Annotated in this window: 49 protein-coding genes, 1 tRNA gene and 2 pseudogenes (2 of these 52 cut by a window edge); 36 read left to right on the top strand and 16 right to left on the bottom strand. The window is 71.9% G+C overall.

Going from position 1 to position 57,671, the window contains the following annotated elements:
• The 4 genes from ACIGAQ_RS11025 to ACIGAQ_RS11010 all read left to right on the top strand — a co-directional run.
• Positions 1–2,064 carry the 3' portion of a beta-N-acetylglucosaminidase domain-containing protein gene (locus ACIGAQ_RS11025; protein ID WP_399781388.1) on the top strand. 804 nt of this gene lie to the left of the window's left edge, so the window shows 2,064 of its 2,868 coding nt (coding positions 805–2,868); its start codon lies beyond the left edge, outside the window; its stop codon occupies positions 2,062–2,064.
• A gap of 78 nt (positions 2,065–2,142) precedes the next feature.
• Positions 2,143–2,676: a PadR family transcriptional regulator gene (locus ACIGAQ_RS11020; protein ID WP_094055565.1), complete on the top strand. Its 534-nt coding sequence runs from the start codon at positions 2,143–2,145 to the stop codon at positions 2,674–2,676.
• Positions 2,673–3,359, top strand: coding sequence for an ABC transporter ATP-binding protein (locus ACIGAQ_RS11015; protein WP_399781384.1), 687 nt, complete (start codon positions 2,673–2,675; stop codon positions 3,357–3,359). The genes ACIGAQ_RS11020 and ACIGAQ_RS11015 overlap by 4 nt, the downstream gene beginning before the upstream one ends.
• Complete coding sequence (locus ACIGAQ_RS11010; RefSeq protein WP_399781381.1) at positions 3,356–4,705, top strand: FtsX-like permease family protein; 1,350 nt, start codon at positions 3,356–3,358, stop codon at positions 4,703–4,705. The genes ACIGAQ_RS11015 and ACIGAQ_RS11010 overlap by 4 nt, the downstream gene beginning before the upstream one ends.
• A gap of 86 nt (positions 4,706–4,791) precedes the next feature.
• Here the strand turns inward: ACIGAQ_RS11010 and ACIGAQ_RS11005 are convergent, their stop codons facing one another.
• Positions 4,792–5,328, bottom strand: a complete 537-nt coding sequence (locus tag ACIGAQ_RS11005) for an HNH endonuclease (protein WP_030237121.1) — start codon at positions 5,326–5,328, stop codon at positions 4,792–4,794.
• 313 nt (positions 5,329–5,641) lie between these two features.
• On the opposite strand from ACIGAQ_RS11005, the gene ACIGAQ_RS11000 reads away from it, so the two are divergent.
• From ACIGAQ_RS11000 to ACIGAQ_RS10935, 14 genes are all read left to right on the top strand, one after another.
• Entirely contained in the window at positions 5,642–6,748 is a 1,107-nt protein-coding gene (locus ACIGAQ_RS11000) for a mechanosensitive ion channel family protein (RefSeq protein WP_311686611.1), read from the top strand.
• Between the two features lie 204 nt (positions 6,749–6,952).
• Positions 6,953–8,164 carry an ROK family protein gene (locus tag ACIGAQ_RS10995; protein WP_399781376.1) on the top strand — a complete coding sequence of 404 codons (1,212 nt, stop codon included), beginning with the start codon at positions 6,953–6,955 and terminating at the stop codon, positions 8,162–8,164.
• Between the two features lie 93 nt (positions 8,165–8,257).
• Complete coding sequence (locus ACIGAQ_RS10990; protein ID WP_399781373.1) at positions 8,258–9,595, top strand: ABC transporter substrate-binding protein; 1,338 nt, start codon at positions 8,258–8,260, stop codon at positions 9,593–9,595.
• Positions 9,596–9,598: 3 nt separating this feature from the next.
• Positions 9,599–10,543 (top strand): sugar ABC transporter permease, encoded by a 945-nt coding sequence (locus ACIGAQ_RS10985; RefSeq protein ID WP_362274856.1) that lies wholly within the window; start codon positions 9,599–9,601, stop codon positions 10,541–10,543.
• Positions 10,540–11,436, top strand: coding sequence for a carbohydrate ABC transporter permease (locus ACIGAQ_RS10980; protein WP_311686606.1), 897 nt, complete (start codon positions 10,540–10,542; stop codon positions 11,434–11,436). Before ACIGAQ_RS10985 ends, ACIGAQ_RS10980 begins: the two co-directional genes overlap by 4 nt.
• Before the next feature lie 7 nt (positions 11,437–11,443).
• A complete protein-coding gene (locus ACIGAQ_RS10975; protein ID WP_399781369.1) occupies positions 11,444–12,709 on the top strand; it encodes a 6-phospho-beta-glucosidase in 1,266 nt (421 codons plus the stop codon).
• A complete protein-coding gene (locus ACIGAQ_RS10970; RefSeq protein ID WP_399781365.1) occupies positions 12,700–13,671 on the top strand; it encodes an N-acetylglucosamine kinase in 972 nt (323 codons plus the stop codon). The genes ACIGAQ_RS10975 and ACIGAQ_RS10970 overlap by 10 nt, the downstream gene beginning before the upstream one ends.
• A gap of 179 nt (positions 13,672–13,850) precedes the next feature.
• Positions 13,851–15,326, top strand: a complete 1,476-nt coding sequence (locus tag ACIGAQ_RS10965) for a hypothetical protein (protein ID WP_399781362.1) — start codon at positions 13,851–13,853, stop codon at positions 15,324–15,326.
• A 29-nt stretch (positions 15,327–15,355) separates the two neighbouring features.
• The gene (locus ACIGAQ_RS10960; protein ID WP_311686601.1) at positions 15,356–16,393 is read left to right on the top strand and encodes a glutamate ABC transporter substrate-binding protein; all 1,038 of its coding nucleotides are present in this window, start codon (positions 15,356–15,358) and stop codon (positions 16,391–16,393) included.
• A 70-nt stretch (positions 16,394–16,463) separates the two neighbouring features.
• Positions 16,464–17,798, top strand: a complete 1,335-nt coding sequence (locus tag ACIGAQ_RS10955; RefSeq protein WP_399781359.1) for a hypothetical protein — start codon at positions 16,464–16,466, stop codon at positions 17,796–17,798.
• A gap of 17 nt (positions 17,799–17,815) precedes the next feature.
• A complete protein-coding gene (locus ACIGAQ_RS10950) occupies positions 17,816–20,467 on the top strand; it encodes a tetratricopeptide repeat protein (RefSeq protein ID WP_399781356.1) in 2,652 nt (883 codons plus the stop codon).
• A gap of 3 nt (positions 20,468–20,470) precedes the next feature.
• Positions 20,471–21,886: a PP2C family serine/threonine-protein phosphatase gene (locus ACIGAQ_RS10945; protein WP_399781353.1), complete on the top strand. Its 1,416-nt coding sequence runs from the start codon at positions 20,471–20,473 to the stop codon at positions 21,884–21,886.
• Positions 21,887–21,985: 99 nt separating this feature from the next.
• On the top strand, positions 21,986–23,332 hold the full coding sequence (locus ACIGAQ_RS10940; RefSeq protein WP_399781350.1) for a VWA domain-containing protein: 1,347 nt from the start codon (positions 21,986–21,988) through the stop codon (positions 23,330–23,332).
• 32 nt (positions 23,333–23,364) lie between these two features.
• Positions 23,365–24,696: an FHA domain-containing protein gene (locus ACIGAQ_RS10935; protein ID WP_399781347.1), complete on the top strand. Its 1,332-nt coding sequence runs from the start codon at positions 23,365–23,367 to the stop codon at positions 24,694–24,696.
• Between the two features lie 63 nt (positions 24,697–24,759).
• Here ACIGAQ_RS10935 and ACIGAQ_RS10930 read toward each other — a convergent pair whose 3' ends face one another.
• The gene (locus ACIGAQ_RS10930; protein ID WP_399781344.1) at positions 24,760–25,743 is read right to left on the bottom strand and encodes a methyltransferase domain-containing protein; all 984 of its coding nucleotides are present in this window, start codon (positions 25,741–25,743) and stop codon (positions 24,760–24,762) included.
• Between the two features lie 71 nt (positions 25,744–25,814).
• On the opposite strand from ACIGAQ_RS10930, the gene ACIGAQ_RS10925 reads away from it, so the two are divergent.
• Positions 25,815–26,228, top strand: a complete 414-nt coding sequence (locus ACIGAQ_RS10925; protein WP_094055540.1) for a globin — start codon at positions 25,815–25,817, stop codon at positions 26,226–26,228.
• A gap of 31 nt (positions 26,229–26,259) precedes the next feature.
• Here the strand turns inward: ACIGAQ_RS10925 and ACIGAQ_RS10920 are convergent, their stop codons facing one another.
• The 4 genes from ACIGAQ_RS10920 to ACIGAQ_RS10905 form a co-directional block, all read right to left on the bottom strand.
• Positions 26,260–26,928 (bottom strand): hypothetical protein, encoded by a 669-nt coding sequence (locus tag ACIGAQ_RS10920; RefSeq protein ID WP_362274887.1) that lies wholly within the window; start codon positions 26,926–26,928, stop codon positions 26,260–26,262.
• A complete protein-coding gene (locus ACIGAQ_RS10915) occupies positions 26,925–27,338 on the bottom strand; it encodes a thioesterase family protein (protein ID WP_311686585.1) in 414 nt (137 codons plus the stop codon). Before ACIGAQ_RS10915 ends, ACIGAQ_RS10920 begins: the two co-directional genes overlap by 4 nt.
• Before the next feature lie 2 nt (positions 27,339–27,340).
• A complete protein-coding gene (ettA, locus tag ACIGAQ_RS10910; RefSeq protein ID WP_311686583.1) occupies positions 27,341–29,005 on the bottom strand; it encodes an energy-dependent translational throttle protein EttA in 1,665 nt (554 codons plus the stop codon).
• A 332-nt stretch (positions 29,006–29,337) separates the two neighbouring features.
• Positions 29,338–30,093, bottom strand: a complete 756-nt coding sequence (locus ACIGAQ_RS10905; RefSeq protein WP_386781982.1) for a GntR family transcriptional regulator — start codon at positions 30,091–30,093, stop codon at positions 29,338–29,340.
• A gap of 78 nt (positions 30,094–30,171) precedes the next feature.
• Between ACIGAQ_RS10905 and ACIGAQ_RS10900 the strand changes: the two genes are divergently transcribed.
• Positions 30,172–30,450 (top strand): hypothetical protein, encoded by a 279-nt coding sequence (locus ACIGAQ_RS10900; RefSeq protein WP_333933687.1) that lies wholly within the window; start codon positions 30,172–30,174, stop codon positions 30,448–30,450.
• A gap of 589 nt (positions 30,451–31,039) precedes the next feature.
• Positions 31,040–31,336, top strand: a pseudogene (locus ACIGAQ_RS10895) (hypothetical protein).
• 424 nt (positions 31,337–31,760) lie between these two features.
• Here the strand turns inward: ACIGAQ_RS10895 and ACIGAQ_RS10890 are convergent.
• Positions 31,761–33,410, bottom strand: a complete 1,650-nt coding sequence (locus ACIGAQ_RS10890) for a hypothetical protein (RefSeq protein WP_399781339.1) — start codon at positions 33,408–33,410, stop codon at positions 31,761–31,763.
• Between the two features lie 1,075 nt (positions 33,411–34,485).
• Here ACIGAQ_RS10890 and ACIGAQ_RS10885 point away from each other — a divergent pair.
• From ACIGAQ_RS10885 to ACIGAQ_RS10870, 4 genes and pseudogenes are all read left to right on the top strand, one after another.
• Positions 34,486–34,677, top strand: a complete 192-nt coding sequence (locus ACIGAQ_RS10885) for a hypothetical protein (protein WP_356929676.1) — start codon at positions 34,486–34,488, stop codon at positions 34,675–34,677.
• A 168-nt stretch (positions 34,678–34,845) separates the two neighbouring features.
• Positions 34,846–35,481 carry a hypothetical protein gene (locus ACIGAQ_RS10880; protein ID WP_399781335.1) on the top strand — a complete coding sequence of 212 codons (636 nt, stop codon included), beginning with the start codon at positions 34,846–34,848 and terminating at the stop codon, positions 35,479–35,481.
• Between the two features lie 563 nt (positions 35,482–36,044).
• Positions 36,045–36,230 (top strand): GntR family transcriptional regulator, encoded by a 186-nt coding sequence (locus ACIGAQ_RS10875; protein ID WP_399783109.1) that lies wholly within the window; start codon positions 36,045–36,047, stop codon positions 36,228–36,230.
• Positions 36,231–36,247: 17 nt separating this feature from the next.
• Positions 36,248–37,326, top strand: a pseudogene (locus tag ACIGAQ_RS10870) (tyrosine-type recombinase/integrase).
• Positions 37,327–37,587: 261 nt separating this feature from the next.
• On the opposite strand, the gene ACIGAQ_RS10865 reads toward ACIGAQ_RS10870, so the two are convergent.
• Positions 37,588–38,118, bottom strand: coding sequence for a DUF3515 family protein (locus ACIGAQ_RS10865; protein ID WP_311686581.1), 531 nt, complete (start codon positions 38,116–38,118; stop codon positions 37,588–37,590).
• Between the two features lie 650 nt (positions 38,119–38,768).
• Here ACIGAQ_RS10865 and ACIGAQ_RS10860 point away from each other — a divergent pair.
• A complete protein-coding gene (locus tag ACIGAQ_RS10860) occupies positions 38,769–39,254 on the top strand; it encodes a hypothetical protein (RefSeq protein ID WP_399781332.1) in 486 nt (161 codons plus the stop codon).
• A gap of 39 nt (positions 39,255–39,293) precedes the next feature.
• Here the strand turns inward: ACIGAQ_RS10860 and ACIGAQ_RS10855 are convergent.
• A tRNA-Arg gene (locus tag ACIGAQ_RS10855) sits at positions 39,294–39,366 on the bottom strand.
• Positions 39,367–39,687: 321 nt separating this feature from the next.
• On the opposite strand from ACIGAQ_RS10855, the gene ACIGAQ_RS10850 reads away from it, so the two are divergent.
• The 6 genes from ACIGAQ_RS10850 to ACIGAQ_RS10825 all read left to right on the top strand — a co-directional run bounded on the left by ACIGAQ_RS10850 (position 39,688) and on the right by ACIGAQ_RS10825 (position 47,571).
• Positions 39,688–41,295 carry a dynamin family protein gene (locus tag ACIGAQ_RS10850; RefSeq protein WP_399781329.1) on the top strand — a complete coding sequence of 536 codons (1,608 nt, stop codon included), beginning with the start codon at positions 39,688–39,690 and terminating at the stop codon, positions 41,293–41,295.
• Between the two features lie 3 nt (positions 41,296–41,298).
• Complete coding sequence (locus ACIGAQ_RS10845) at positions 41,299–43,119, top strand: GTP-binding protein (protein ID WP_399781326.1); 1,821 nt, start codon at positions 41,299–41,301, stop codon at positions 43,117–43,119.
• Positions 43,120–43,404: 285 nt separating this feature from the next.
• Positions 43,405–43,881, top strand: a complete 477-nt coding sequence (locus tag ACIGAQ_RS10840) for a single-stranded DNA-binding protein (protein WP_399781323.1) — start codon at positions 43,405–43,407, stop codon at positions 43,879–43,881.
• Between the two features lie 287 nt (positions 43,882–44,168).
• Positions 44,169–45,575, top strand: coding sequence for a Cys-Gln thioester bond-forming surface protein (locus ACIGAQ_RS10835; RefSeq protein WP_399781320.1), 1,407 nt, complete (start codon positions 44,169–44,171; stop codon positions 45,573–45,575).
• A 631-nt stretch (positions 45,576–46,206) separates the two neighbouring features.
• Positions 46,207–47,166, top strand: coding sequence for a D-2-hydroxyacid dehydrogenase family protein (locus tag ACIGAQ_RS10830; RefSeq protein WP_399781317.1), 960 nt, complete (start codon positions 46,207–46,209; stop codon positions 47,164–47,166).
• A gap of 120 nt (positions 47,167–47,286) precedes the next feature.
• Positions 47,287–47,571: a chaplin gene (locus ACIGAQ_RS10825; protein ID WP_311686551.1), complete on the top strand. Its 285-nt coding sequence runs from the start codon at positions 47,287–47,289 to the stop codon at positions 47,569–47,571.
• An 85-nt stretch (positions 47,572–47,656) separates the two neighbouring features.
• Here the strand turns inward: ACIGAQ_RS10825 and ACIGAQ_RS10820 are convergent, their stop codons facing one another.
• The 7 genes from ACIGAQ_RS10820 to chpG form a co-directional block, all read right to left on the bottom strand.
• Positions 47,657–48,523, bottom strand: a complete 867-nt coding sequence (locus ACIGAQ_RS10820; RefSeq protein WP_399781314.1) for a tyrosinase family protein — start codon at positions 48,521–48,523, stop codon at positions 47,657–47,659.
• The gene (locus ACIGAQ_RS10815; protein WP_399781311.1) at positions 48,507–49,028 is read right to left on the bottom strand and encodes a tyrosinase cofactor; all 522 of its coding nucleotides are present in this window, start codon (positions 49,026–49,028) and stop codon (positions 48,507–48,509) included. Before ACIGAQ_RS10815 ends, ACIGAQ_RS10820 begins: the two co-directional genes overlap by 17 nt.
• Before the next feature lie 106 nt (positions 49,029–49,134).
• Positions 49,135–49,653 carry a hypothetical protein gene (locus ACIGAQ_RS10810; RefSeq protein WP_399781308.1) on the bottom strand — a complete coding sequence of 173 codons (519 nt, stop codon included), beginning with the start codon at positions 49,651–49,653 and terminating at the stop codon, positions 49,135–49,137.
• A 125-nt stretch (positions 49,654–49,778) separates the two neighbouring features.
• Positions 49,779–50,384 (bottom strand): vitamin K epoxide reductase family protein, encoded by a 606-nt coding sequence (locus ACIGAQ_RS10805; protein WP_399781305.1) that lies wholly within the window; start codon positions 50,382–50,384, stop codon positions 49,779–49,781.
• 7 nt (positions 50,385–50,391) lie between these two features.
• Entirely contained in the window at positions 50,392–50,676 is a 285-nt protein-coding gene (locus ACIGAQ_RS10800; RefSeq protein ID WP_311686541.1) for a hypothetical protein, read from the bottom strand.
• Between the two features lie 175 nt (positions 50,677–50,851).
• On the bottom strand, positions 50,852–51,475 hold the full coding sequence (locus ACIGAQ_RS10795; RefSeq protein WP_311686539.1) for a hypothetical protein: 624 nt from the start codon (positions 51,473–51,475) through the stop codon (positions 50,852–50,854).
• A 256-nt stretch (positions 51,476–51,731) separates the two neighbouring features.
• On the bottom strand, positions 51,732–51,971 hold the full coding sequence (gene chpG, locus ACIGAQ_RS10790; RefSeq protein ID WP_062926927.1) for a chaplin ChpG: 240 nt from the start codon (positions 51,969–51,971) through the stop codon (positions 51,732–51,734).
• A 491-nt stretch (positions 51,972–52,462) separates the two neighbouring features.
• Here chpG and ACIGAQ_RS10785 point away from each other — a divergent pair, with 491 nt between their 5' ends.
• The 4 genes in view from ACIGAQ_RS10785 to murJ are tightly spaced (at most 5 nt apart) and all read left to right on the top strand, a layout consistent with a single transcriptional unit that may run on beyond the window.
• On the top strand, positions 52,463–53,626 hold the full coding sequence (locus ACIGAQ_RS10785) for a glycosyltransferase family 4 protein (RefSeq protein WP_362274924.1): 1,164 nt from the start codon (positions 52,463–52,465) through the stop codon (positions 53,624–53,626).
• Complete coding sequence (locus ACIGAQ_RS10780; protein ID WP_399781300.1) at positions 53,623–55,047, top strand: exopolysaccharide biosynthesis polyprenyl glycosylphosphotransferase; 1,425 nt, start codon at positions 53,623–53,625, stop codon at positions 55,045–55,047. Before ACIGAQ_RS10785 ends, ACIGAQ_RS10780 begins: the two co-directional genes overlap by 4 nt.
• 5 nt (positions 55,048–55,052) lie before the next feature.
• Positions 55,053–56,396, top strand: coding sequence for an O-antigen ligase family protein (locus tag ACIGAQ_RS10775; RefSeq protein WP_399781297.1), 1,344 nt, complete (start codon positions 55,053–55,055; stop codon positions 56,394–56,396).
• Positions 56,393–57,671 carry the 5' portion of a murein biosynthesis integral membrane protein MurJ gene (gene murJ / locus ACIGAQ_RS10770; RefSeq protein ID WP_399781294.1) on the top strand. Its footprint extends 698 nt past the window's final position, so 1,279 of the gene's 1,977 nt are visible here — the first part of the coding sequence; its start codon is at positions 56,393–56,395; its stop codon lies off the right edge, out of view. Before ACIGAQ_RS10775 ends, murJ begins: the two co-directional genes overlap by 4 nt.

The raw sequence follows: 57,671 nt of genomic DNA, 5'->3' as shown, positions 1-57,671 counted from the left end.
GTCCGCGCGCTGACGCGGAAACTGGACGCGATGTGGGCGCTGGGTTTCCGGGCCTTCCAGCTCCAGTTCCAGGACGTCAGCTACAGCGAGTGGCACTGCGAGGCGGACGCCGGCCGGTTCGGCTCCGGGCCCGGGGCGGCCGCCCGGGCGCAGGCGGGGGTGGCGAACGCGGTCGCCCGCCACCTGGAGCGGCGGCACCCCGGCGCCGCGAGGCTGTCGCTGCTGCCGACCGAGTACTACGAGGACGGCGCGACGGACTACCGGCGGGCCCTGGCGCACGCGCTGGCCGGGGACGTCGAGGTGGCGTGGACGGGCGTCGGGGTGGTGCCCCGCACCATCACGGGCCGTGAACTGGCCGCGGCGCGCGAGGCGTTCGGGCACCCGCTGGTCACGATGGACAACTACCCGGTCAACGACTACGCGCCCGGCCGCCTCTTCCTCGGCCCCTACCAGGGCCGCGAGCCGGCCGTCGCGACCGGCTCGGCCGCCCTGCTCGCCAACGCCATGCAGCAGCCGGAGGCGTCCCGCATCCCGCTGTTCACCGCCGCCGACTACGCCTGGAACCCGCGCGGCTACCGCCCCGGGGAGTCCTGGCGGGCCGCGATCGCCGACCTGGCGGGCGGGGACCGGCGCCGCGAGCAGGCCCTGGCGGCGCTGGCCGGGAACGACGCGTCGTCGGTGCTGGACGACGAGGAGTCGGCGTACCTGCGGCCGCTGACCGAGGCGTACTGGCGCTCCCGCGCGGCGGGCGGCGCGGGCCGCGACGACGACGCTCGGCGGCTGCGTCAGGCCTTCACGGTGCTGCGCGAGCTGCCCGGCCGGCTGGCGGGCACGGGCCTGGCCGCGGAGGTCGCGCCCTGGTCGGAGCAGCTGTCGCGGTACGGCGAGGCGGGCACGGCCGCGCTCGGCATGCTGGACGCGCAGAGCGCCGGGGACGCGGCGGCGGCCTGGACGGCGTACCGCAGGCTCGGAGCCCTGCGGGACGACCTCCAGGCGGCGCGCGTCGAGGTCGGCACGGACGTCCTGGACGCGTTCCTGCGGCGGGCGCAGAAGTCGTACACGGCCTGGTCGGGCATCGATCACGAGCCGCCGCGCAACCCCGGCGACGGCCGGACCGTGCGCTGGGGGCACGCCCGTCCGCTGGCCGCCCTGACCGTGCTGACCGAGCCGGGCGCGCGGGGCCGCGTCGAGGTGCGGGTCGCGGGAGGGGGCTGGCGGGAGGCCGGCCGGCTGGACGCCTCGGGGGCGACCGAGGTGCGGCTGCCGGGCGGGGCGCGGGCCGGGCAGGCGGTGGACGCCGTCCGCGTCGACGGCCCCTCCCCCTCCCGCGTGCGCCATCTGGTGCCCTGGTTCGCCGACTCCCCCGAGGCCTCCCTGGGCCTGGACCGGGACCGCGTCGACGTGGAGACCGGCCGTAGCGAGCGGCTGACGGCACGGCTGAGCACCCCGCGGCCCGCCGACACCCGCGGCCGGCTCATCGTCGAGGCACCGCGGGGCGTGCGCGTACGGGTGCCGCGGGCCGAGGCGGTCGTGCCGCGCGGCACGACCGTGGAGGTGCCGGTCGAGGTGACCGTGGAGCGCGGCGCCCCCACGCGCTCCCACGAGGTGCGGCTCCGCTTCGCGGGCGCGGCCCGCACCTTCACCGTCCGGGCGGTCCCGCCCACCGGCGGACCCGACCTGGCCCGCACCGGAACGGCCCGCTCCTCAGCCGACGAGACGCCGGACTTCCCCGCGTCGGCGGCGAACGACGGCGACCCGGACACCCGCTGGTCGTCCCCGGCCGACGACGGCGCCTGGTGGCAGGTCGAACTGCTCCGCCCGGCCCGGCTCGGGCGGCTCGTGCTCCACTGGCAGGACGCCCACCCCGCGGCCTACCGCGTCCAGGTCTCCCCGGACGGCCGCCGCTGGCGCACGGCGGCGACGGTGCGCGACAGCCGGGGCGGCCACGAGAGCGTCCGCATGGACGAACGGGACGTGCGCTTCGTCCGCGTCCAGGGCGAGAAGCGGGCCACACCGTACGGCTACTCCCTGTGGTCGGCGGAGGCGTACGCGGTCACGGAGTAGTCACCGAGAGCCCTCGGGCGCGATCTTTTCGCGGCCGACTATTCACTCAGTACATGTACTGAGTACATAATGATCGCCATGAGCACCCGCCACATCCTGCTGGGCCTGCTCGCCACGGGTCCGAGCCACGGCTACGACCTCAAGCGGCGCCACGACGAACGCTTCCCCCAGGCCCGTCCGCTGGCCTACGGGCAGGTCTACACGACCCTGCAGCGCCTCGTCCGCGACGGTCTCGCCGAGGTCGACGGCACCGACTCCGACGGCGGCCCGGAACGGACCGTCTACCGCCCGACCGGCGAGGGGACGCGTGAGCTGTCCCGCTGGGCCGCGGAGATCGCGCCGCCCGCGCCCTTCGTGGCGAACGAGATCTTCGCCAAGGTCGTGGTCGCGATCCTCTCCGGCGGCGACCCGGCCGGGTACCTGAGCGCCCAGCGCGCCGCCCACATGGAGCGGATGCGGGAGCTGACGGCCCTCAAGGCGGCCCCGGGCACCGACCTGGCGACCGTGCTCTCGGCGGACTACGCCCTCAACCACCTCGACGCCGATCTCCGCTGGATGAACACCACGGCGGCCCGGCTCACCACCCTGACCGCGGAGGTCGACGCACCATGAGCAGACCCGTCCCCCTCCTCACGGCCCGTGGCCTCGTCAAGGCGCACGGCAGCACCCCCGCCCTGCGCGGCGCGTCGGTCGAGCTGCACGCCGGAGAGATCCTCGCCGTGACCGGCCCGAGCGGCAGCGGCAAGTCGACCCTGCTGCACTGCCTGGCCGGGATCGTCCGGCCGGACGAGGGCTCGGTGACGTACGACGGCCGGCGACTGGAGGAGCTGTCCGAGCAGCGGCTGAGCGCGCTGCGGCGCACCGAGTTCGGCGTGGTGTTCCAGTTCGGCCAGCTCGTCCCGGAGCTGACGGTCCTGGACAACGTCGCCCTGCCCCTGCTGCTGGCCGGCACCGGCCGGGCCGGCGCCCGGACCCGGGCCGGTGCGTGGCTGGAGCGCTTCGGGGTGCGCGGACAGGGCGGGATGCGCCCGGGCGAGCTGAGCGGCGGCCAGTCCCAGCGGGTGGCGCTGGCCCGGGCCCTGGTCACGAGTCCGCGCGTGGTCTTCGCCGACGAGCCGACGGGGGCCCTGGACTCCCTCGCGAGCGAGCAGGTCATGACGGCCCTGGTGCACACGGCCCGCGAGGCGGGCACGGCGGTCCTGCTCATCACGCACGACGCCCAGGTGGCGGCGTACGCGGACCGTGAGGTCCGGCTGCGGGACGGCGCCGCGGCGGCGCTGGGGGTGACGGCATGAGACACCTGCGCTCCGATCTGCGCCTGGCCCGGGAGCTCATCCGGGGGTCCGGCCGCGGCGAGTGGTGGCGGATCGCTCTGACGGCGGCCGGGGCGGCCCTGGCGACGGGGTTCGCACTCGCCGCCGCCGTCCTGGCCTCCCTGCGCGGCACCCACCGCGTGCCCGCCGCCCACGGCCTGCTGGACCAGCCGGGCACGCGGGCCGGCGTGATCGTCGGCCTGCTGCTCCTGCTCGTGCCGGTGCTCGGCTTCCTCGGCCAGTGCGCCCGCATCGGGGCGGTGCACCGGGACCGGCGGCTGGCCGTGCTGCGGCTGGCCGGGGCGACGCCCTGGCAGGTGCGGCGGATCGCCGCGCTGGAGACGGGCCTGGCCTGCCTGCCGGGCTCGGCGGTCGCCGCCTGCTGCTCGGTGCCGCTGCTGCTGCGCTGGTGGGAGCGGCCGAGCCCGCCGGCCTGGGCCGGGATCGCCGTGGTCGCCCTCGCCGTGCCGCTGCTGGGCGCGGCGGCGGGCGGGCTCGCGCTGCGCCGGGTGGTGGCCGACCCGCTCGGCCGGGTGCGCCGGGCCGGACCGCGCGGCGGACGGGGACCGGGCCTGCTGTTCCTGGCCGGGCTGTGCCTCATCGGCCTGGTGGGCGTGTTCACCGTGTCCGGCGCGTCCGCCACCGCGGGCGGCCGGGCCGGCGCGCAGCCGCTGCTCTCGGTGCTGGGCGCGGCCGTCGCGGTCGGCGCGGGCGCGGTGTGGCTCTCGGGGGCCGCCGCCGCGGCCACCGGCCGGCTCCTCGCGGCCCGGGCCCGGTCGGCGGCCACCCTGATCGCCGCCGAGCGGCTGCGCGACGACCCCTGGGCCGCCGCCCGCGCCCACGCCGCCGTGCTGCTGGTGACGGTCGCCGGGACCGGCTTCCTGGGCGTCCGGCAGGTCCTCGTGGACGTGGTGCGCTCCAGGAGGGACCTCGACGCGTCCTACTACCTGGCCGGCCTCGACCTCACCGGCGCGGCCGTCGCGGTCGCCGTCGCCCTCACCCTGTCCGCGCTGGCCGTGGGCACCGCCGAGTCGGTGGCCGCCCGCCGCCGGGGTCTGGCCGCGCAGGTGGCCGCCGGGGTGCCGCGGGCGGTGCTCGGCCGGGCCCTGCTGCTGGAGACCGCGCTGCCGCTGGCCCCCGCGCTGCTGCTCGCGGGCCTGGGCGGGACGGGCATCGGCGCCTGGTACGCCCTGTCGGCCGGCCGCCCGGTGCCCTGGGCGATCGCCGTGGTGCCCGTCGCGGCCTACGCCGCCTGCCTGCTGGCCGCGGCCGGTTCCCTGCCCCTGCTGCGCCGCTCGGTGCGCCCCGGGGAGCTGCGGTACGCGTGAGCGCAGGCAGGCCAGGGCCCGGGGGGACGGGGGTCCCCCGGGCCCGGCGGGTGCCGCGCGCGCCTGCACGAAGGCCCGGATCGTCGTCAGGCGGAAATGCCGTCGATCCGGGCCAAGGCGTCGTCCGCGCCGTACGGCTGCAAGTACGGCAGCCAGCGCGGATCCCTGTGGCCGGTCCCGATGATGCGCCAGGCCAGGCCGGTGGGCGGGGCGGGTTTGTGGCGCAGCCGCCAGCCGATCTCGACGAGGTGACGGTCGGCCTTCACGTGGTTGCAGCGGCGGCAGGACGCCACCACGTTGTCCCACACGTGCTTGCCCCCGCGGCTGCGCGGGATGACGTGGTCGACGCTGGTTGCGACGCCACCGCAGTACATGCACCGGCCCCCGTCGCGGGCGAACAGCGCCCGGCGGGTGAGCGGAACGGGCCCCCGATAGGGGACCCGGACGAATCGCTTGAGCCGGACCACGCTGGGTGCGGGGACTGTGACGGTCGCGCTGTGCAGATAGGCGCCGGACTCCTCCAGGCAGACGGCCTTGTTCTCGAGGACGAGGACGAGCGCGCGGCGGAGCGGTACGACGCCCAGTGGCTCGTACGACGCGTTGAGGACCAGGACATGCGGCACGGATGCCTCCTTGGACGCCGGCGGCGCGTGGCTCGCGCCGGGACGATTCGTAGTCAGTCTCCCCTCATGCCTGGTGGACGCGCCACCATGTCCCGGTAACGGGCTGGGAGTGTTTTCGACCACATCTGGAGGATCCCCCGGATCATGGCCTGTTCAAGCGCAGGTGAGTCCGGTCTCTCCTTCACACATTCGTCAAAGGCACACACAATGCCCCGTTAGTGTGGTGGTTCTGCCCCTTCGGTGACCCAGCCGTGACCTTGACCCCCGTGAACCACCGCACCGGGGCAGACCGCTGCACCTGGAGGTACCTGCCGTGTCCCTGTCCGTCGTGGACGCCGTCCTGTCGGCCGCCGGCCCGTCACCGTCGCCGTCGCCCACTCCCTCGGATACGCAGTCCCCGAGAGTGCCCTCGCTCCAGGACGCCCAGGAGAGCGCGACGAACGCCGCCGGCTGGGTCGAGCAGAACTGGTCGACCTGGCTCGCGATCGGTCTGCAGGTCCTGCTGGTCCTGGTCATAGCGGCCGTGCTGAGGGTCGCGGTGCGACGGGCGATCACCAAGCTCATAGACCGCATGAGCCGCACGGCGCAGAGTTCGGACGGGAGCCCGCTGGGCGGCCTTCTGGTCAATGTGGAACGCCGCCGCCAGCGCTCGCAGGCGATCGGCTCGGTGCTGCGCTCGGTGGCCAGCTTCCTCATCATGGGCACCGCGGCCCTGATGATCCTGTCCGCGTTCAACATCAACCTGGCCCCGCTGCTGGCCTCCGCCGGTGTCGCGGGCGTGGCGATCGGCTTCGGCGCCCGCAACCTGGTCACCGACTTCCTCTCGGGCGTCTTCATGATCCTGGAGGACCAGTACGGCGTCGGCGACACGATCGACGCGGGCGTCGCCTCCGGCGAGGTGATCGAGGTGGGCCTGCGCGTGACCAAGCTGCGCGGTGACGACGGCGAGATCTGGTACGTCCGCAACGGTGAGGTCAAGCGCATCGGCAACCTCTCCCAGGGCTGGGCGACGGCCAACGTCGACGTCACGGTCGCCGCCTCCGAGGACCTCGACAAGGTCAAGTCCACGCTGGACGAGGTCGCGGAGAAGATGGGCGCCGAGGAGCCCTGGAACGAGCTGCTGTGGGGCCCGATCGAGGTCCTCGGCCTGGACAGCGTCCTGCTGGACTCGATGGTTGTGCGGCTGTCCGCCAAGACGATGCCGGGCAAGTCCCTGACCGTGGAGCGGGAGCTGCGCTGGCGGGTGAAGCGAGCCTTCGACGCGGCGGACATCCGGATCGTCGGCGGCGCCACGGCGCCGGTGGAGGAGACGCCCGCGGACCCGACGGCCGGCATGGCCGCGCCGTCGGTGTACGCCAGCACCACCTCGCCCCAGTCCCAGACGGCGACGCCCCTGACCCCGCCGAACGTCACCAAGTAGCGACCGGCACGACACGCAGGGCCCCCGGCACGGCCGGGGGCCCTGCGTCGTGTGCACCACCCCCGGTCACACGGCCTCTTGACGCGGGCCCCGCGGCGCCCTACGGTCCTCGCATCCGATAGGTAAGTTTCCTAACAATGATCGGTGGACTTCCCTCCCCGATCACTGAGAAGCTGAGCAGCCGAAGGGCAGGTGTGGACACGCATGGCAGGATTCGCCGGAACGCCGGGCACCCCGCGCGTCCTGCGCGCCATGAACGACCGGGCCGCCCTGGACCTGCTCCTGGAGCACGGACCGCTGTCCCGCACCCGGATCGGCAAGCTCACCGGCTTGTCCAAGCCGACCGCCTCCCAGCTCCTGGCCCGCCTGGAGGCGGCGGGCCTGGTCCTGGCCACCGGCACCACCGAGGGCCGCCCTGGCCCGAGCGCCCAGCTCTACGAGGTCAATCCGGCGGCCGGGCACGCGGCCGGGCTCGACGTCACCCCCCAGCGGATCCTCGCCGCGGTCGCCGACATCACCGGCCGCACGATCGGCCGCTTCGAACTGCCCACCCCCGGCCGGCGCACCGGCACCCCGGTCGTCCAGCAGGTCACCGACGCCCTGGACGGCGCGGTGAAGGCGGCGGGCCTGTCCCGGGACGACGTCCACCGCCTCGTCATCGGCACCCCCGGCGCCTTCGACCCCACCACGGGCCGGCTGCGCTACGCCTCCCACCTGCCCGGCTGGCACTCCCCCACCCTCCTGGACGAGCTCGCCGCCGCGCTGCCGATGCCGTTCGAGTACGAGAACGACGTCAACCTGGTCGCGCTCGCCGAGCAGCGCCTGGGCGCGGCCCGGGGCCACGCGGACTTCGTGCTGCTGTGGAACGAGGAGGGCCTGGGGGCCGCCCTGGTCCTCGGCGGCCGGCTGCACCGCGGCTGGACCGGCGGCGCCGGCGAGGTCGGCTTCCTCCCGGTGCCGGGCGCACCCCTGGTCCGCCAGGTCACCAAGGCCAACAGCGGCGGCTACCAGGAGCTGGCCGGCTCCCAGGCGGTCCCGCGCCTGGCCCGCGAGCTCGGCATCGACGACATCCCGCCGGGCCCCTACGCCGAGGCCGCCGCCCGGCTGCTGGCCCGGGCCGCGCGGTCCGGCGACGACGCCCACCGCGCCCTCCTGCGGACCTACGCGACCCGCCTCGCCACCGGCCTGGCCTCCCTGGTCTCGGTCCTCGACCCCGAACTCGTCGTGCTGGGAGGCTCGGCCCTGACCTCGGGCGGCGAACCACTGCGCGCGCTCGTCCAGGCCGAGCTGGAAGAACTGGCCGCGTCCCGCCCCCGCCTGGTCGTGGGCGACGTGCGTGAACACCCCGTGCTGCGCGGCGCGCTGGAGAGCGCGCTCGCGACGACACGGGACGAGGTCTTCGACACCTCCCGCTGACCCACCCCCGTCTCCCCCTCGTCCCCACCCCGTTTCCGACCTCCCCTTCCTTCCCCCGCACCTTCCTTCCCCCGTACCCCAGGGAGCTTCGCCATGCCCGGAATGCCCCGGAAAGCGGCCCTCGCCCTCGCCGCCTCCGCCTCCCTCGCCCTCCTCGCCACCGCCTGCACCGGCCAGTCCGGCGCCGGCGCGAGCGACGATGCCTCGAAGGAGACGACTCTCACCTTCTGGCACGCGTGGAGCGCGCCCTCGGAGGTGAAGGCCGTCGAGGACCTGGTCGCCGGTTTCGAGAAGGCGCACCCCAACCTCCACGTCGACGTCGTCGGCAACATGACGGACGACAAGATCAACCAGGCCCTGCGCGCCGGCGGCGGCAAGGCCCCGGACGTGATCTCGTCGTTCACCACGAACAGCGTCGGCAAGTTCTGCTCCTCCGGCGCTCTGGTCGACCTCGACCCGTTCTTCGAGAAGTCGGGCATCGACCCGGCGAAGACGTTCCCGAAGGCGATGAACGAGTACACCCGGTTCGAGGGCAACCGCTGCGCGGTGCCGCTGCTGGGCGACGCCTACGGCCTCTACTACAACAAGACGGCCTTCGAGAAGGCCGGTGTCACCGCCCCGCCGAAGACCTGGTCGGAGTTCGAGCGGGTCGCCAAGAAGCTGACGATCCCTCAGGGCGACAGCTACAAGCAGCTCGGCTTCATGCCGAACTACCACGGCTGGGAGACCACCACCGAGCACTACCTGGGCCAGTTCTCGCCCACGTACTTCGACCGGGACGGCAAGTCGAACGTCGGCAAGGACCCGGCCTTCGAGAAGGCCTTCACGATGCAGAAGAAGCTGGTCGACACCCTCGGCGGCTACCGCAGACTGGAGAAGTACCGCTCGAAGCTCGGCGACGAGTGGGGCCCCAAGCACCCCTTCCACACCGGCCAGGTCGCCATGCAGCTGGACGGCGAGTGGCGCCTGGGCATGGCCCTGGACACCAAGCCCGAGTTCGAGATCGGCGTGGCCCCGCTGCCCGTCCCCGACGACCAGGCCGACCAGTACGGCAAGGGCTACATCACCGGCACGATCGCCGGCATCGCCGCGACCAGCAAGAAGCAGAACGCGGCCTGGGAGCTGGTGAAGTACATGACCACGAACACCGACGCGGTGGTGAACTTCTCCAACGCGATCCACAACGTGCCGTCGACGCTCGCGGCGCTGAAGTCCCCGAAGCTGAAGTACGACCCGCGCTTCAAGACGTTCCTGGAGATCGCCGCGAACCCCCACTCCACGACGGCTCCCGCCTCCGTCAACGGCGGCGTCTACCTCACCACGATCCAGCAGTTCGGCTACGACTACGAGAGCGGCAAGGCCACCGACCTCAAGGCCGGCCTGAAGAAGACGGCCGAGCAGATCGACACGGACATCGCGCAGGCGAAGTAGCCCATGAGCACCTACACGTTGCGGGCGAAACAGCGCCGCTCGACCCTGCGCACCCTGGCGTTCCTGTCCCCCTGGCTGATCGGCTTCTCGGTCTTCTTCGCCTATCCCCTGCTGTCCACCGTCTACTTCTCCTTCATGCGCTACGACGGCTTCAAGCCGCCGGCGTGGGTGGGCACGAAGAACTGGGCGTACGTCTTCGAGCACTACCCGCTCTTCTGGCCCGCCCTGCGCAACACCCTCTGGCTGGTCGTCGTCATGGTCGCGCTCCGGGTCGCCTTCGGCCTGGGCGTGGGCCTGCTGATCACCCGGATCAAGACGGCCACGGGCGTCTTCCGCACCCTGTTCTACCTGCCCTACCTGGCCCCGCCCGTGGCGGCCACGATGGCCTTCGCCTTCCTCCTCAACCCCGGCACGGGTCCCGTCAACTCGATCCTGGAGCGAGTGGGCCTGCCGGCGCCGGGCTGGTTCAACGACCCCGCCTGGTCCAAACCGGCCCTGACCCTGCTGGCCCTGTGGGGCATCGGCGACCTCATGGTCATCTTCATGGCGGCCCTGCTGGACGTGCCGAAGGAGCAGTACGAGGCGGCGGAGCTGGACGGCACGTCCCCCTGGCAGCGCTTCCGCTACGTCACGCTGCCGAACATCTCCCCGATCGTGATGTTCGCGGTGGTCACCGGCGTGATCCAGACGATGCAGTACTACACCCAGCCACTGATCGCCGGGAAGGTCGCCTCGGGCGTGATCCAGGGCGCGGGCACCCAGTTCGAGCCGGGCTACCCGGACAAGTCCACCCTCACCCTCCCCCAGCTCGTCTACAACCTGGGCTTCCAGCGCTTCGACTACGGCTCCGCCTGTGTGGTCGCCCTGGTCCTGTTCGCCCTCTCCATGGCCTTCACGGCACTTCTGATGCGCCGCAGGGGCGGCCTGATCCAGGCAGGTGACCGATGACGCAGGTGCTCGACAAGCCCCTGGACCTGAAGAAGGCGCCGCCCACCCCGGCGGAGCGCACCGCCCACCGCAGGGCCCTCCTGGAATGGATCGCCGTCCACTCCCTCGGCATCGCCGCGGCCCTCTTCTTCACGCTGCCCTTCGTCTTCGTGTTCCTCACATCGCTCATGAGCGACTCCCAGGCGCTCAGCCGCGACCTGATCCCGCGCACCTGGGAGTGGGGCAACTACGCCAAGGTCTTCGACACCCCCGGCTTCCTCACGTGGTGGCGGAACACCCTGCTCTACGCGGGCCTCGGCACGGTCCTGACGGTCGTCTCCTCGATCCCCGTCGCCTACGCCCTGGCCAAGTTCCGCTTCCGGGGCCGCAATCTCGCCCTGATGCTGGTCATCTCGATGATGATGCTGCCGCCGCAGGTGGTCGTCATCCCGATGTACCTGTTCTGGGCCAAGCAGCTGGACCTGTCCGGCACGCTGTGGCCCCTGATCATCCCCATGGCGTTCGGCGACGCGTTCTCGATCTTCCTGCTGCGCCAGTTCCTCACGACGATCCCCGACGAGTACGTGGACGCGGCCCGGGTGGACGGCTGCGGCGAACTGCGCACCCTGCTCAGGGTCGTTCTCCCGATGGCCAGACCGGGCATAGCCGCGGTGGCGCTCTTCCAGTTCTTCTACGCGTGGAACGACTACTTCGGCCCGCAGATCTACGCCTCGGAGAACCCGGGCGCCTGGACGCTCTCCTACGGCCTGGAGTCGTTCAAGGGCGCCCACCACACCGACTGGAACCTCACCATGGCCGCCACCGTGCTGGTCATGGCCCCCGTGATCCTCGTGTTCTTCTTCGCCCAGAAGGCGTTCGTCGAGGGTGTCACGCTCACCGGAGTAAAGGGTTAGAACACGTATGAAACTCACCGTGGTCGGCGGAGGCTCGACCTACACCCCCGAACTCGTGGACGGCTTCGCCCGCCTGAGGGACACCCTGCCCCTCGGGGAACTGGTCCTGGTGGACCCGGCGCAGGACCGCCTGGAGCTCGTGGGCGGCCTGTCCCGCCGCATCTTCGCCCGCCTGGGCCACCCCGGCCGCATCACCACCACGACCGACCTCGACGCGGCGGTCGACGGCGCGGACGCGGTCCTGCTGCAACTGCGGGTGGGCGGCCAGGCGGCCCGGCAGCAGGACGAGACCTGGCCCCTGGAATGCGGCTGCGTGGGCCAGGAGACCACGGGCGCCGGCGGCCTGGCCAAGGCGCTGCGCACGGTCCCGGTCGTCCTGGACATCGCGGAGCGCGTGCGCCGTGCCAACCCCCACGCCTGGATCATCGACTTCACCAACCCGGTCGGCATCGTCACCCGTGCGCTGCTCCGGGCCGGGCACAAGGCGGTCGGCCTGTGCAACGTGGCGATCGGCCTCCAGCGCAAGTTCGCGGCCCTGCTCTCCCTGGAGCCGTCCGGGCTCCACCTGGACCACGTGGGCCTGAACCACCTCACCTGGGAGACGGGCGTACGCCTGGGCGGCCCCGAGGGCGAGGACGTCCTGCCCCGGCTCCTGGCCGACCACGGCGACACCATCGCGGCGGACCTGCGCCTGCCCCGCCCGCTGCTCGACAGGCTGGGGGTGGTCCCCTCCTACTACCTGCGCTACTTCTACGCCCACGACGAGGTCGTACGGGAGCTGCGCACCAAGCCCTCCCGGGCGGCCGAAGTGGCCGACATGGAACGGCGCCTGCTGGCGATGTACGCCGACCCGGCCCTGGACGAGAAGCCGGACCTGCTCGCCCGGCGGGGCGGGGCCTACTACTCGGAGGCCGCGGTGGACCTGGCCGCGGCCCTGCTGGGCGGCGGCGGCACGCCGTACCAGGTGGTGAACACGTACAACGACGGCACGCTCCCGTTCCTGCCCGACGACGCCGTCGTCGAGGTCCAGGCTGCCGTGGGCACCAAGGGCGCGGCTCCCCTCCCCGTGCACCCCGTCGACCCCCTGTACGCGGGCCTGATGGCCGGCGTCACCGCCTACGAGGACCTGGCCCTGGAAGCCGCCCTGCACGGCGGCCGCAACCGCGTCTTCCGCGCGCTGCTCTCCCACCCGCTCATCGGCCAGTACGAGTACGCCGAGACGCTCACCGACCGGCTCATCGCACACAACCGGGAGCACCTGGCGTGGGCGTGACCGCACGTGTCCTCGCGATCGACGCGGGCAACAGCAAGACGGACGTGGCGATCGTGACGGCCGACGGAGACGTCCTGGCCACGGCACGCGGAGGCGGCTTCCGTCCCCCGGCCGTGGGCCTGGACGCGGCGATGCGGGAGCTGGCCGCGCCCGTCACGCAGGCCCTCACCGCCGCCGGACTCACCTCGGTCACCCACGTCTCGGCGTGCCTCGCCAACGCCGACTTCCCCGTGGAGGAGGAGCAGTTGGCGACCGCGCTGCGGGCCCGCGGCTGGGCCGACACGGTGACCGTCCGCAACGACACGTTCGCCATCCTGCGGGCCGGCGTCACCGAACCGCGCGGCGTGGCCGTCGTCTGCGGCGCCGGCATCAACTGCGTCGGCATGCGACCCGACGGCCGTACGGCCCGCTTCCCCGCGCTCGGCCGGGTCTCGGGCGACTGGGGCGGCGGGTGGGGCCTGGCGGAGGAGGCCATGTGGCACGCCTGCCGGGCGGAGGACGGCCGGGGCGCCCCCACGGCCCTCGCCCGGACCCTGCCCGCCCACTTCGGCCTGCCCACGATGTACGCGCTCGTGGAGGCTCTGCACCTGGAGCACATCGCGCCGTCCAGGCGTCACGAGCTGACCCCGGTCCTCTTCGCGACGGCCGCCGACGGCGACGCGACCGCCCGCGCGATCGTGGCCCGCCAGGCCGAGGAGGTCGTCGCCATGGCGGTGGTGGCCCTCACCCGCCTCGATCTGCTGGCCGAGGAGACACCGGTCCTCCTGGGCGGCGGCGTCCTGGCGGCCGGGCACCCCCAACTCGACGACCACATCCGCCACTTGCTCACGGAGCGCGCCCCCAAGGCGGTCCCCCGGGTGGTGACGGCGAGCCCGGTCCTGGGGGCGGCGCTGCTGGGTCTGGACCGCTTCGGCGCGGGAGAGGAGGCGCAGGAACGGGTGCGGGGGCACTACGGCGTCTGAGCGGACCCGTACCCGCCGGTTCCCGGCGCCGCGCGCACCCCACCGCCCCGGGAACCGAACAACCACCCCGAACGTGTACCTGGACAGGGGTGGTGCTCCGCGCTGCGATCCGATCAAGATCGAGGCAAGGCCGGTGCGCATGTCGGTCCCGGCGGCGATACTTGCGGCGACGGATGACCATGGGGGAGGTCACAGTGACGTACACGCCGAAGAGCAGCACACCGCCACCGGCGAGTTCCGGCCTGCCCATCCTGCCGGCCGTACCGGCGCAGGCGTCCCCACCGGCCCCGGCCCGCCCTCCGGGGAGCCCGGCAGCACCGCACGGGTCCCCGCAGTCCCCTCGCCGTACGGCTTTCGCCGAGGGTCTGGACCGCCTGCGCACCGCCGCCACGACGGAGCCCGGGCGTCTGCGCATCATCGGCGCCCTCCTTGCCCTGCTCGTCATCGCCTTCGGCTCCGTCACGGCCTGGCAGATGACCGACCGCGCGGCCGCCGCCGACGACGTCCTCACCAGCAGCCAGCCCCTCACCTCCGACGCGGCCGACATCTACCGCTCCCTCGCGGACGCCAACACCGCCGCCTCCAGCGGTTTCCTCGCCGGCGGCCAGGAATCGGCCACCACCCGCGACCGGTACGAGAAGGACATCCGCACGGCCGCCGAGAAGCTCGTCAACGCGGCCGCCAACGCGAACCCCGACTCGCCCTCCACCGCGACGATCGCCGAACTGAACCGGCTTCTGCCCGAGTACAAGGGCCTGATCGAGCGCGCCCGCACCTACAACCGCCAGGGCTTCCCCGTCGGCGGCGCCTACCTGCGCTACGCCAACGAGAAGATGCAGCAGCAGATGCTCCCGGCGGCGGAGGACCTCTACCAGAAGGAGAACCAGCGCCTGGAGGCGGACTACGCGGACGCCCGCCCCTACCCCTGGGCGGCCATCGCCCTCGGCGTCCTCGCCCTCGCCGCCCTGGCCTGGTCCCAGCACCGCATGTACCGCCGCACGAACCGGGTCCTCAACCACGGCCTGGTCGCCGCCACGGCCACCGCCACGGTGGTGCTGCTCTGGCTGGTCGTCGGCCACAGCGTCGCCCGGGCCGCCCTGGACGACTCCTACGACCACGGCGTCCGCTCCCTGAACGTGCTGCACGACGCCCGCATCGCCTCCCTCAAGGCCCGGGGCAACGAGAACCTCACCCTGGTGGCCCGGGGCGCGGAGACGAAGAAGGTCGGCGACCGGACCTACGACGCCTACGACCACGACTTCGGCACGGACATCAAGGCCCTGGGCGCCCGCCTGGAGGCCGCCGGGAAGCTCGCCGACGACGCCGCGGGCGAACGCCCCGTCACCACGGCCACGGGCAACATGAAGGAGTGGCAGAAACGCCACGCGGCGGCCCGCGAGCAGGACGAGAACGGCAACTACCAGCAGGCGCTCGACCTGGTCATCGGCGCGAAGGGCGCGACCGGCGAGTGCTTCGACAGCGTCGACGCCAACCTGCGCGCGGCGCTGGCCCACGAGGAGACGGAGTTCCGGCACGCGGCGGGCGACGGCCGGGACGCGCTGACGGGCCTCCCGGCGGGCGCCGCGGTCCTGGCGGTCCTGGGCGCCGCGGGCGCGGTGCTCGGCATCGGCCGCAGGCTCTCGGAGTACCGGTGAACGGGCCACGGGCGGAAGGAGGAGGCACGATGCGCGGCAGTCTCAAGGGCTGGGGCGGAGTGAGCGCGATGGCGGTCGTCTGCGTCCTGGTGGCGCTCCTCGCGCTCTGCCTCCCGAAGTCGGCCGTCACGACGGACTCCACCCGCACGACGGGCGGCACCGCGACCACCTCGACCGGGACCGCGACCACCGGATCGGTGGACGAGGACTGCGAGGACCCGGAGAAGCAGACCCTCGCTCCCTCCTCCGCCGACGGCCCCACGATCCAGGAGATCAAGAACCGCAAGGGCGAGAAGCGCAAGCTGATCGTCGGCGTCGACCAGAACAGCTACCGCTGGGGCTACCGCAACCCCAACAGCGGCAAGAAGGCGGAGCTCGAAGGCTTTGACATCGACCTGGTCCACCGCATCGCCGAGGACATACTCGGCGATGCGAAGGCCGTCCAGTTCAAGGCGATCCCCACCGACCAGCGCATCCCGGCGATCCAGGACGGGCGCGTGGACATGGTCGTCCGCACGATGACCATCAACTGCGCGCGCATCCAGGACGTCGCCTTCTCCGCGCCCTACTTCAAGACGGGCCAGCAGGTCCTCGCCCCCAAGTCCAGCCCCGTCAAGGGCTACGACGGCACGCTCGCGCACAAGAGGATCTGCACGGCGGCCGGTTCGACGGCGTACTCCACGCTGGAGGCGGACAAGAAGAGCGGGGAACTCCCCGCGACGACCGACATCTCCACCACCGTCCCGAACCAACTCGACTGCCTGGTCCGGCTCCAGCTCGGCGAGGTCGACGCGGTCGTCACGGACGGCGCCCTCGCGGCGAGCCAGGCGGCACAGGATCCGACGGTCCAGCTCAAGGGCGACGCCTTCACTGCCGAGTACTACGGCGTGGCGATGAAGAAGGACGCGGACGATCTGGTACGCCGGGTCAACCGGATCCTGGTGGACTACCGCAAGGACACCGCGAACGGCTGGCAGGCGTCGTACGGGAAATGGCTGTCCGCGACACTGGGCAGGGATGCGAAGAAGTCGGAACCCCCGGCACCGGAGTACCTCCGCACCGGCTGAGGGTGGCCGGGACCGAACAGCGAAAGAGCCCCAACCCCCCGACCGGTACGAAGGCAGCGAGAGGTGATCGATGGGCGTCACGGGACCCGCCGGGCCGGTGATGGACCGGGACGAGGTGGACCGTGCGCTGGCGCGGCTCGGCGCGGAGCACGAGGCGATCGAGACCTCGCTCCTCGCCCTGCAGGACCACGCGGGCCGCAGACTCCTGGAGGGTGCCGAGCTCACCGGCGTGACCCGGGAGCGCTGGGCGTCCACGGAGGCGTCGATCACGCTGCTGTGGACGTACTTCGACGCGTACTCCGGCGCGCTGCGCTCCGCCCGGGACATCCGGGCCCGGCGCCGCTGGTCCAGCCGCGAGGACCTGGCGGAGCTGACCGAACTCCTCAGCGGGGAAGCGGTCACGGTCGCCGGCAGCGCCGCGGCGACCGCCAACGCGCCGACGCTGCACGGGAGTCCGGGCAAGCTCAGTGAGCGCTACTCGCTCGCCACGCTCGTCGACCGGATGAACGAGCTGTACGCGACGAGCCTGGACATGGTGGTCGCCGCGGACGCGGTCTGGTCGGCGCTGCCGGCCCGGATCGACCTGCTGGCGGCCGAGCTCCAGCGCACCCGCCGGCTCGCCCACTCGGTCGGGGTGCGGCCCGGCGAGCATCCGGCGGGCGACGACCTGGAGCGCATCACCCGCACGCTGACGAAGCTGCGCGAGCAGGTGATCTCGGACCCGCTGGCGTTCTGGCAGCCCGCCGAGGGCAGTTCGGCGCCGGGCGGCGGCCGGCCGGACACGACGGTGTACGACCGCGAGGCGCGCGCCCTGGAGGACGTCCGGCGGGAGATCGACGCCGTGCTGACGGTCCGCCAGGACGCGGAGAAGCGGATCGTCGCGCTGCGGGACGTCCTCAGCCGCGCGGACCGTACGCTCGCCGAGGCGCGCACCGCGCGCGGCGAGGTCCTGGCGAAGATCGCCGCGACGGAGGTGCCGGTCGTCAGCGGCCCGCCCACGGCGCTGCAGGAGCAGCTGGCGACGGCCGCGGAGTACCGCAGGCAGGGCCAGTGGCACCGGCTGTCCCCGCTGCTGGAGTCGCTGGAGCAGAAGGCCGAGGACGAACTGCTGCGCGCCCGCGAGTCGTTGACGGCCGTGACGGCGCCGCTGGCGGTCCGCGCGGAGCTGCGCGGCCGGCTCGACGCGTACAAGGCGAAGGTCGCCCGGCACGGCTTCGCGGAGGACGCGCTGCTGGTGGAGCGGTACGAGAAGGCGCGCCGCATGCTGTGGAGCGCCCCCTGCGACCTGCGCGCCGCCGAGCAGGCCGTGCTGCGCTACCAGCGGGCGGCCGCCGAGCTGCTGGGCGGCCCGCGGGTGCCGGACCAGGGCCCGCCGGAGGACGACCGGAGGGGGCCGGGCGCATGAGCGACGAGGGGGAGTCCATGAGTCAGGCACCGCACGAGCCGTCCGGCCCCGCGCGCAGCTGCCAGCGCCCCACCTGCGAGGGCGTGTACGAGGACGTGGGCGGCGGCGAGCTGTACTGCGACACCTGCGGGCTGGCGCCGGTCGTCGCGCCGGACGGCATGGTCGGTTCGCCGCCCACCGGCATCACCGCCGGCGGCAGGGGCGGCTCCCGCGGCTCCGGCAGCGGCAGCTCCCGTTCCGGCAGCGGCAGTTCCCGTACGTCGTCGCAGTCCTCGAAGTCGCGCCGGTCGGTGTCGGGACGCCTCTCGCGCTCCCTGTCGGGCAGGTCGACGGGCCGCTCGGTGTCGGTGCGCAGTTCGGGTTCCGCGGCCGGTTCGACGTCCCGGGGCCGGCTGGGCGCCGGGCTGGTGCAGGTGCCGCCGATCCCCCGCCCCGACCCGCGCGAGATGGTCCTGGACCACCCCGAGGTGCCCGAGCGGAAGCGGTTCTGCTCGCGCTCGGACTGCGGTGCGCCGGTGGGCCGGGCACGCGGCGACCGGCCGGGGCGCACGGAGGGCTTCTGCACCAAGTGCGGCCACCCGTACTCGTTCGTGCCGAAGCTGGCGGCCGGGGACGTGGTGCACGGCCAGTACGAGGTGGTCGGCTGTCTCGCGCACGGCGGTCTCGGCTGGATCTACCTCGCCGTGGACCGGGCGGTCTCGGACCGCTGGGTGGTCCTCAAGGGCCTGCTGGACACGGGCGACCAGGACGCGATGGCGGCGGCCATCTCCGAACGGCGCTTCCTCGCGGAGATCGAGCACGCCAACATCGTGCGGATCTACAACTTCGTGGAGCACCTGGACCAGCGCACGGGCTCGCTCGACGGCTACATCGTCATGGAGTACGTCGGCGGCAAGTCCCTCAAGGAAATCGCCAACGCCCGCCGCACGGCCCAGGGCAGGCGCGACCCGCTGCCGGTGGAGCAGGCCTGCGCGTACGGCATCGAGGCGCTGGAGGCGCTCGGCCACCTGCACGGCCGCAACCTGCTCTACTGCGACTTCAAGGTCGACAACGCGATCCAGACCGAGGACCAGCTGAAGCTGATCGACATGGGCGCGGTGCGCCGGATGGACGACGAGGAGTCGGCCATCTACGGCACGGTCGGCTACCAGGCCCCGGAGGTGGCCGAGGCCGGTCCGTCGGTGGCCAGCGACCTGTACACGGTCGCGCGCACCCTCGCCGTGCTGACCTTCGACTTCCAGGGCTACACGAACGTCTACGTCGACTCCCTGCCCGACCCGGACCACATCGAGGTGTTCCGGCAGTACGAGTCGTTCTACCGGCTGCTGGTCCGCGCGACGGACCCCGACCCGGCCCGCCGCTTCGCCTCCGCTCAGGAGATGACCGAACAGCTGACGGGCGTCCTGCGGGAGGTCGTCTCCCTGCAGACGGGCCGCGCCCGGCCCGCGCTGTCCACCCTGTTCGGGCCGGAACTGCGGGTGACGGACACGGAGTTGTTCCCGGCGTCGGTCGGCGAGGTGTCCCGGCTGGGAGCCCGTACGGTTCGCTCCGGGCACCGCCCCGCCGCCGCGCCGTCCGCCGCCGGCACGCCCGCCGTCGCGCCGTCCGCGGTGGCCCCGGTTCCCGCGCCCTCGCTTCCCGCCGGACCCGTCCCGTACGGCGGGGCGCCCGGACCGGCCCTCACGCACACCGCGCCCGGGCCGGCCGGCCCCGCCCTGCCCGGCCTGGTCAAGCCCGTCGACACGGCCGCCGCCGCCCTGGCCCTGCCCGTCCCCCGCGTCGACCCGACCGACCCCAACGCCGGTTTCCTCGCGGGTCTGATGACCTCGGCCCCGGCCGAGCTGCTCGGCGCCCTCGCGGCCGCCCCGGCCCCGTCGACCGAGACCCGGCTGCGGCAGACCCGGGCCTGGCTGGAGACGGGCGATCCGGGCGCCGCGCTGGGGGCCCTGACCGCCCTGGAGGGCGAGCGGCCCGACGACTGGCGGGTGGTCTGGTACCGGGGCGTGGCCGCCCTGGTCACCGGTGACGACGAGGGCGCCGCGCTGGCCTTCGACGCGATCTACGACGCCTTCCCGGGCGAGATCGCGCCCAAGCTGGCGCTGGGCCTGTGCGCGGAGGTGCTGGGCCAGCTGGACAACGCCGCCGAGTACTACCGGCTGGTGTGGGCGACCGACCCCAGCCATGTGAGCGCCGCGTTCGGTCTGGCCCGGGTGCAGCTGGCGACCGGGGACCGGCGCGGCGCCGTACGGACGCTGGAGTCCGTCCCGGAGTCGTCCATCCACTACACGGCCGCGCGCGTGGCGGCCGTCCGGGCCCGGTTGCGGCAGCGCACGGCGACGGCGTCGGACGCGGCCTTCCTGGAGGACCTGACGGCGGCCGCGGCGCAGGTGGAGGCGCTGGAGGCGTACGGTCTGGATCCGGCGCGCCGCGAGCAGCTGTCCGCCGAAGTCCTCGGTTGCGCCCTGGACTGGGTACTCTCCGGGGGCCAGGGTTCCGCCCCTCCCGCCGCCGGAGGACGGACGCTGCTCGGCAGCGGCCTGGACGAGCGGGGCCTGCGCTTCGGCCTGGAACGTTCGTACCGCACGCTGGCCCGGCTGGCGCGGGGCGGCGAGGAGAGGATCGACCTGGTGGAACGTGCCAATCGTTACCGCCCCCGGACGTGGGTGTAGTTGATGTCGCAGATGCCCCAGTTGTCCGCCTGCCCGAGTTGCGAGGAACCCCTCGAATCGGGTGACCGTTTCTGCGGCGCGTGCGGATACGACCTGTCCGCCGTGCCGGAACGGCCTCAGGACAACCCGACCATCGCCATGAACGGCTCGGTGCCCGCGCAGGGCGCGCCGGCCGGTGCGTACCCCGAGGCCCCGACGGTGCCACCCGACGGCTCGGCGTGGCCCGCCCCCGGGCCGGCCGGCCCGGACGCCCCGGAACCGGTGCACCTGCCGACGGACCTCCCGGGCACCGACTCGGGCGGCTCCGCGCTGCCACCGGGCACGCCCCCGCCCCCGAGCGCCCCGCCGGCCCCGGCCGCGGGTGTCCGCTTCGACCGGCCGGCCCGGCCCGGCGGTCACGCCGTTCCGGCCGGGGCCGAACGGACCCAGCCCGACGCATACCTCCTCCAGGCACCGGACCCACGGGTGTCCGCCGACCCCGCGGCACCTGCCGCGGACGCCGGCGGCAAGGTCTGCGTGGCCTGCCGAGCCGGCCGCGTGGACGACGACGGCTACTGCGAGAACTGCGGCCACGCCCAGCCGCGCGAACGGGACCACATGGAGCAGGAGTCCGGCCCGGTGGCCGCGGTCAGCGATCGCGGCCTGCGCCACCACCGCAACGAGGACGCGTTCGCCATCGGCAGCACCGCGCTGCCCGACGGCTCCCCCGCCTCCGTGGCGATCGTCTGCGACGGCGTCTCCTCGGCGACCCGCCCCGACGACGCCTCACTGGCGGCGTCGAAGGCGGCGAGCGAGTCCCTGCTGGCCGCGCTGCCCCGGGGCACGCACCCGCAGCAGGCGATGCACGACGCGATCGTCGCCGCCTCCCGCGCGGTCAACTCGCTCGCCGAGGAGCCCGCCACGGCCCGCGAGCACGCCCCGCACCAGAACGCGCCCGCGTGCACCATCGTCGGCGCGGTGGTGACGTCGGGCCTGCTGATCGTCGGCTGGGTCGGCGACAGCCGCGCCTACTGGGTCCCGGTCGACCGGAGCGCTCCCCCGGCCCGGCTCACCGAGGACGACTCCTGGGCCGCGCAGATGGTCGCCGCGGGCCTGATGAACGAGGCCGAGGCCTACGCCGACGAGCGCGCCCACGCGATCACCGGCTGGCTCGGCGCCGACGCCTACGAACTGGAGCCGCACACGGCCGCGTTCAAGCCGGACCGCCCGGGCGTGGTCGTGGTCTGCACGGACGGCCTGTGGAACTACGCGGAGGCGGCCGAGGAGATGGCCCGGGTCGTTCTGCTGGACGCGGCCACCCATCCGCTGCACAGCGCCCGGGTGCTCGTCGGCCACGCGCTGGACGGCGGGGGCCACGACAACGTAACAGTGGCCCTCGTGCCGTTCCCCGCCGTCCCGCAGGGGGCAGGATCGGCCTGAGGCCACGTACGGGGACGCCTCGGCGGACCGGAGGGGACCGGTCCGCCTACCGTCATCACCCCGCCTCGGCGGGGGCTTTGAAGGGGGATCGAAGCAGGCATGGCCAATTTCTCGAAGTCGAACGTGCCCCGGTTCTCGGTGGACGTGTACCAGAACGAGTACCTGCCGGAGGGCTCCGGCGAGGTCAACGCCATCGTCACGGTGACGGCGACCGGCGGCGGCACGATCGGCAGCGCGGTCGCGGCGCCCCACCTCTTCGCGCCCGGCCAGGGCCCGTCCGCCGCCGTGGCGGTCATGGTCGACTGCTCGGGGTCGATGGACTACCCGCCGACCAAGATGCGCAACGCCCGGGACGCCACGTCCGCCGCTGTCGACACCCTGCGCGACGGCGTGCACTTCGCGGTGATCGGCGGGACGCACGTGGCCAAGGAGATCTACCCGGGCGGCGGCCGGGTCGCGGTCGCCGACGCCACCACCCGGGCCCAGGCCAAGCAGGCGCTGCGCTCGCTGAGCGCGGGCGGCGGCACGGCGATCGGCACCTGGCTGCGCCTGGCCGACCGGCTGCTGTCCTCGGCGGACGTCGCCATCCGGCACGGCATCCTGCTCACCGACGGCCGCAACGAGCACGAGTCGCCCGAGGACCTGAAGGCCGCGCTCGACGCGTGCGCCGGGCGCTTCACGTGTGACGCGCGCGGTGTGGGCACCGACTGGGAAGTGAAAGAAGTCACAGGGATCGCCTCCGCCCTGCTCGGCACGGCCGACATCGTCGCCGATCCGGCCGGGCTCGCCGCCGACTTCACGGGGATGATGGAGACGGCGATGGGCAAGGAGGTCGCGGACGTCTCCCTGCGGCTGTGGACCCCGGTGGGCACGGCTGTGAAGTTCGTCAAGCAGGTCGCCCCCACCGTCGAGGAGCTGACCGGCCGGCGCACCGAGGCGGGCCCGCGCGCGGGCGACTACCCCCTGGGCTCCTGGGGGGACGAGTCCCGTGACTACCACGTCTGCGTGGAGGTGCCGCCCGCGAACCTCGGCCAGGAGATGCTGGCGGCCCGGATCTCGCTGGTCGTTCCGCAGCCCGACGGCAGCGTCCAGAACCTCGGCGCGCAGGGCCTGGTGCGGGCCGTGTGGACGGACGACATGGTCGCCTCGACGTCGATCAACCCACAGGTGGCCCACTACACCGGGCAGGCCGAACTGGCACAGGTCATCCAACAAGGGCTGGATCTGCGCAAGTCGGGCGATATCGACGGAGCAACGGCCAAACTGGGCCGGGCCGTTCAGCTCGCCAGTGCGTCGGGGAACGCCGATACTGCGAAACTGCTTGCGAAGGTGGTGGACGTGGTCGACGCCGCGACCGGTACTGTGCGACTGAAGGCGAAGGTCGAGGAGGCGGACGAGATGACACTCGAAACCCGGTCCACCAAGACCGTTCGCGTGAAGAAGTGACCTAGAAGAGATCGAAGGAGGGACGCGCCGACATGCCGACCTGCCCGAACGGACACCAGTCGGGTTCCGACGACTGGTGCGAGGTCTGCGGTCACCGCATGGCGGGTACCGTGCCTCCGCCTCCCCCGCCGCCCCCGCCCGGCGGCGGTTACGGCTTCCCGCCCCCCGCCGGTCCCGGCGGCCCGGGTGGCCAGCCCGGCGGCCGCCCGCCGCACCTGTCCGCCGTGCCGAACGCCGAGCCGGAGCTCTGCCCGCAGTGCCGCACGCCCCGTGAGGGCGGCGCGCCGTTCTGCGAGGAGTGCCGGTGGAACTTCCTGACGAACACGGCGACCTCGTACACCCCGGCGGCCCCGCCGCCGCCCGCGCCCGGCGGCCCGGGCATGCGCTTCCAGCCGCCGGGCCGGCCCGGCCCGGGCGGTCCGTCGTACGGCGGCGGTGACGGGTTCGACTACCAGAGCTCCCGCCCCTCGCAGATGAACCGCCCGGCCGAGCCGATCCCGCCCTTCGGCGGCGACCCGTCCGGCCGGCCCGGCCCCGGCGGCCATCCCGGCCAGGGCGGTCCCGGCGGCCACCCCGGACCCGGTGGTCCGGGCGGATTCGGTCCCGACCCGTCCCGTCCGGTCCCGCCGCCGCCCGGCCCGGGCGGACACGGTGGCCACGGTGGTCCCGGAGGCCACGGCGGCCCCGGTGGTCATGGCGGCCCCGGTGGGGCTCCGCAGGCGTTCCACCAGTCCGGCCCGCCGGCCCCGCCCGGTTTCCCGCAGGAGACCCAGCGGCCGCCGCAGCAGGGCGGTCCGTCCTTCGGCGGCGGTGACGACGACTGGGTGATCTCCCCGCCGACCTCGGGCCCCGGCGGTCACGGCGGACCCGGCCAGGGCGGTGGTTACGGCTACCCGCAGCCCGGCGCGACCCAGGCCCCGCCCGGACCCGGCGGCTTCCCGCAGCAGCCCCAGGGCCCGGCGACCTGGACCGCGACGATCGGCCCGGACCGCGAGTACTTCATGGCGATGATGCAGCGTTCCGGCCCCGAGGCCGCGGGCCTGAACCTGCCCGCGTACTCGCCCGAGCAGCAGCGCACGCTCACCGGCAACCAGATCACGATCGGCCGCCGCCGGCACTCCACCGGCGACACCCCCGACATCGACCTGTCGACGCCGCCGGAGGACCCGGGCGTCTCGCACCAGCACGCGGTACTGGTGCAGCAGCCGGACGGCAGCTGGGCGGTCGTCGACCAGAACTCGACGAACGGCACCACGGTCAACGGCTCCGAGGAGCCGATCCAGCCGTTCGTCCCGGTGCCGCTGCAGGACGGCGACCGGGTGCACGTCGGCGCCTGGACGACGATCACGATCCGCCGCGGCTGAACCCGCCCGCCCGGCTCATCGGGCCGGGCGCGTCGGACCGGGCTCGGCGCGTCGAGCCGGGCGTCAGGACGGGAGGGGCCAGGCGTACGGCCCCTCCGGGTCGTCCAGCCAGGCCCACTCCCGGTCCCCGCTGACGGTGATGCCGTAGCGCTCGCGCTGCGGCCTGCCCTCCTGCTCCCACAGCGCGTGCGCCTCCTGCGGGTCGAGGGTGCCGCGGGTCAGGGCCAGCAGGAAGCGGAACAGGTCGTCCTCCCTGGCCCGGTGCGGCACCCCGCCCAGCTGGAGCGGCTCGCCCCCGGCCCGGCTCGTGCCGCGCAGCGGCACGAAGTAGGCGGGCGTGTGCAGGAACCGCCCCTCGGCGTGCCCGGCGTCGCCGACGGTGAGCACGATCAGGCCGGTGGCCAGCGGCAGGAGCACGCGCCCGCCGGGACGGCTCTGCGCGAGCCAGGCCCGCGGCACGGTGCTCAGGGCGCAGGTGGCGATGATCCGGTCGAACGGCGCCCGCTCGGGCACGCCCCGCGCTCCGTCACCGGTGACGACGACCGGGTGGTACCCGGCCGCGGCCAGGTGCCGGCGGGCCGACTCCGTGATCTCCGGGTCGAGATCGACCGTGGTGACCCGGTCGTCGCCGAGCCGGTGGGCGAGCAGCGCGGCGTTGTACCCGGTCCCGGCGCCGATCTCCAGGACCTGGTGCCCCTCGCGCACGTCCAGCGCGACCAGCATGTCCGCCATGAGGGACGGCTGGCTGCTGGACGACAGCAGTTCACCGTCCCGCAGCCGGGTCGCCAGCGGGGTGTCCTCGTAGGCGCCGCGCAGCCACCGCTCGCGGGCCTCGCGCTCCGGGCTCTCCCCCCAGCGGCGTTCGAAGCCCCCGGAGACGCCGACGTAGTAGTACGGCACGAACAGGTGCCGTGGCACCGCCGCGAACGCCTCCCGCCATCCCGGGTCGGCGGCCCAGGCCCCGCTCGCCTCGATCCGCCGCACCAGCGCCGCCCGCGCGGCGGCGGCGAGTGTGTCGAGTTCCCTGCCGGATGCGTGGCCGCCCATGTCTCCACAGTAAGGCGGGGATCTTCGGGCGGGTCCTAGGTCTTGAGTCCTATGCCGGCGCGTCTGAGACCATGGACGGCGTGAAAGAGATTCGGCGCGGCACGCTTCAGGAGCAGACCTTCTACGAGCAGGTCGGCGGGGAGGAGACCTTCCGCCGGCTCGTCCACCGTTTCTACGAGGGAGTCGCCGAGGATCCGCTGCTGCGGCCCATGTACCCCGAGGAGGACCTGGGCCCGGCCGAGGAGCGCCTCACGCTCTTCCTCATCCAGTACTGGGGCGGCCCCACGACGTACAGCGAGAACCGCGGCCACCCCCGCCTGCGGATGCGGCACGCGCCCTTCACGGTCGACCGCGCGGCGCACGACGCCTGGCTGAAGCACATGCGGGTCGCCGTGGAGGAACTCGGCCTGTCCGAGGAACACGAGCACACGCTGTGGAACTACCTGACGTACGCGGCGGCGTCCATGGTGAACACCCCGGGCTGACCGGTCGGACCGGCGCCCGGCGGGGAACCGGTCAGCGGACGCTGACGTCCAGCGCCCCGAGCCCGGCCCGCCGTACCGCTATCGACCCGTAGGGCGTGCGCAGCCGGAGCCAGGCGCCCGCGGAGAGCAGGGCCGGCGGCTGACCGGGCCGCAGGAATCCGAGCGACTGCGCCGCGTGCACGGCCCGGACGGGCAGCCGGGTGTCGCCGACCGTGCGGGACCAGATGTCCCGGCCGATCCGGTCCAGTTCGGCGCGGGTGCGCCGCTCCTCGGGCAACTCCTGCGTGCGGGAGCGGAACTCGGTGACCACGGCGGCCACCAGGGAGCGCAGCGCGTCCGGCGCGGGCAGTCCCGGCTCGGGCCGCCAGCCGCCGCGCGGCGGCAGCACACCGGCCCAGGGCGGCCCGGTCACCGCGCCCGGCACGACGGCCGTGGCGGCCCTCTCGTCCACCGACTCCAGGAGCTCACCGGCGGACACGGTCACGTCCAGCGTGACGTCGAGCCCGTTCTCGTACGGCTTCGCCAGCCGTACCGCGCGGATCGCCAGCACCTCGAAGGACGGCGGCCGCCCGAAGACGGCGAGCGCGGTGCCCGCGGCCTGCAGACGCACCGCGGCCCCGCGGTCGTAGTGGAGCAGCCGGGAGAGAAAGGCCGCGAGATCCGCCGCCTCCCCCTCGTCGGCGAGGTGGAGCACCGTCATGCGGCGACGGCCTCCTCCTCGTCGTCGTCCATGTACTCGCCGAGGAACTCGCGCTCCTCGGCGGTGAGCCGGCGCGGGCGCTGCGCCTCGAAGTCGAACGGCACGATCACCGTCGAGGCGCGCACGTAGATCTGGTCGTCGTCCTTCACCTCGTAGGTGAGGGTGAAGGACGCCGCCCTGATCTCCGTGACCCACAGCTCGATGTCCACCGGGTGGTGCCGGTGGACGAGCTGCCGTTTGTAGTCGATCTCATGGCGAGCCACCACGGACCCCTGCTGGAAGTCCTTCTCCGGGCGGAACAGGAAGTCGATACGGGCCTCCTCCAGGTAGCGGAGGAACACCACGTTGTTGACGTGGCCGTACGCGTCCATGTCCGCCCAGCGCAGCGGGCAGCGGTAGATGTGCCGCAAGATCAGCCCCGGGTCAGCTTCTTGTAGGTGGCGCGGTGCGGACGGGAGGCGTCCGGGCCGAGCCGCTCGACCTTGTTCTTCTCGTAGGACTCGAAGTTGCCCTCGAACCAGAACCACTTGGACTCGCCCTCGTAGGCGAGGATGTGCGTGGCGATGCGGTCCAGGAACCACCGGTCGTGGGAGACGACCACGGCGCAGCCGGGGAACTCCAGCAGCGCGTTCTCCAGGCTGGAGAGGGTCTCGACGTCGAGGTCGTTGGTCGGCTCGTCGAGGAGCAGCAGGTTGCCGCCCTGCTTGAGGGTGAGCGCGAGGTTCAGGCGGTTGCGCTCACCGCCGGAGAGCACACCGGCCGGCTTCTGCTGGTCCGGCCCCTTGAACCCGAAGGCGGACACGTAGGCGCGGGAGGGCATCTCCACCTGTCCCACGTTGATGTAGTCCAGCTCGTCGGAGACGACGGCCCACAGGGTCTTCTTGGGGTCGATGTTCTCGCGACTCTGGTCCACGTACGAGATCTTGACGGTCTCGCCGACCTTGATCGAGCCGGAGTCGGGCTCCTCGATGCCCTGGATCATCTTGAACAGCGTGGTCTTGCCGGCGCCGTTCGGGCCGATGATGCCGACGATGCCGTTCCGCGGGAGCGTGAAGGAGAGGTCGTCGATGAGCAGCTTGTCGCCGAAGCCCTTGGTGAGGTTGTTGACCTCGACGACGACGCTGCCCAGGCGGGGGCCCGGCGGGATCTGGATCTCCTCGAAGTCCAGCTTCCGCATCTTGTCGGCCTCGGCGGCCATCTCCTCGTAGCGGGCCAGACGCGCCTTGGACTTGGCCTGGCGCCCCTTGGCGTTGGAGCGCACCCACTCCAGCTCTTCCTTGAGCCGCTTCTGCCGCTTGGCGTCCTTCTGCCCCTCGACCTTCAGGCGGGCGGCCTTGGTCTCCAGGTACTTGGAGTAGTTGCCCTCGTAGGGGTAGAGGCGACCGCGGTCGACCTCGCAGATCCACTGGGCGACGTTGTCGAGGAAGTACCGGTCGTGGGTGACCGCGACGACGGTGCCCGGGTACTTGGCCAGGTGCTGCTCCAGCCAGTTCACCGACTCGGCGTCGAGGTGGTTGGTGGGCTCGTCGAGCAGCAGCAGGTCGGGCTGCTCCAGCAGCAGCTTGCACAGCGCGACGCGGCGGCGCTCACCACCGGAGAGGTTGGTGACGGCCCAGTCGCCGGGCGGGCAGCCCAGGGCGTCCATGGCCTGCTCCAGCTGGGCGTCGAGGTCCCAGGCGTTGGCGTGGTCGAGCTGCTCCTGGAGCTTGCCCATCTCGTCCATGAGCTCGTCGGAGTAGTCGGTCGCCATCTGCTCGGCGATCTCGTTGAACCGGTCGAGCTTGCCCTTGATCTCGGCGACACCCTCCTGGACGTTCTCCAGGACGGTCTTCTCCTCGTTCAGCGGCGGCTCCTGGAGCAGGATGCCGACCGTGTAACCGGGGGTGAGGAAGGCGTCACCGTTGGACGGCTGCTCGATGCCGGCCATGATCTTCAGGATCGTCGACTTGCCGGCGCCGTTCGGGCCGACGACGCCGATCTTCGCCCCCGGCAGGAAGCTCGTCGTCACGTCGTCGAGGATCACCTTGTCGCCGTGCGCTTTGCGCGCCTTGCGCATGGTGTAAATGAACTCAGCCAAGAGAAACCGTCCGGCAGCTTGAAACTGGCAGTGGGCAGATACACCCCATCTTGCCGTACCGCCAGCCCTGGGTGGAAACGCGTATGGCCGGGGAGCCCTGACCTGGTGGTTCGTGATTGGCGGCCGAGACTCGTTTGTCACTGTCGGTCGCCGTTGGTCGGCCTCGGGCGCCCTCGCACGGCCCAGAGACGGCCCAGGAGTGATCACTCGATGGCAGCGTTGTACGAGGGTTGGGCCATCGTCGCGACGTGAAAAGGCAGGGCTGACCGCCCTCACCGCTTGAGACGTGGACGCGCCGAAGCGCCGCCGCAGCCCGCCCGCGAAGCCTGTGCCTACCGGTTGATCGGAATCTCGTAGACGATCTCGCAGTGAGCGGCGGGCACGACGATGTCCGCTGTCTCGACGGGTCGCCCCTGGTCGCTGTAGTACGTCCGCCGGATGTGCGTAACGAGTGCGGCCTTCTGGATGCCCAGAAGAGAGGCCTCCTCGGCGGTGGCCTGTCGCGGTTCCGGCTGCTCCACGGCGTGGCTGACGGTGACACCGATCGCGGCCATACGGTTCACGACTCCCGCCCCGGCATGCGGGCCTCCCTCGGGGAGAACGATGAGCGTGCCTGCCGTGAGGTCGTACGGCTCCCAACTCGTCGACAGCTGCACCGGCCTGCCGTCAGCCAGGAACTCGTATGACGTCCTGACGCACAGGTCGCCCTCGCTGATGCCCAACCGCGCCGCGATGTCGGCCGGGGCGGGGACCTTGGCGTCGGTCCGGCTCTCCCAATCTCCTTGCCTGCCCACGGCCTTCATGTCCGCCCGGAAGGGAGATCCGCTGGGCTGCTCGCGCGCAGACGACCGGACAACCCGCACCCGTTGCCGAGGCTCGGCGACGTAGGTCCCTGATCCGGCGCGGCCTTCCAGCACGCCCTGGGAGATCAGCAGTTCCTGGGCCCGGCGAACCACGTTCTCGCCCACGCCGCACTCCTGGCCGATCTGAGCACGGGAGGGCAGCCGGTCCCCCGGCTCCCACACGTGCTCCGCGATCCGCCGCCGGAGTTCGTCGGCGATACGGAGGTAGGGCGGCTGCTCAGACATATGGAAAATCTAGTCCACTAGCTCTAATCTAGTTAACTAGCTTCACTCAAAGTGATCGCCGGTGACGGAGGCTGCCCTGTGCCCGCTTCGGGAGTTCGTGCGGCAGCCATCGCTGCCCGGCTGTCCGACCTCGGGCTTCCCGCGCGCTTGGAAGAGCACGACCGGCACACGTCGGTCGAGGCGGAGGTACCCGAATCACTCACCGCCCACTTATGGCGGGAGGTCCTGGAAGCGGTGGCTGAGGCCGATCGGTTCGGGCTTCTCGCCACGAGCCTGAACGACCGCACCCTCTGGGCGGTCGTAAACAAAGCGGTCCCCACGACGGGCGATGTCGGGGGACCGAGCCATCAGCGATAGGAGCTGACCAGCGTGCTCAACCGTATCCGCCGTGCCGCCTCGCTCACCAGAGCGCGGTACTTCCCCAAGGGCAGGCACCGCCGCCCCTTACGGCCGTCCCGGCCGACACCCGCCCCCGCTTCCTCTGCATTCACTGACGAGCCGACGGCCGTCCTGGGCCATCCTCTCGACAGGGTGGGCCACTTGCAGCCACTCCGGGGCGAGGACACCGCACTAGTCCGTCCGTATGTACTGGCGCATGAAGAGCGCGCACGCCGACCTAGGGTCGTCCTTGCTCCCTATCTCCCAGCCGACGCCAGGTCGACCCTCCTGGGGGTTCAGTGATGCCATCACGGCGGCAAGCCCTTGGCTCGGAAGCCTCGGCCACCTCGTACCGCTCGCCTGCGTGCCAGATCGGCACGCATCACGCCTGCGCGGAGTCGTCGCCGGAATTGGCGCCGGTCGACCTTCCCTTGATTTACGAGGCTTGCGATTGCCTGTGTCACGCGGCACCCGGCCGGCCTCAGCCCAGAGGTGACGCGGTGAGCGGGTCGGCATCGAGTGGCACGCCAGCGCTCAGCGCCGAGATCACCGAGAGGGGCACACGGGGATGACGGCACATGACGAACTGAGACTTCTCCCGTGGGCAGGGCCGGACGGCAAGCCGTGCTACTTGAGCACCGATGACCAAGGCGGCTACGTCTCTCGCCTGGCGGACCACATCGAGGCCTTCCAACTCGGGATGGCGTCCCAACTGCCGAAGCACTCACATCAGGTACTCGACGACGAGACCGAGGACCCGGAGGAGCTCAACCTTCTCGCCGCCTAGCTGACGAGCGCGCTGCGAGACGTGCTGCGTGTGGCGACCAGTCGCGGACGCACGCCCGTTGTGCCTGGACGCCCTTGAGGGGCCGAGCGGCAGCAGTGTGCAGTGCCGCAGGGAGCCTCGGCCACATTCCGGGGCTCCCTGTTCTCGTCCGGCGTGCACCTGGCACGGTGCGGCGGGGCCGAGCCTGATGATCGTGGTCGCCGCACTTTTCTGCTGTACTGCAACAACTCCGGAAGGCCCTTCGGTCCCAGCTGTGTGCGCAGGTCATCGGCCTTCGGTTGATCGACTAGCGCTGGCCCGTCCACAAATGGTCCACGGGACGGGACTGCCTGACCCTCCTCGATGCGAACTACGAGCGGGCGGGGCGCTGAGGCCTGGTCCGAGACGCCAGAGGCCCCAAGACAACCCACGGCTCTTCTGCGGCGGTACGTGGTGACGACGAAGAGGGTTGTCCCAAGGAGCGTCCGCACGCTCTACCACTGATCTGAAGGGTTGGCCGAATTCAGCCGCTTTTTGCATCCACCACCGGGCTCCAGTCGATTTCTTGGCATTCTAGCCGCTCAACGCGAACGGAGTATCGCCCCTGGAGAGGAATCGTGACACTCCGAATTTGGTAGTGCCTATTCAGTTCAGGCACTATAGGATTCTTGAGCATAGTAATCAATTCCGTCAGCGAGTTGACGGGGCTGAGATTTGAAACATACCGAAAAGACGTAGCAAACATGTCCGGCTCCGGCATAGGTCGAGGCGTCAGCTGCTGCGGCATGCCGACTCCCCACGCCCAGTCGATCTCATCAAAGGCTGGCCAGTCGGGCGGCAGCTTCGCTTGCACATCGCCAGCTACGAGCGAACTCCTGACCTTCCCTAGCTGCGCGCTCGCAAGCACAATAGTTTGATCCGTCTTGGAGGTTTCAGAAAGCGTAAGGGCATCAATAGGCCATTTGATTTCCAGGATAAGACCCTTACGCGACACTGGATCGAACGCCACTACGTCAAGGTCACCTACAGCTTGCCCCTTCAAATTCCGCACTTTCGTGCCCTCGGTGACTTTAACGCCAGGGATTTCCCTCAGCCAACGACCCCACGCTTTGGCTCGCTCGCCTTGACGCTTGCCAATAGGGCCGTATCGGGCCGGATCTGATGCCGCAGTTCGCAGAACGATTGCATCAATGGCGCGAGGGAACATTACGAGCGGAAGGACTGTGATAAGTCCGCCATTTGGGATTAGAATTGCCGTTCTCATCGACTTGCCCGGGCCGGCCATGAGTCGATGTATGGCCTGTATAGCGAGCTCTCGCGGCACGCTCCCACACAGGCGTGCGAGCCACTCCACGATCGCCTCTTCGGTGCTGTGTTGGAGTGTCGTGCCACGCACGCGCGCTGACGAGTGTGCCATCTCGCCTAGCTCCGCCATTGCCATGAGCGCAGCTAGGACTTCAGCCATTATTCCGACGTTTAGGCCGTCACCAAGGTCAGTGTCATCCGACAAAGGAGGGTCTTGGTGAACTGCGCGCCATGCTTGAACTGCTCGACGAGTCCGCTCCATCGCAGAACTGATGACGTCATCGGGAGGGAGAAAAGCATTAAGCCTTGCACGAGATTGCTTCGACGCCCATTCCACTTCTTTCTGTGTGGGCTCTTCGCGATTCCCAGGCACAGCCTGTCGCTCAAGATACAAGTCGGCAACTTCAAGGCCCATATTCCACTTATATGAGACCCTAAATTTTGTGCCGCCAGTCTTTCTAACCCTATAGGCTTGCGCACGAAGGGCGGCGTCAAGTGATTCGAGGCGTGTCGCCTCCACGGCAGCCTTCACGGCATTTGATACATCGTCTTCGTAGCAAGGTTCGCTACCAATTGGATGCTTAAAGTGCCATGAAATCAGAAAATCCAGCAACATTTCCCACGAAAACTCTGGAAAATCCACCCTGTTCCGCGCGAAGCTTGCTTTCACGCTGAGGGCTTGCGACATGAGCGCATGCAGCCGCTCCTCACCCGTTGACCAAATTGGCAGTTGGTCGACTTGTTTGCGCCAGTCCGAGATCAGGCCACGTAGCTCTTGTTCCGGCGTCACTGGAATTCCCCCGAATTTCAATATCTGAAAACGGCGCAAATGGTCGACCTTGATGCGCTCCAGCCGCAAGGTCTTCACCCGTACTGCCGAGTTTCAACTCCTAAGGAGAAGCTCTACAGAGATCGGTATCGGCGAGTTATGCAGGGCGCGTGGGTTGGCACTGTGAGCCATGGTCGGTTGCCGTACTTCCGTGCTGTACAGCAATGGAGCTGCGCTCAGCTCGACACCGCCCCACCCGCGAAGCCGACTACAAGGTCTCCCAGTACGTCGCAAGTAGCGCTAGCCCACTGCTTCATCCTGCTCGACTTCGATTTATCAGCCATGCGGTTCTCCTCACGCTCGTTCGTCTTCGTGTCCTGGTTGGTGCTCAACTTCGATGCCAAGACCTTGCAGATGACGGCTACCGCGAAGAGGGACAGTGCGAGACTCGGCAGCGCCGAGCTCAGCACAGCTCCAAGTGACCTTAGCTGAAGCACGCGGTCGGCGGAGCGGCTTTGGGCTGGAAATGACTGAACCAAGCCACGACGGACTGATCGGAGACCGTGGACACGATCAGGGCCAGCCGGTGTATTCATCCTCTGACCTGGCCCTGAGTGGTATGGAACGGACACGGGGATCGCACCCGCGTAGCTAGTTTGGAAGATCGCGTACGCGCATTGTGGTTGACCTGGGTAGACGGTGACCTGCACGTTCTCCGGGATCTCCCCGCTGTTCCCCGGCGTTCCCGCAAGGTGCTCGCCGAACAGGCACGCGAGGGGCATGGTGGCCTCTGACGGTCGTGGTACCCTCGCCCACGAGCGGTGTGAAAGCCCAGGTGGCTTTTCTCGCTCCCTACCTGAGGGGTTCGGCCAGGTGTCGGACGATCAGGACTGGCCTTCCTCCTCCTCGCGCCGGCAGGGCTGAGGTCGAAGAAGCGTCAGCAAGATCATATTCATTGACTCCCCTGAGGGGTACCACGGTGGGTCCTGTGTGGGCCTGCGGGTTGCTTAGCACCTGATAGCTGAGCGTAGCTGGAAGCAGATCTGAGTGATCTGTCTGCTGAGCCCCCGACTGCCGGGCAGGGCCTCGGTTCTGACCACGTTTCGCGTGTGGTCGAGCTGAGCCTGCCTTCGTGCGTGCGGTTCGACCACCTGTTCAGAAAGGTGCCGGACCTGTGGGTGCCGGAGTCTTCCTTCCAGCCAGGGCGCTTCTCCTTCTGATGGGAATGTTGTTCTCCCTGGTCATCGCCCTCATCGCCGTGATTATGACTCGCTCAACAGGCGTCTCGATGGTGAATGCGATCTTCAAGGGTGGTGCCGCCTTCACGGCATCGATGCTCATCTGGATTGCCGCGATGGCGCTCTGATCCGCCAGTGACCTGGTGCGTTGCCATCCCATGTGCGAGATGTTGGCGCACCAGGTCGGCGATGTTCCACCTCGGGGTCCGAGCATAACTAGGTGCTTCGTGACGGTAGCTGGATGTACTCTGGTCTGTTCGGCCTTGGGAGCCGAAGTCACGGACAAAGGTGTTGAGTTGACTGATCTTGAGAAGATGGCTGAGCAGTTGGACAAGCTCATCGAAGAGTTCCGCCAGATGAGTAGACCTCGACCGAATGAGCAGGAGCGGATCCTCAAGAATCGGCTTGAGGCCGCCGTTGAGCGTGCTTCGCTTCCGGGGAGCACGTACGCCAAGCAGCTGGCGGAGGTTCGGTCGCAGAGGGCCTCTGACGGTTGGAGGCTCGAAGCCATCCACGGTATCGCGGTCGGGCTCCGCGACGACATCCGGTCAGGATGGGTTCATTCGGTTGTGGAACTGGTCCATGCCGACATGCACAGCGACTACTTGGAGATGGCGGAGTCGCTCCTCAACTCGGGATACAAAGACCCGGCGGCGGTCATCACAGGAACGGCCCTCGAAGTCCACGTGCGAGCTTTGTGCGTTAAGTCCGGCATTGCCACGGACGTGGGAGGTAAGCCCAAGAAGGCCGACACCATGAACGCGGACCTGAAGAAGGCGGGCGTCTACGACGGCTTGCAGCAGAAGCAGGCTACGGCCTGGATGGATCTGCGCAATAAGGCCGCGCACGGGAACTACGGCGACTATGACGAGGCGCAGGTCCGCCTCTTCATCGACGGAGTCCGGGCCTTCATGGTGAAGTACCCGGCGTAGGGAAGCTCCAGGCATGATCGGCGGACCGGCTTAGGCCTAGAGTTGCTCCGGGCCTCAACCCACCGCCCACCCCAGCTCCCATCCCGTACGCCGTCGACCCACACACCGTGGAGCAGGCGTGGTTCATGGCGTCCAGGTGGAGCGCGCCACTGTACGAACGATCTGGACGCCATGGGCCGCGTCTGCTCGGCTCTGCCTGGGTCGATGGCGTACGGGATGGGAGCCTCCCGGCACGCCACTACGCACCCGCAGTCGGGGACGGTGCCCCCTCCATCCCGGTGCCGACCGATCCCCCGCCGGAGGCACTGTTCTAACCCGCGGGCGCTGTGTGCGGTGATCGACTCATGGCTAGCGGCCCTATCCACGCGTGGGCGCGCGTCGGCGCAGCCCGCCGGAGCGGGCCGAAGGCAGGAGCGGCGGCGGAGCGGAGCCGGGAAGCGCGCCCGGCGGAGCGGAGCGCAGCCGGGTGCCTTGATGAACGTAGGGGAACTCCTACCGCGCTGGACTGATCATCGGCGCTGACGCTCACCTACTCACGTGAGTAGGTCCCGGCTACAGTTGGGCTGGCCGACATAGCAGGACGACAGGAGCGTGCTCGCCGGACGGGACCGAAGTCGGAGCGGGTCTACCGCACGATTCGTGAGTGGATCGCTGAGGGCAGGTACTCGCCGGGTTCCAAGCTTCCGTTCGAGCGGAGAAGTCGAAGAGCTTCCCGGATAAGCAGAAGCGTTTGGCGGACACCTGGCTGACCAACGTAGAAGCCGACATGGCTCGTGGGCAGTACATCGACCCCGAGGGCCGCTCGCACCACCTTCCGCGAATACACCGACCGTTGGCTGGCCGCCCTCACGGCCGATCTGACCAGTCGGCCCGCCGTGGAAGGCAGGGCTCCGCCTTCACGCCCTGCCCTACCTCGGAACCCGCCCCATCGGATCCTTCCAGCCCGAGCACATCCGCGGCTGGAACCGCCAGCTCGAAGACGCCGTAGCGTCCACCCAGTACCGGCGCCTCATCTTCGACGCGGTCTCTTCGGTGCTCAACGCGCCCGTGGATGACCGTCTCTTGGCTTCGAACCCCTGCCGGGCTCGATCGGTCAAGGCACCTCGCCCAGTGCCGTCACGAGTGCATCCGTGGTCCGCTGATCAGGTCTTCGGCGTACGCGCCGGACTGCCCGAGCGCTACCGGGCCATGGTCGACCTCGGCGCCGGGTGCGGCCTGCGACAGGGTGAGATCTTCGGCCTGGCCGCCGACAACATCGGAGATCTCGGCTGGCTCTACGTTCGCCAGCAGGTCAAGAAGGTTCGCGGCACGCTGGTCTTCGCTTCGCCCAAGCGTGGCAAGTTACGAGACGTCCCGCTCGAACCGGAGGTGTCGGTCGTGCTCCGCGAACACATGGAGTGCTTCCCGCCCGTCGAAGTGACGTTGCCCTGGCTGACCCCGACCGGCCCCAAGGTCACACACCAGCTCCTCTTCACGAGCGGCATCGGCGCAGCCATCTGGAGCCAGGCGTTCAACGACCAGGCGTGGAAACCCGCGCTCGCATCCGCCGGCATCATCCCGACCCCCGAAAAAGGCCAGCGCTACGTCGCCGCCCGCGAGCACGGCATGCACGCCCTGCGGCACTTCTACGCCTCGGTCCTCCTGGACGCCGGAGAGAGCATCAAGGCTCTGAGCCTCTACCTCGGCCACAGTGACCCGGGCTTCACCCTCCGCGTCTACACACACCTCATGCCGTCCAGCGAGACCCGAACCCGAAAAGCCATCTCCGCGATGTACCGGGCTGCCGGTCACGCTCATGACGGCCCAGGGACGCCCGACGGCCCAGAGACGGCCCAGGCTGCCTGACACGGCCCCTCATCGGCGAGAAAACCGCTGGTGAGGGGCCTTTTAATGCCCTCTCGCGGCAAGTAACACCCCATCTTGCCGTACCGCCACCCCTGTGCGGAAACGCGTCTGGGTGGGGGCCCCTGACCTGGGGGTCTTCTGGAGGGACGGTCGGCACTCACCCGCCCCGGCCGCCCGCTGCCGGTCACCGTCGGGCACCCTCGCCCACCGAGGCGCGCCCGGAGACTCCCCACGGCCGCCCTCCACGCACCGAGGCCGAGCTCAGCCGAGCATCTCCCCATAACCGATGCACTTCCTCTTCTGGGGAATCGCGGCGACAGACTTCTTCAGGTCGACGAGAACCCCGCCCACTTCTTCCCGCCCACCGGAATAAGTGACCTGAACCGCAGGAGAGCGCCCATATGTGGTGAGGGTACTGACCCCTGTCTCCCGCAGCTTCTTCTCATCCAGCACCCAGTCGACGCCGTCCACCGTGAGGCAGAGATTGACCGTGGGCTCCAGTTCGTCGACCCCGCAGCGAAGAACCGTCGAACCGTCTCCCCAGGACGCCACACCTTCACCGATGACCCAGTCACGCGATTCGGAGGCGACTTTTTCAGGAGACCGATCGACGGCTTTCGAGCACTTCGGATCCTTCGCATGAGGTGCGGAATCTATGGTGCGAGAATTCACAAAGAGGAACCCCGAGGATATGACCGCGACTGCCGCGAGAACGATCGCGATACGCCTAGGCCGAAAAATCCCGCGAGTGGATCGACCGCGACCCTCTTCAACTTCTGCGCTGTCATTCATGGCAACCGTGACCTTCGGGACGCCCGGGCGGAGCGGCGACGACTGTTTCCTCTGGCACTCCATCATCCACCATGCACATCCGGAGCCGCACGGCGCATCCCACCTGCCCGTTCATCGACGGCACGCCGATCGGCAGCGCTGGGGAGGACCCCACCTCGCAGAGCCCGACACGCACGTGTTGCCCGCACGGAGGTCCACCGAGAAGACCGCGGGACGTCCACCTTCCACTCGGTCAACGGGCATTAGGACAGTTACACCGCCGTAACGGCCATCCGTACGGGCTCCTCGAATACGCCCCCGACGACGGGCAGACTTAAGAATGACGACTGTGCGACGTGGAGCATCGGAGCATACGTCCAGGGCAGCAACAACCGCGGAAATACAGAAAGCCACGCAGGACAGTGGGGTGCAGTCAGTCAAGTGCTGAGATTGACGCGCCCCTGAGGCGAGTAACGGCCTCCAGAGAACTGGCTCCGTCGGCTTGCATTCCACCGCAACACAGGGTCCAGCACCATGGGCTGTTCCCGAAAAGAAACCGTCGGGATCCTGAACGTCGCGCGAAGGCAGCCGCCCGCAATGCGGGGGCTAATGTCCGCTGTGACCAGCGCACACATACGGAAGGTCAGGCAGCGCCCCCTCCTCTTCTCGACGTGGACGGCCCACTGATCCCGTTCGGGTCGCCGGCCGGTCCCTCCTCGGCCACTGTCCCCGCCACCGCCACCACGGCACCCCGCGATCAAGGCAACCCCCTGCTGGCCCGGATCGACCCCGGAATCGGGCGGCGCCTCCTTTCCCTCGGCTGTCACCTCGTCTGGGCGACGACCTGGATGGAGGAGGCGAACGAGGTCGTCGCCCCGCTCCTCGGCCTGCCACGCCTGCCCGTCCTGGACCGGCCGGACACCGGCCCTGAGGAGGGCCCGCGGGGCCTGCACCGGAAGACACGCGCACTTGTCGAGCGGGCCGAGGGCCGGCCGTTCATCTGGGTCGACGACGAGATCGGCCCGATGGACCACCTCTGGACGGCTGCCGCCCACCCCGGACCGTCACTGCTCCACGAGGTCGACCCGACCAGGGGCCTCACGGACACCGACTTCGTTGCGCTGGCAGCCTGGTGTCGTTCCATCAGACCGACCTGACCAGCAAAAAGCCCTCCCCAAAGGGAGGGCGGAGACTTGCGCCCCCGGCAGGACTCGAACCTGCGGCCAAGCGCTTAGAAGGCGCCTGCTCTATCCACTGAGCTACGGGGGCCGGGTGTGGTGGCCTCTGTCTGGGTGCCCGGGTGTGGGCCGATCCGTGACGTTGCCGGGGACAAGGATAGGGCTCCCGCGTCCTCGTCCCTGTTGCTTCGCCTCCGTGGCTCGATGTGGAGGTTCGGTGAAGCGGTCCTGATAATCGCAGGCAGGTACGAATCGTGCATCGCTTTTGGCGTCCGGCGCATCGGGTGTTGTGCACTCGTTATGCCTGGACTGTGCCCGCGCCCCACTCGCCCCTTCCGTCCCTTACGTCCTGTCGGCGCGCAGACATGCTCATATGCTTCAGAATTCCCCTAAAATTGGGCATTCTTCACATGTGGTGACCTTGGACGTACGGCCTCAGCTGCTCGACGCACTCTCCGCCCTGCGCGACCGTGTCGCCGCCGCACGCTTCCCGCTGCCCCTGGCGGGGGCCCCACGCGCGCGTGCCAACCGCGACGAACTGCTCGCGCAGCTCGACGACTACTTGGTGCCCCGGCTGCGGGAGCCCGAAGCGCCGATTCTGGCCGTCGTCGGCGGCTCCACCGGCGCCGGGAAGTCCACCCTCGTGAACTCCCTCGTGGGGCGCCGCGTCAGCGAGGCGGGCGTGCTGCGGCCGACGACCCGGACCCCGGTGCTGGTCTGCCACCCGGAGGACCATCACTGGTTCAGCGGGATGCGGGTGCTGCCCGACCTCACCCGCGTCTGGGTGCCCCAGCAGGACGCCACGGACGACCTGCTGCTCCCGGGCGAGAACCCCGCCCGCGTGCTCCGCGTCGAGACCGCCGAGACCCTGCCCCCCGGCCTCGCCCTGCTCGACGCGCCCGACATCGACTCCCTGGTCGCCGACAACCGCGTCCTGGCCGCCGAACTCATCTGCGCCGCCGACATCTGGGTGATGGTCACCACGGCCGCCCGCTACGCCGACGCCGTCCCCTGGCACATGCTGCGCACCGCCAAGGAGTACGACGTCACCCTCGTGACCGTGCTCGACCGGGTGCCCCACCAGGTGGTCAACGAGGTGTCACGGCAGTACGGGGCCCTGCTCACCAAGGCGGGGCTCGGCGAGGTGCCGCGCTTCACCGTCCCCGAACTGCCCGAGTCCGCCTGGGGCGGCGGGCTGTTGCCGGCCACGGCCGTCGCGCACCTGCGCAACTGGCTCGTCCACCAGGCCCAGGACCCCGCGGCCCGGCAGCAGGTCCTCGCCCGTACGGCCTACGGCGTCCTCGACTCCCTGAAGTCCCGGATGCCCGAGCTGGCCGGTGCCGCAGCCGCCCAGTACGCCGCCGCGCTCCGTCTCACCTCGGCCGTCGAGGGGGCGTACGACAGCGAGCACGCGCGCGTGCGGGGCCGGTTGCAGTCGGGGGCCGTGCTCGCCGGGGACGCGCTCAAGCGGTGGCGGGCCTTCCCCCTGGACTGCACCGCAGCCGAACTCCTCGACGCGCTCGTCGAGAGCCTTAGCGCGCTGCTGCTGTGCGCCGTCACCGCCGCCGACGAGCGCGTCGACGACGCATGGCGGCGCGAACCGGCCTCGGCCGCTCCGGAACTCGCCCTGCGCGAACCCGCCGCGGACACCGCCGAGCACCGCATCGGGCTCGCCGTCCGGCGCTGGCGGCGCGAGCTGGAGGAGCACGCCGAGGAGGAGGTGCGCGAACTGGACCGCGCCCTCGCGCCCGACCCCGAACTGGTCGCCGCCCTGGTCGCCACCTCCCTGCTCGGCGGCCGCCGGGGCCGCATGGCCGGGGAAGGACTCGCCGAACGGATCGGCGCCCACGGCGCACTGCGGCTGCGCGACCGGGCCGGACGGCTGCTCACCGAGCATGTCGACCGGGTCCTGCACGCCGAACGCGAGCGCCGGCTCGCCCCCCTCGACGCCCTCGACGTCCACCCCGAGCCGCAGGCCGAACTCATCGCCGCGCTGTCCGTACTGCAGAAGGAGAGGTGACCGGTGACCGCCATCACTGACCAGGACTCCACCGAGCACGCCGATCAGCCGGACGACGGGGCGAACCGGGCACGCGCCGCCGCCCGGCCGTCCCCGGGCGCCTCGCGGGGCGAGCGCGCGGCCCGTGCGGACTCCCCGGAGCCCTGGGACGACGGGCTCATCGCCCGCCGGGTCACGGAGACCGCCGACGGAACCGCGCTGCCCGCGCGGGACAGCCGTCCCGCAGCCCCGGCCACGGTGCCCCCGCTGGTCTACGACGCCCCTCTGCGCAGCCGGCTCGAAGCCCTGCGCGAACTCGTGGGCCTGTCCCGCACCCGCCTGGACAGCCGCACCCTGTCCGAGGCCGGCCGGGTCCTCGACGAGGCGTCCGCCCGGCGCAGGCTCTCCGGGCAGCACACCGTCGTCGCCATCGCGGGCGCCACCGGCAGCGGCAAGTCCCAGCTGTTCAACGCGCTCGCCGGGGTGACCATCTCGGAGACCGGGGTACGCCGTCCCACCACCGCGGCGCCGATCGCGTGCAGTTGGAGCGACGGGGCCGCGAGCCTCATCGAACGGCTCGGCATCCCGCCTCGGCTGCGGCGCCGGCCGCTGCCCTCCGGGGACGGCGAGTCGCCGCTGCGCGGGCTCGTCCTGGTCGACCTGCCCGACCACGACTCCGCGGCCGTACAGCACCGCGAGCACGTCGACCGCATCCTGGCGCTGGTCGACGCGGTCATCTGGGTCGTCGACCCGGAGAAGTACGCCGACGCCCTCCTGCACGAGCGCTATCTGCGGCCGATGGCGGCGCACGCCGAGGTCATGTTCGTGGTCCTCAACCAGATCGACCGGCTGCCCGGGGAGGCGGCCGAGCAGGTCCTCGACGACCTGCGGCGGCTCCTCGACGAGGACGGCATCGCCCTGGGCGAGTACGGCGAGCCCGGTACGACGGTCCTCGCGCTCTCCGCGCTCACCGGCGACGGTGTCGGCGAACTGCGGGAGGCGCTCGGCCAGTTCGTCTCCGAGCGCGGCGCCCCGGCCCGGCGCGTCTCGGCCGACGTCGACATCGCCGCGGCCCGGCTGCGGCCCGTCTACGCCACCCGGCGGCGGACCGGGCTCAGCGAGCAGGCCCGGGAGGAGTTCGCCGACCGGCTCGCGGACGCGGTCGGGGCCACGGCGGCGGGCGAGGCGGCCGAGCGCGCCTGGCTGCGCAACGCCAACCGCGCCTGCGGTACGCCCTGGTTGCGGCTGTGGCGCTGGTACCAGGACCGGGGCGAGCCCGCCACCGGCCGGATCCCCGCCCGCGCCCAGGCCGACGAGGAGGCCACCGCACGGCAGCGGGTCGAGCAGGCGGTGCGCACCGTGGCCGACCGGGCCTCGGCCGGGCTGCCCGCGCCGTGGGCCCAGGCGGTGCGCGAGGCGGCCGCGCGCGGCGCGCAGGGGCTGCCCGAGGCGCTGGACGAGCTGTCCGTGCGCGCGGGGGTGCCGGCCGGGCGGCCGCCGCGGCCGGGGTGGTGGCCGGTGGCCGTGCTGTCCCAGGCGTCCATGACGATCCTGCAGTTCCTCGGCGGCCTGTGGCTGCTGGGCCAGATCATCGGGTTCATGGCGCCGAACCTGGGCGTGCCGGTGCTGTTGATGGTGATCGGCATCGTCGGCGGTCCGCTCATCGAGTGGAGCTGCCGGATGGCGGCCCGCGGCCCGGGCAGACGCTACGGCCTGGAAGCGGAACGCCGTCTGCGCGAGGCGGCGGCCGGGTGCGGCAGGGCACGGGTGCTGGATCCGGTGGCGGCGGAGCTGCTGCGGTACCGGGAGGTACGGGAGCAGTACGGGAGGGTGGTGGGGGCCTGAGGGTGGTGAGGGCCTAAGGGTGGTGAGGGCCTGAGGGTGGTGAGGGCCTGAGGGTGGCGGGGTCCGCAGGTCGTTGGGGGCGTGAGGGCCCGGCGGGCATGCCTGTCCGGCTTCCCGGCCGTTCGGCGTCACCCGTGCCGGTGACGGAGTTGTCCACAGGCCGAGGGTGGTCCACAGCGCTCAGCGGGCCCGGCCCGGCGGCGGCAGTCTGACGGACACAGCCGTACGGGGCGGGCCCGTACGCGTGTCGGTCCGGTGCCGAGCCGGGCGAGGGAGGGGTACGCGATGAACGAGACGATGGTGTGCGCGGTCGGCAGGGTGGCGACGCAGCCGGTGTACCGGGAGATGGCGTCCGGGCCGTCGGCGAGGTTCCGGCTGGCGGTCACCGCGCGCTACTGGGACCGCGAGAAGAACTCGTGGACGGACGGGCACACCAACTTCTTCACGGTGTGGGCCAATCGCCAGCTCGCCACGAACACGGCGGCGTCGCTGACGGTGGGTGAGCCGGTGATCGTGCAGGGCAGGCTCAAGGTGCGCACCGATGTGCGCGAAGGGCAGAGCTGGACCTCGGCGGACATCGACGCGATCGCGATCGGCCACGATCTGGCCTGGGGCACCTCCGCCTTCCGGCGCGGAGGCAAGCAGGAGACGCCGGCGTCGCCCGCCCAGCCGGAACCCAACTGGGAATCCCCACCGAGCGGTTCGGACGAGACCCGGCCGGGCGTCCCACAACGGACGGACGCGGCCGCCGTCTTGACGTGACGTCAATCACGCGCGAGCCCGGCACCTCCACCGCCCGAACTGCGGCTTTTCTGCGAGTGCGCCCCGAACGACCAGGGCGGAACTGTCGATAACCCCTGCTCACAAAGGGTTCCGGCGATAACGATTCCGAGTCGGAATACTCATCGGACCGTCTGACCGGCGGGCGGGCTCCGCCGCCTCCCTAGGATGCCGGAATGGCTCTTGAGGCTCCCGGGGCCAGAGAGGCTTCCGAAATCTGCAGGTGGGACCGTCCCCCCACGACACGGGTCCTGCTCGAAGGAGATGTGGTGTTTGCTTCGCTGTCGGCGGTGTTCACACGCAGGCGAGGGGCGGCCCGCGTCGCCGCCACGACGCTGGTGACCGGGCTCGTCGCGGCGGGCGCGCTGGCCGGTGCGGGCCGTGCGGCCGCCGACGGGACGACGCCGAGCCGGGGCGGAGCGACCGCGACGATAGCCGGGCTCAAGACGTACGGCACCGCCGTCATACAGGGCGCCACCGGTGAGCAGCAGGTGCCGGCGGGCCTGTTCGAGATGTCCGTCGAGGGCGGCGGCACGCTGCAGACGTACTGCGTCGACCTCCACAACCCCACCCAGCGGGACGCCAAGTACCACGAGACGCCCTGGAGCGGCACGTCCCTGGGCGTCAACAAGGACGCCGGCAAGATCCGCTGGATCCTGCAGAACTCCTACCCGCAGGTCAACGACCTCGCGGCGCTCGCCCGCAAGGCGGGGGTCCGCGGTGCGCTGACCGAGCAGGACGCGGCGGCCGGCACCCAGGTGGCGATCTGGCGCTACTCGGACGACGTGGCCGTCGACGCGCTCGACCCGCAGGCCGAGCAGCTCGCGGACTACCTGCACAAGAACGCCCGCGCGCTGCCCGAGCCGAAGGCCTCGCTGACCCTGGACCCGCCCGCGGTCTCCGGCCGTCCGGGCGAGCGGATCGGCCCGGTGACGGTGCGCACCAACGCGGGCGGCGCGACGCTCACTCCGCCCGCGGACGCGGCCACGACCGGGGTGCGCATCGTCGACGGGCGAGGCAAGGAGGTCACCTCCGCGTCCGACGGCGGGCAGGTGTTCTTCGAGGTGCCCGAGGACGCGGCGGCGGGTTCGGCGGAGCTGACCGTGCAGGCCTCGACGACCGTGCCGGTCGGCCGCGCCTTCGCCTCCGAGAGCCGCAGCCAGACGCAGATCCTGGCCGGCTCCAGCGAGTCGACGGTATCGGCGACGGCGGGGGCGACCTGGGCGAAGGAGGGTCCGATCCCGGCCCTGTCGGCGGCGAAGAACTGCGCCGAGGGCGGCGTCGACGTCATCGCGGCGAACAAGGGCGACGAGCCGTTCACGTTCGACCTGGTCGGTCTGGAGCACACGATCGCCCCGGGCGAGGCCAGGACGATCACCGTGCCCCTCCAGGAGGACCAGGCCTACGACTTCACCGTCCACGGCCCGGGCGGCCTCACCCAGCGCTTCACCGGCATGCTGGACTGCCAGATCCAGGGTGCCGAGCCGGACACCGGCACCCGGACCCTGACCGAACCGAGCCCGGCCGCGCTCGGCTCCGCCACGGACACCAATCTCGCCGAGACGGGCAGCTCGGGCGTGACGCCCCTGATCGGTGGCATCGCCATCGGCCTGGTAGCGATCGGCGGGGCGACCCTGATCGTGCTCCGGCGCAGGGGGACACCGGCCGGGGACTGACCCGAAGGGCTCGGCTTCCGGCCCTTGGCTCATGGCGAACCTGTTTCCGATGGCGGAGAGTGCACAGGACGGACCCGTGCCGCACAAGGCACCCCGAACTCGCTCCGATGGGCTCCGTCCTGGTCGGTTTCCACCAAGCGGTGCGGTGGACTGTCATCACGCCATTGCCGAGCCACACCTTCCCTGCGATCGCCTCCGCCCCCGTGCTTCGGGAACGTGCGTCCGGTCGCCAGGAGGGCCGCGTGTGCAGGGCCGCCCCGGACCGGCGCAGGCGCGGCAGGGGCCGGTCGAGGACACGGTGCGGCCTTCGGCGGCTTCATCCTGGCCCTGCTCATCGGCACGTTGAGTCGGGGTCGACTGACTCGTGTCGTTGTCGGTCCCGTGGTCGCGTCTGGTGGACCATCGCCAGATCCGCCGGCGGCGCAGCTCCACCAGCGCCTCCGCCAGGGCGCAGACAGCCGCTCGTCGCTCCTGCCGCTGACGATCACGACGGTCGAGCTCAGCACTCTTGGCGAGGGCGCGAGCCGCGCGCCGGGCCGGTGCCGGCCGGACATCGGGCGGAGGCTTTCCCGTGCTCCCTCGAAGGCGCGATCATGGAAGCCCTGACCACGGTTCATGAAAGGGGCATGCCGTGCGGCTGCGCTGTGCTGTGCTTGACGACTTCCAGAAGGTGGCGACCGAGGTCGCCGACTGGTCGCCCGTCGCCGACGACGTGGAGGTCGTCTCCTTCGACCGGCACTTCGACGGCGAGGACGCCCTGGCCGCCGCCCTGGCCGAGTTCGACATCGTCGTGACGCTGCGCGAGCGCGTGCCGTTCCCCGGCTCGCTGATCGCCCGGCTGCCCCGGCTGAAACTGCTCGTCGCCTCCGGCATGCGCAACTCCGTCATCGACTACGCGGCCGCCGAGGCGCACGGCGTCACGGTGTGCGGCACGGCCAGCTCCTCCACCCCTCCCGTCGAACTGACCTGGGCACTGCTGCTCGGCCTGGCCCGCGGCATCGTCGAGGAGAACAACGCCCTGCGCTCGGGCGGCCCCTGGCAGAGCACGGTCGGTGCCGACCTGCACGGCCGCCGTCTCGGGCTCCTCGGCCTGGGGAAGATCGGCAGCCGGGTCGCGCAGGTGGGTCTCGCCTTCGGCATGCGGGTCACTGCCTGGAGCCAGAACCTCACCCGGGAGCGGGCCGAGGAGGTGGGGGTGGAACTGGCCTCCTCGAAGGAGGAGCTGCTCGCCGGCAGCGACTTCGTCTCGGTGCACCTCGCGCTGAGCGACCGCACCCGCGGCCTGCTCGGTCCCGCGGAACTCGCCCTGCTCAAGCCGACCGCCTACCTGGTCAACACCTCCCGCGCGGCGATCGTCGACCAGGACGCCCTCCTCGACGCCCTGCGCGGCGGCCGGATCGCGGGTGCCGGCGTCGACGTGTTCGACGTCGAGCCCCTGCCCGGCGACCACCCCCTGCGCACGGCCCCGCGCCTGCTCGCCACCCCGCACCTCGGCTACGTCTCGCAGGCCAACTACGCCACGTACTACGGCCAGGCCGTGGAGGACATCCGGGCGTTCCTGGACGGCTCCCCGGTACGCCGGCTGCCCTGAGCTGCCTTCAGGACGGGTGATCCGGCCATGATCGCCGTGACCCGGCGTGAACGGGCGCGTTGAACGGGGAGCACGGCGGCTCCACCTGCCGCCTGCTCACCGAGTCAGAAGGAGAACGTGATGTCTCGCATCGCGAAGGCAGCCGGTGTCGCGCTGGGCACGGGGGCCGTGGTGGTCAGCGGGGCCGGTCTGGCCCTGGCCGACGCGGGCGCCCAGGCCAAGGCCGTCGGGTCGCCGGGCGTCCTGTCGGGCAACGTCCTGCAGGTCCCGGTCCACGTCCCGATCAACCTGTGCGGCAACACGGTCAACATCATCGGCCTGCTGAACCCCGCATTCGGCAACGAGTGCGAGAACAAGGACGACCACAAGGGCCACCACGGTGGCGGCTACGGGTACGGCAACTGAGCCGTACGCACCCCGTGCACAGCAGGAGAGCCCCGGCACGTCACGCGCCGGGGCTCTCCGCACGGCCCGGGACCTTCCGCGTGCGTCACGCGTAGCGGTAGATCCGCCCGTGGTCCTCCAGTTGTTCCGGCGTCACGTCCCACGGCGGCAGCTTCTCGTGCCGCGCCACGACCCGCCGGTACTGCGCGCTGCTCGGCCCGGGCGGCTTCGCCGGCAGGTAGCGGTGCTCGCGGTGGCGCCGTTGCCAGCGGGACCACACCAGGTCGATGAAGGCGTGGTGCATCCAGAACACCGGGTCGTTGACGGAGGCGCCGCCGACCATGGCGCCGCCGACCCAGCGGTGCACCCGGTTGTGGTTGTGCCAGGAGGCGCTGCCCCGCCCGGTGCCCCAGCCCTCCAGCTTGTTGCGGAAGCCCTTGCGGACCGTCGAGTCCCAGGGCGAGGCGTCGTAGAGCGGGTCCTTCAGGGCCCACTCCAGTTCGCTGCGGGTCGGCAGCTGGAGCGGATCGCGGGCGCGGCCGAGGTCGCGGGTGAGGAACTTCTCGTCGGTGACGCCCTCCTTGAGGGTCCAGTTGCCCTCCGCGTAGGCGAACGGCCCGGTCATCACCTGGCGGTCGGAGCGCCGTCCGTTGCCGCCGAGGAGGTCCGCGGTCCAGGGCGTGGCCGTGGCCGAACGGTCGCGCGTCCAGTCCCAGTACGGCACCGACACCGAGGAGTCGACCTTGCGCAGGGCCCGCTCCAGGTCCAGCAGGAACCGCCGGTGCCAGGGCAGGAAGGAGGGCGCCATGTGGGCGGTGCGCAGCCCGTCCTCGCCGTCGGCGGTGTAGTACTCGATGTGCGTGCGGACGAACTCGTCGTACTCGCCGCGCCGTTTCACCTCCAGCATCGCCTTCACGAACCGGCGCTTCTCGGTGGGCGTCAGCGTGCTGACGTTCTTACGCGTGTACACCATGAGGGCCCCCCTCCTGGTGCCGGTCGGGGCCGTGGCCGGGCAGGTCGCGCAGGTGCCGCCCGGGGCCGAGTTCGTCGACGGCCGCTCGGGTCGCGGCCAGGGGGGTGGGGTAGGAACGGTAGTGGTCGACCATGCTGAGCCAGCTGCCGTCGGCGCGGCGCATCAGGTGCAGCGGCCGTCCGTCCACGGTGACGTGCCACTCCACGTCCCCGACGGCGTGTTCCGGCGAGGGCACCGGCACGCCCCGGATACGGCGTCCCCGGTAGATCTCCTCGAACATGCCGTCCCCGGCGAGCACCTTCGTGTCGCTGCCCCCGAGGTCCCCGGACTTGCCCAGGTCCCCGGACTCCTCGGACCGGGAGATCACGACGACCGGGACGACCGCGGCGCCGAGGGCCGCGACCACGAGCCCGCGCATCAGGCCCCGCCGTGTGGGCCGCCCGTCACCCTCCGGCGCCGGCCCCGCCTGCGCGCCCACCGGTACTCCGCCGACTCCTACGACCATGCTGTGCTCCTTGATCCGCTCGGGCTGTCGTAGCGGTAACCGCCCGAAGGCCCCCGCGGTCACCGCCGCGGGGGCCACACGAGAACTCCCGGTACGGCCCGGTGCCCTACAGGCCGGGACCGACGCCCAGGTCCGCGGTCGGGACCGTCTGCACCAGCGGGGCCAGCACGCCCGCCTGCGGCAGCTTGGCCTGGGGCAGGCCGAAGCCGTCGGCGTTGGGCGAGGTGAGGGGGGCGTCGACGGACAGGCCCGGCGCCAGGGTGCGCAGGTCGGAGGCGGGGGCGTCGACGCCGACGTGGTCGAAGCCGGCGCCGAGGAGGTGCGGCAGGGGCGCCCGCAGGTCGGCGCCGGGCAGTCCGCCGTGCACGGGCAGCTGCGGGATCGCCCGCTCCGGGATGAGCCGGCCCTCGACGTAGCGCGGCCCGTCGGGCGAGCCGGGCACGGGCACGGGCAGTTCCCCGGTGGCTTCGGGCAGTTCCACGTTGAGGGCCTTCTCGGCGCCGCCCAGCGGCACGGGGACGGGGACCGTGCCGACCGCGGCGGCGGGGGTCGCGGTGGCGGCGCCGGCCGCGGCCGCCACACACGTGATCACTGCGGCGAGGGTTCCTCGGGTGGTCGACTTCATCAGGGGTACGGTCCCTTTCGCGTGTCGGGGCTCAGCGTGCGTACCGAGTAACGAGCCGGGGAACCGCACCAGCGCACAATTCCCCCGACTGCCGCAGTAATACGACGGACCGGCCGATGTGCCCGTCAGCCCGTCCAGAAGTCCCACCAGCGCGTGAGGACCAGCATGCCGACGACTCCGACGTGCAGCACCGGCAGCACCCAGGTGAACTCGTCGAGGAAGCGCCGCAGCGGGGCGGGCGCGGGCAGGAAGGCGTGCCGTACGGCGAACGACGTCACGTACCAGAACAGGGGGATGGTCGCGACCCATGCCAGGGCGCACCACAGGCACAGCGCGTTGATCCGGTACAGCGACTCGAACTGCAGCCAGGTCACGAACCCGACGCCGAACAGGCATCCGGCGTCGAAGGCCAGCCAGTACCAGCGGGGGAAGCGGGCCCCGGCCAGCAGGCTCACGCCGACGCAGACGACGACGCCGTAGGCGACCAGTCCCAGCATCGGGTTGGGGAACCCGAAGGCCTCGGCCTGGTCGCTCTCCATGACGCTGCCGCAGGACACCACCGGGTTCAGGCTGCATCCGGGGGTGAAGTCCGGGTCCTGCAGCAGCTTGACCTTGTCGAGGGTGATGATCCAGGACGCCAGCAGTCCGGCCGCCCCGGTGACGACGAGCAGCAGGGCGAACGCCCGGCCGGCGCCCGCCGTGCGCGCCGCCGCGTGGGCGGGTGGGGTCACGTCCGGGTCACTTCGGCAGGGGGAGCCCGCCCAGCAGGCCGCCGCCCTGGTTCAGCTCGGTCGTCGCCTGCTTGACGGTGCTGAGCACGGAGTCCTTGTTCTCGGTGTCGAGCGCGTTCGACTGGTGCTTGAGCGGCATCGGGTCGATGGGCTCGCGGGTGAGGGCGTTGACGGCGCCGTTGAGGCTGGTGGGGGTGACGTGTGCGGGGTCGTAGTCGGCGTGCGCGGGTGCGGCACCTGCGACGACGGCGAGGGAACCGGCAACGACGGCGGCGGCCTTCAGGGACTTCATCGTGGTCCTTTCCTGGGCGACTCGGGTCACCGTGTAGGGGGAATTTCCGACGCCGTGCCTAACGAGGCCCGTACGGAGCGGAAACCCCGTCGCCAGAACCTCATATGAGTCGCTGAAACAGAAAGTCGTGCCGGTCCGCGGGGACCGGCACGACCTCGGAGGGTGCGGCGGGACTTCAGGGGGCCTTCGGCAGGGAGGGCAGACCGGCCAGGTCGGGGGCGGGCAGTTCGCTGCCGACCAGGGTCGCGGCGACGGTGTTGACGAGGCCCGTGACGACCGCGTTGACGGCCGGGGTGACCTGGGTGCTCTCGCCGGAGGTGACGGCCTTGAGCAGACCGCCGGTGGCCTTCTCCAGGGCCTGCAGCGCCTCGGCCACGAGCCCTTCGGGCACCTCGGCCCGGTCCTCGACCGGCGCGGGCAGGGTGCTGGCCTGCGGCAGGGGGCTGCTCGGGGTGGTGGTGCCGGGCGCGGTCGCGGCGGGGGTGGCGGTCGCCTGGTCGATGGCGTCCTGCACCGAGGTGCTCAGCTTGGCCGCCTCGGACGGCGGCAGTTGCCCGCCGTCCGCCTTGAGCACGGCGGTCAGCAGGTCGGCGACCGGGGTGAGCACGCCACCTAGGTCGCCCAGGCCCTGGACCTGGCCGAGCAGTGCGTCCGCGTCGGGGACCGGAGCCCGGGACGCCGTGTGGGCGCGCTCCGGGACGGAGGCGCTGTCGGCGGCCATGGCCGCGGGCCCGGTGACCCCGAGCAGCAGCGTGGCGCAGAGCGCGGAGGTCGCGATTCGCCGTGCGGGCAGACGCATGGGGGTTCCTTTCGGTGTGCGTCGGATCTTGTGCCCACCGTGCGAGCGGTGGCAACGCTCCGCAACCGAGCGAACGCACCAGGTCAGCCCCTTGCCCGCGGGCCCGCGACGTCCCCCCTGGTGAGGCGGCGTGCGCGCGACCGCCCACCGGACGGCGCGCCCGCCCCCGTTCGGGGCAACCCGCCGCGTGACACGAACCGGCCGCCCTCCCGCATGGTCCTGCGGGAAGGCGGCCGGTCGGGGTTCCGGAACGACGTCAGTCGTTCTCGCACTCGTTGCCGAACGCCGGGTTCAGCAGGCCGATGATGTCGACCGTGTTGCCGCAGACGTTGACCGGGATGTGCAGCGGAACCTGGACGACGTTGCCGGACAGCACACCCGGGGAGTGGGCGGCGGCGGCCTGCGCGCCGGCGTCGGCGGCGGCGATGCCGGTGCTGCCCGCGACAGCGGCAGCGGCAGCGGAGGTCAGGACCAGGCCCTTCGCGATACGCGACATGGAGAGGTGCTCCTTGGGGGTTGACACAAACATCCGGGCGGATGCCCGGCGCTGTGTCAACGCGTGGCGTGCGCGCGAGTTGTGCCGCCAAAGGAGTGATCTCACCGCGGCGGCCCTCTTCACGCTTCCGACACACACGCCCGGTTTCTCCGCAATGGTATGGGTGGCGACTACAGTTGCGGACCTCTCAACGCACCCCGACAGCAAGCACATCGCACCGATGACGGCCCCCTGACACGTCTCACGAAAGGCCCCGCCGGCCCCCGCCGGCCCCCTGCCGACCGCAGACGTCTCGCTCGTCCTTTCGATCGGCCACCCGGGGAGACCACGTTCCGCAAACCCCTGCGGTGCGGTGGTGACCAGGTGGCCGTCCGGCTCGTTGCCCAGCGGGACGCGGCGTGCGCCGGCGCGGCTTTCGGCGCTGTCGGCACCCGGCAGCGAGGCGCGTTCCCGCCGTCCCGAGCGCCGTCCGTGAGCGAGGAAAACCGCGCATGCACCTGCCCCCGACCGACCCCGAGCCACGGGTCCTGCACGTCACCCAGCCGGTGGACGGCGGTGTCGCCCGCGTCGTGACGGACCTGGCCCGGGCGCAGCTCGCCGCGGGCCTGCGCGTCACCGTCGCCTGCCCCGACAGCCCCCTCGCGGCCCGGCTGACGGCGCTCGGCGCGGACGTGCGGCCCTGGGCCGCCGGCCGCTCCCCCGGGCCGTCGCTCCGCGGCGAGGTACGGCGGCTCGCCGGGATCGTCGCGGACGTCCGGCCCGACCTGGTGCACGCGCACAGCGCGAAGGCCGGGCTGGCCGGGCGGCTCGCCGTACGGGGGCGGATCCCGACGGTGTTCCAGCCGCACGCCTGGTCGTTCGAGGCGGTCGGCGGGACCACCGCCGCCCTCGCACGCGGCTGGGAGCGGTGGGGAGCGCGCTGGGCCGGGCGGGTGGTGTGCGTGAGCGAGGCCGAGCGGCGTCTGGGCGAGGCGGCCGGGGTCCGCGGGCGGTGGAGCGTGGTGCCCAACGGCATCGACGTCGAGCGCTTCCGGCCGGCAGCCGCCGGCACCGTACGGGCCGGGCTGCTGCCGGACGTCGGGCCGCGGGTGCCACTGGTGGTCTGCGTGGGGCGGCTGTGCCGGCAGAAGGGGCAGGACGTCCTGCTGACGGCGTGGGAGTCGGTGCTGCGCCGGGTGCCCGAGGCGCGGCTGGTCCTGGTCGGCGACGGTCCCGACCAGGGCCGGCTGCGGGCCCTGGCACCCCCGTCGGTGCGGTTCGCCGGGGACGTGGACGACGTCGTGCCCTGGTACCAGGCGGCGGACCTGGTCGTCCTGCCCTCACGCTGGGAGGGCATGGCCCTGGCTCCGCTGGAGGCCATGGCGTGCGGGCGGCCGGTGGTGGTGACGGACGTGGGCGGGGCCCGGGAGAGCCTGCCGCCCGGCCTCGCACCGCACTGTCTGGTGCCCGCCGTGGCCCCGGCCGCCCTGGCCGCGGCCGTCGCCGGGCTGCTGCCGGACGCGCCGCTGCGCGCGTCGCTGGGCGACCGGGGCCGCCGGCACGTCCTGACCACGCACGACGTGCGCCGCACGGCTCAGGCCGTCGCGGACGTCTACCGCGCGCTGCTGGACGGGCGCGCCGTGTCCACCGAGCACAGGGAGTCAGTCCACTCGTGACCGCGGAAAGCACCGTCCCCCCTCCCGCCGGCCAGCCCCGGGACCTCGGACTCACGCCCCTGACGCTGCTGCCGCCGCGCGGTACCCCGGCGGGTTTCCGCCCGGCCGCCGGCCGGCCCGCGGCCCGGCCCGTGTCACCGCTGCCGTTGCTCGCCGCGGACGGCACCGCCGCGGTGCTGGGCGCGCTGGCGCTCACCGGCACCCAGCGCCATCCGCTGCTGCTGGCCGTGCTGGTGGCCGTCTCGCTGCTGCTGCGCCCGCGCCGGCAGGCGCGCGTTCCGACCCTGCTGGACGAACTGCCCGCCGTGAGCGCCCGGATCGCCGTGGCCTGGCTGGCGCTCGGGGCGTTCACGGCGGCCCACGCCCCGCAGCACGTGCTCTCCGCGCGGACGCTGCTCACCGGTTTCCTGCTGCAGACCGCGGTGAGCTGCGCCGGGCGCGGCGCGGTGCACGCCCACCGGCGCGCGGAGCTGCTGCGCCGGCCGCGGGCCGCGCTCGTCGTCGGGCCCGCCGCCACCGCACAGCGGGTGGCGGCGGCCGTGCTGCGCCATCCCCGCTACGGGGTACGGCCGGTGGGGGTCGTCGCCGACGCGCCGGACGGCGCCGAGGGGCTGCCCGTGCTGACCACGGGCGAGGAGGTCCAGCGCGCGCTGATCCAGAACGGGGTGCGCGAGGTGCTGGCCGTGCACCCCTCGGTGCGGGCCGGGCAGGGGCCGTTGCTGCGGGCGCTGGCCGTCTCGGGCTGCACCGTGTGGGAGATCGACCCGGACGTGCCGTCGTACCGGTCACGGGACCGGCTCGCCGGGTTCTCCTGCCGTCGCCTCGACCTCGGGGCGGGGCCGCGGGGCGGCGCCGGCAAGCGGGCCCTGGACGTCGTCGTGTCCGGGGCGCTGCTGCTGCTGGTCAGCCCGCTGCTGCTGGTGTGCGCGGTGGTGCTGCGGGTGAGCGGCGGGCCGGGCGTGGTGTTCCGGCAGGAACGGATCGGCAAGGGCGGGCGGCCCTTCACGCTGCTGAAGTTCCGCACCCACCGCCCGGCCGACGAGCACGAGTCGGCGACCCGCTGGAGCGTCGCGGACGAGCGCCGGATGCCGTGGTTCTGCCGCTTTCTGCGCCGGACCTCGCTGGACGAGCTGCTGCAGCTGTGGAACGTGCTGCGCGGCGACATGAGCCTGGTCGGGCCGCGGCCCGAACGTCCCTACTTCGTCGCCCAGTTCGGCCAGACCTATCCGGGCTACGCGGCGCGGCACCGGGTGCGCACCGGCATCACGGGCCTGTCGCAGGTGCACGGGCTGCGCGGCGACACCTCGATCGAGGACCGGGCGCGGTACGACAACGCGTACATCGACGACTGGTCGCTGTGGCAGGACGTGTGCCTGCTGCTGCGTACGGCGGCCGCGCTCGTGCGTCCGACGGGGAGCTGAACGGGATGACCCGGGTCGGGGCGCACGCGCCCGTTCTTCCGCTGCTGGCCGTCGTCGTCCTGCTCGCACTGCCGCTGGGGCCGGGCGGCGAGGGCGGCGCGGGGCCGGCCGACGCGGTCTCCGCGCTGGTGGTGCTGTACTGCGCGGTCCGGCTGGTACGCGACCGGCGGCGGCCGCTGTCCCGTACGGCGGCGGTCGTGCTGGGACTTCCGGTGCTCGGGGTCGCGGTCGCGGCGATGGGGGCGGTGTCGCCGGGCGAGGGGCTCACCGGCCTCGGGCGGTACGTCCAGGTCTTCGTGCTGGTCCCGGCGGCCGTGCTGCTGCTGGTGCGGGACCGGGCCGACTTCCGGCTGCTGGCCTGGTCGTTCGTGGGGCTGGCGGTGTGGCAGGGCGCGGTCGGGGTGCACCAGTACGCGACCGGGACCGGTGCGTCGTACCAGGGGCGGCCGGTGCGGGCGGTCGGCACGTTCGGGGCGCAGGACGTGATGGGCATGGCGACGGTCGTCTCGCTCGGGCTGGTGTGCGCGGTGGGTCTCGCGCTCGGCGCCGGGCCGGTGCGGCAGCGGATCATCGGTCTGGCCTGCGCGCTGGTGCTGCTGCCACCGCTCGCGCTGTCCTTCAGCCGCGGGGCGTGGATCGCGACGGCGGTGACGGTCACGGCGCAGCTGCTGCTGTCCGGGCTGCGGCGGGCGCTGGCGGCCGGGGCGGTGGTGGCCGCGGTGAGCGTGATCGTGGTGGGCGGCTTCGGGTTCGGTACGGCGATGCTGCAGGAGCGGATCAGCAGCATCACGCGGGTCGCGGACGCGCCCGACCAGTCGGTGACCGACCGGTACACCATGTGGGCGGCGGCGACCGGGATGTGGGGCGAGCATCCGGTGACCGGCGTGGGGCTGAAGGGCTTTCCGGAACACCGGGACTCACACGCCTCCCTGGCGCTGTCGGCGGGCAGCGACACGGAGGGCGCGGGCGCGGCCTTCCGCAAGCAGCCGCTGCTGTCCCCGCACAACATGTACCTGCTCATCCTGTCCGAGCAGGGGCTGCTGGGGCTGCTGGCCCTGGCGGGCAGCTGGCTGGCGCTCCTGCTGTGCGCGGTGCGCGCCCTGTGGCGCACCCGGCGGTCCGGCGCCCCCGGCCTCGACTGCGGCCTGGTCGCCTGCGGCCTGCTGGTCTGGCAGCTGACGGACTTCGCCTACGCCGACATCGGCGGCCCCTCCACGGTCCTGACGGCGATGTGCTTCGGCCTGGCGGCGTGGTGGGGCCTGACCACCGCGAACACCCGGCCGCGGCCCGACGCGACCGGCACCGGCTCCGACCCCCGGGCCCTGGCGAAAGGGGCTCCGGCGCGATGACGGTGACACCTGAACAGACCGGCACGGGCGAGGGAACGACGGTCCCGGCGGCAGAAACAGCGACGGTTCCGGCGGCAGCGCCGGCAGCGGAGGACGCGGTTCCGGCGGGAGAGGCGGCAGCGAGAGCCACGGCTGCGACGGAAGAGGCGGCAGCGAAAGGCACAGTTCCGACGGGAGAGACGGCAGCGGCAACCACTGTTCCGGCAGCACCGGGTGCGAACCGTTCCGGAACGCCCGGTACCCGCTCCGCCCCGGGCGGGTCCGCGCCCGCCGACGCGCCCGTCACCCGTGGGTTCCTCGCCCGGGCCGCGCTCGTCACCGCCGTGTGCTCGGCCGCCGGGGCGTTGCTCGGGCTGGTCCGGGACCTGTCGCTGGCGCGGATGTTCGGGGCCGGGAGTGAGACGGACGCCTTCCTCGTGGCGTGGACCGTGCCGGAGTTCGCCGCCACGCTGCTCATCGAGGACGGTCTGGCCATCGCGCTGATCCCGGCGTTCAGCGTGGCCCTGGCCCGGCGGGCGCAGGGCGCCGGCGGGGACCCGGTCCGTTCGCTGGTCGCCGGTACCCTGCCCCGGCTGTCCCTGGCCTTCGCCGCGGTCGCCGCGCTCCTGGCCGTCTGCGCCCCGCAGCTCGTGCGCGTCCTGGCCCCGGGCCTGCCCGACCCCGCGCTCGCCGTGGACTGCACCCGGCTCACCGCGACCTGCGTGCTGACCTTCGGGCTGGCCGGCTACTGCAGCGCGGCCCTGCGCGCGCACCGCCGGTTCCTCGCCCCGGCGGCCATCTACGTCGCCTACAACACCGGCATCATCACGGCCGTGCTCGTGCTGGGCGGGCGGTGGGGCGTGCGCGCGGCGGCGGTCGGGGTGGCCGCGGGCGGCTGTCTGATGGTTCTCGTCCAACTGCCCGTGATGTGGCGCGAGCTGCGGCGCGGCCGGGACGCCGGGCCGGACGGCGGTGCTGTCGGCCGTGCGGACGGCGGTGCTGTCGGCCGTGCGGACGGCGGTGCTGTCGGCCGTGCGGACGGCGGTGCTGTCGGCCGTGCGGACGGCGGTGGCCGGCCCATGGGTCTCGCCCTGCTCGCCGCCGTCCTGCTGTTCGCGCTGTGCCGCCAGTCCCAGGTGCTGATCGAGCGGTTCCTCGGCTCCACCCTGCCCGCCGGCGCCATCTCGCACCTCAACTACGCGCAGAAGGTCGCCCAGATCCCCATGACCCTGTCGCTGATGCTGTGCACGGTCACCTTCCCGGTCGTCGCCCGCGCCCTGGCCGACGGCGACACCG

Source organism: Streptomyces sp. NPDC085932 (assembly GCF_044540525.1).
In the GTDB taxonomy this organism is placed as follows: Bacteria; Actinomycetota; Actinomycetes; order Streptomycetales; family Streptomycetaceae; genus Streptomyces; species Streptomyces levis.
Note: the sequence above shows the minus strand (reverse complement) of the source record. Positions and strands in the feature narration are given on the sequence as shown.

Bases quoted from the DNA above. Each gene is read 5' to 3' on its own strand.
- ACIGAQ_RS11020 (WP_094055565.1), top strand. From the start codon at position 2,143: ATGAGCACCCGCCACATCCTGCTGGGCCTGCTCGCCACGGGTCCGAGC.
- ACIGAQ_RS10810 (WP_399781308.1), bottom strand. From the start codon at position 49,653: ATGAAGTCGACCACCCGAGGAACCCTCGCCGCAGTGATCACGTGTGTG.
- ACIGAQ_RS10775 (WP_399781297.1), top strand. From the start codon at position 55,053: ATGACCCGGGTCGGGGCGCACGCGCCCGTTCTTCCGCTGCTGGCCGTC.
- ACIGAQ_RS10820 (WP_399781314.1), bottom strand. From the start codon at position 48,523: ATGGTGTACACGCGTAAGAACGTCAGCACGCTGACGCCCACCGAGAAG.
- ACIGAQ_RS11010 (WP_399781381.1), top strand. From the start codon at position 3,356: ATGAGACACCTGCGCTCCGATCTGCGCCTGGCCCGGGAGCTCATCCGG.
- ACIGAQ_RS10865 (WP_311686581.1), bottom strand. From the start codon at position 38,118: ATGAATGACAGCGCAGAAGTTGAAGAGGGTCGCGGTCGATCCACTCGC.
- chpG (WP_062926927.1), bottom strand. From the start codon at position 51,971: ATGTCGCGTATCGCGAAGGGCCTGGTCCTGACCTCCGCTGCCGCTGCC.
- ACIGAQ_RS10990 (WP_399781373.1), top strand. From the start codon at position 8,258: ATGCCCGGAATGCCCCGGAAAGCGGCCCTCGCCCTCGCCGCCTCCGCC.
- ACIGAQ_RS10920 (WP_362274887.1), bottom strand. From the start codon at position 26,928: ATGACGGTGCTCCACCTCGCCGACGAGGGGGAGGCGGCGGATCTCGCG.
- ACIGAQ_RS11015 (WP_399781384.1), top strand. From the start codon at position 2,673: ATGAGCAGACCCGTCCCCCTCCTCACGGCCCGTGGCCTCGTCAAGGCG.
- ACIGAQ_RS10975 (WP_399781369.1), top strand. From the start codon at position 11,444: ATGAAACTCACCGTGGTCGGCGGAGGCTCGACCTACACCCCCGAACTC.
- ACIGAQ_RS10905 (WP_386781982.1), bottom strand. From the start codon at position 30,093: ATGTCTGAGCAGCCGCCCTACCTCCGTATCGCCGACGAACTCCGGCGG.
- ACIGAQ_RS10795 (WP_311686539.1), bottom strand. From the start codon at position 51,475: ATGCGTCTGCCCGCACGGCGAATCGCGACCTCCGCGCTCTGCGCCACG.
- ACIGAQ_RS10965 (WP_399781362.1), top strand. From the start codon at position 13,851: ATGGGGGAGGTCACAGTGACGTACACGCCGAAGAGCAGCACACCGCCA.
- ACIGAQ_RS10785 (WP_362274924.1), top strand. From the start codon at position 52,463: ATGCACCTGCCCCCGACCGACCCCGAGCCACGGGTCCTGCACGTCACC.
- ACIGAQ_RS10940 (WP_399781350.1), top strand. From the start codon at position 21,986: ATGGCCAATTTCTCGAAGTCGAACGTGCCCCGGTTCTCGGTGGACGTG.
- ACIGAQ_RS10955 (WP_399781359.1), top strand. From the start codon at position 16,464: ATGGGCGTCACGGGACCCGCCGGGCCGGTGATGGACCGGGACGAGGTG.
- ACIGAQ_RS10980 (WP_311686606.1), top strand. From the start codon at position 10,540: ATGACGCAGGTGCTCGACAAGCCCCTGGACCTGAAGAAGGCGCCGCCC.
- ACIGAQ_RS10800 (WP_311686541.1), bottom strand. From the start codon at position 50,676: ATGAAGTCCCTGAAGGCCGCCGCCGTCGTTGCCGGTTCCCTCGCCGTC.
- ACIGAQ_RS10935 (WP_399781347.1), top strand. From the start codon at position 23,365: ATGCCGACCTGCCCGAACGGACACCAGTCGGGTTCCGACGACTGGTGC.
- ACIGAQ_RS10995 (WP_399781376.1), top strand. From the start codon at position 6,953: ATGGCAGGATTCGCCGGAACGCCGGGCACCCCGCGCGTCCTGCGCGCC.
- ACIGAQ_RS10825 (WP_311686551.1), top strand. From the start codon at position 47,287: ATGTCTCGCATCGCGAAGGCAGCCGGTGTCGCGCTGGGCACGGGGGCC.
- ACIGAQ_RS10815 (WP_399781311.1), bottom strand. From the start codon at position 49,028: ATGGTCGTAGGAGTCGGCGGAGTACCGGTGGGCGCGCAGGCGGGGCCG.
- ACIGAQ_RS10930 (WP_399781344.1), bottom strand. From the start codon at position 25,743: ATGGGCGGCCACGCATCCGGCAGGGAACTCGACACACTCGCCGCCGCC.
- ACIGAQ_RS10945 (WP_399781353.1), top strand. From the start codon at position 20,471: ATGTCGCAGATGCCCCAGTTGTCCGCCTGCCCGAGTTGCGAGGAACCC.
- ACIGAQ_RS10925 (WP_094055540.1), top strand. From the start codon at position 25,815: ATGGACGGCGTGAAAGAGATTCGGCGCGGCACGCTTCAGGAGCAGACC.
- ACIGAQ_RS10950 (WP_399781356.1), top strand. From the start codon at position 17,816: ATGAGTCAGGCACCGCACGAGCCGTCCGGCCCCGCGCGCAGCTGCCAG.
- ACIGAQ_RS10960 (WP_311686601.1), top strand. From the start codon at position 15,356: ATGCGCGGCAGTCTCAAGGGCTGGGGCGGAGTGAGCGCGATGGCGGTC.
- ACIGAQ_RS10840 (WP_399781323.1), top strand. From the start codon at position 43,405: ATGAACGAGACGATGGTGTGCGCGGTCGGCAGGGTGGCGACGCAGCCG.
- ACIGAQ_RS10985 (WP_362274856.1), top strand. From the start codon at position 9,599: ATGAGCACCTACACGTTGCGGGCGAAACAGCGCCGCTCGACCCTGCGC.